Here is a 45,896-nt window from a genome sequence, read left to right as displayed (position 1 = left end):
CTAACTCCTAACTCCTAACTCCTAACTCCTAACTCCTAACTCCTAACTCCTAACTCCTAACTCCTAACTCCTAACTCCTAACTCCTAACTCCTAGCTTTTAATGTTGAAGTTCCAAACCTGCTGCCGCATCTAGCAGCCACCAAAGTTCTCCTTGGGGCCGAATTAAGCGGGATGGGTAGGTAAAGTCATCGGCTACAGGTGCAAAGACTTGCGCCAAAGCTGGTCGTTTATTAGCACCAGCAACTAGAAAAATCACACTGCTCGCAGCGTTGATGAAGGGGTATGTGAAACTTATTCTGGGGTTTCCGTCTTTGTTACCCACGGTAACTAGGCGATCGCTTACTTTGAGAGCCTCTGTGTGGGGAAACAAAGATGCAGTATGTGCATCATCACCCATTCCTAACAATACTACATCCAATGAGGGAAACTCGACCCCAGAAGAATTGAAAAATTCTTTAAGCTGTTGTTCATACTTAGCAGCAGCTAGTTCTGGATTGGCTTCTAAAGTTGGTACGGGGTGAATGTTAGCTGCTGGGATATCAACATGATTTAGCCACGCCCGACGCGTCATCAGTTCATTGCTATCGGGGTGATCTGCTGGTACGTAACGCTCATCCCCCCAGAATATATGAATTTTATCCCAAGGCAGTTTTTGAGTAGCGATCGCTTCGTATAACGGCTTAGGTGTACTGCCACCAGATAAGGCGATGGTAAACCGCCCCCGTTGCTCAATGGCAGTTTCTAACTTCGACAGAATTAATTCTAGCGCTCGTGCAACCAGCGCTGGTTGATCCGGTAGAACTTCAACGGTTTTGTTCATGGCTTCATTATCGTATTGCTGGCTTCTGGCAATACAATACCGAACTTATTACAATCCTCCTTTTTAACTTTTGAAACATTTAACATCATGGATTAGGTAGGCTAGAAAAACGTAGCCGCTTATACCTTCAACGGTAAGTTGTCAGTAGTCGGTTGTACTTACTACTAACGGCTCTGATGATTATTTTTATTTACATCCAGTTACTTGATACTTTGTTGATTAACACCACAGAGGATACATTTATTAATTCTTATTAAAAATTAACAAAACTAATTAATCAGTTCATTTTGCCCTGGGTAATAACATATTATCAATCTCCCACAAATAACTCTTCCCAGTCAGCGATCGCTTCGCGTTGGGCGATTAACAATTCCTCAATTCCTTTTTGGGCGACATCTAGCAGTTGATCCAGCTGAGTCCGGCTAAAGCTGCGTTCTTCGGCTGTTCCCTGGACTTCAATAATTCCCAGGTGTTGATTCATCACCACGTTAAAATCTACTGTTGCAGCCACATCTTCGATGTAATTGAGATCCAAAAATGGCTCTCCATCTAGTAATCCTACAGAAATGGCTGCTACCTGTCCACACAGAGGCGATCGCTCTAGTACCCCAAGTTGCAATAATTTAGAAATCCCATGAGCCAACGCCACAAACGAGCCTGTAATGGCTGTTGTCCGAGTTCCAGCGTCTGCTTGCAGCACATCAGCATCCACAGTCAGGGTGTGTTCTCCCAGCGCCTCAAAATCCACTGCTGCGCGTAAACTGCGGCCAATTAAACGTTGAATTTCTTGCGTCCGTCCAGATAATTTTAATAATTCCCTGTCTTGCCGTTTTTGGGTAGCAGATGGGAGCATCCGGTACTCAGCGGTTAACCAGCCTTTACCAGTTCCTTCAAGAAACTTCGGAACTCCCTTATTAACGCTAACAGTACAAAGTACTTGAGTATCACCGCATCTTGCGAGAACAGAACCGGGGGCAAAGTGGGTAAAATTGGGGTGAAAGCTGATCGGACGTAGTTCGTAAGCAAGACGACCGTCAGGACGCTGCCAAGCCATTGGAGTTGCCTCAAGTTTTAGAATTACTGCCTTAAGATTACCTTAGTGTTCATTGGGCATGGAGAATGGGGAATGGTTATTAATTCTTGTCCCTCACTCCTTTTAAGGAACTGAAAGCAGAGTCAAAATATTTTGCAGCACCATATCTGGTGACTGGTCGCCGTTGATGGTCAACAAGCAGCGACGACGGTCGTAATATTCAAGTATTGGAATGGTGCGATCGTAGAATAATTCTACACGGCGTTGGACGATTTCTGGTTGGTCATCTGGTAGCGATCGCCCCAAGGATCGGCTAACCATAACTGCTTCTGGGACTTGGAGATAAATAGCCCAATCTAGCTTTTGCTCTAAATTATCTAATAAAAAATCTAATTCTTCAGCTTGGAAGGCAGTCCGGGGATAGCCTTCTAAGACCCAATCTCCGTTAATATCTGGTTGTCTGAGGCGAATTCGGATCAATTCAACGATCATTTCATCTGCAACCAATTCGCCTTTTTGCATATAGGGCTGGGCGTGGTAACCTAGTTCACTCAGGCTAGCGTAAACCGAAAGAGAAGTGCGTGGGTCAGCTTCGGACCATTGGAACTCCGGGAGGAGCTTATCGTCAGATATCGCTTCCCGTAAAATCTCACCTGTAGAAATCATCGGAATATCAAAGTATCTGCAAAGCCTTTGTGCTTGAGTGCTTTTACCCGATCCTGAACCTCCCAGAATCACCAATCTCACAATAATTTACTCCTCATCCTGTCAAATTCACTACTTGCTAAGTCTGTTTTGCCCAAACAACCGATAAATCTAACATTTAGCGATTTTCAGCCGTTATACCTAGCTTTTTTAAATAATTTGAACTGGAACTCTAATGTTTTTATTTTTACAACTCTTTTCCGAGAAAAGACGAAAATCTAAATCAACAGAACTCTTGACTTCAGCACAAACCTAGTGTTTGACTAAGAATGCAATTTGCCAAATCCACCACACTTGGGAAAAACAGATAGATTATACAGGCAGACTTGTAATCAGTACCGCCAGCCAACCCCTTAATTTATTGTAATTTTTTGAACTTTACCCTATGGTTGCCCAGCTAGAAACTCCAAGTATAAATTCACCCATTACCTTACCGTATCCAGTAGAAGGACTAGTGCAAGTTTTCACTAGCTCCCACCGTAACTTTTTTACGAGCGTTATGGCGCAAGCACTGAGAATTGCTGGGCAAGGAACGCCAGTATTAATAGTGCAGTTCCTCAAAGGAGGTATTCGTCAAGGACAGGATAGACCTATACAACTAGGACAAAATTTAGATTGGATTCGTTGTGATTTGCCTCGTTGTATTGATACACCACATTTAGACGATACCGAAAATCAAGCTTTGCAAAAGCTGTGGCAGTATACACAACAGGTAGTGTGTGAGAGTAAGTATTCTCTCGTTGTCTTAGATGAGTTAAGTTTAGCGATTAACTTTGGTTTAATTCCAGAAACTGAAGTTTTAGCGTTTCTGGCAAAACGCCCTCCCCATGTCGATATCATTCTCACAGGTCCAGAGATGCCAAAATCTCTTCTCGATGTAGCAGATCAAATTACAGAAATCCGCCGGAGTTATCGACCTTAAATAAAATGCTCAATTCAGGATATCCTAGTAATTCGGTTTGAATTAGCTGTGAAGTTGTGATTAAAAACGATATCTGGATTACTGAAATGGCTCAAAAGGGTTTGATTTCGCCCTTTGAGCCAAGTTTAATCCGAAAAGTACAAAAAGATGAGTCTGTAGCGGTTCAACCTGTAATTAGCTACGGTTTATCTTCTTATGGCTATGATATACGCCTTTCTCCGGCTGAGTTCCGCATTTTTCGCCACATTCCCGGAACTGTCGTTGATCCCAAAAACTTTAATCCCCAGAATCTGGAGCCAACAGCACTGCACACAGATGCTAATGGCAGTTACTTTATTTTACCTGCTCATTCCTATGGACTTGGGGTTGCTCTAGAAAAACTAGAGGTTCCTGAAAATATTACAGTAATATGTATAGGTAAAAGTACTTATGCACGTTGTGGGATAATAGCAAATTTAACGCCTGCTGAGGCTGCATGGCGGGGCCATCTTACCTTAGAGTTTTCCAATTCTTCGAGTGCCGACTGTCGCATCTACGCGAACGAAGGCGTAGTACAATTGCTATTTTTAGAAGGTGAACCATGTGCTATCAGTTATGAAGCCCGTCAAGGTAAATATCAGGATCAACTAGAGATTGTTACATTAGCAAAGGTATAATTAAATATTCTTAAATAACTTAATTTAAGTTCCTGCTGATCTGTGCGATCGCTCTAAATCATACCCAAAAATCGGAGTGCGATCGCTTTATCCTACAAAACATTCTGTAAATCTTTAATTGTATTTGCTACAACAATTCTGCGTAAAATCTCTTTCAATTGCTCTAAGTCAGAAATTTGCGACATCAACTCCAAACCATCGCTGCCAAATTTCGCCTCTAAACTTGTTTCGATGCTAGAGATGATTCCACGTACTTGTCCTCGTGCTTCTCCTTCTGCTTGTCCTCGTGCTTCTCCTTCTGCTTGTCCTCGTGCTTGTCCCTCACGTAAAATTTCTTGATACCAAGGTGACTCTCTTAAGACTGTCATATCCCACCTCATGATTTCCTGAACTAAAGTACTTTCTAATACAAAGGTTGCAAAAAATGCCAGAACTGTCTCAAGTTGATTTAATTGCTCATCAGCACGTAGCATTCGCAATGCTTCCCTAATTGTAGACTCGTTTTCTCCGCCTTTGAGAATTGGTACAAAGGGAAGCAGCGAGGGTAACGGTGTCTCAAAAGCAATATTTACGTCAACCTCCCAAAGATTGATCACGCGGTAATCTTGAATTGCTCTTAACCCGATAAAATTGGATGCAAAGCTTGTAGGTATTTCGCTGTTGCTGATTTTGAGAATATTAATCAGTACAGGGTACGTTTGTAGTTGATATTTCTCTTCTGCAAGAGCGGTATATGCACGCATCCGACGCGGCATTTCTGATGTGTAGCGTAATTGCAACTCATTAAGGATGAGAAATTTTCCGTATTGGGGACTTTCAGCCTGAATTACAACATCGCTTTGTCGGCTAATCCATTGGAATTCTGTATTTAAGATTTCGCCTGTAACAATGTCGGAAATTCCTGTCACCCATTTTGCCCAATTATTTGGTGCAAGGCTGATTAATTTTTTAGTGCTAACATCGACAGCTTTGTTCATCAAAAAAAATAGATGCGATCGCTCTAAATCAAACCTAATAAATCTGAGAATAGTCGCGTCGCTTTATCCTATCGCAAATTATGTCAAATTTCGCATATCGAGAGCATGGGGTAAGCGATTATCTAAGGTGCTAACCTGGCCTTACCTAGACGCTGCTTTTCATACCATTGTGCGATCGCAGGTGCCCAATCTTCAAAATGAGGCCACATCATTTCACACAATTTTTGAATTTCAAGTTGAGCATCTTTCTTATTTCTCAAGTCACAAAAATGCAAGAAAGACCTTAAATTGAAACTAACTACAAAATGCTGGCGATAATCAAAAGGTACTTTACCTCTTGCGTGTTCTTCAGACATCCCAGCCTCAAAATCAGCTTTATATCGTTTAGCTGCTTCTAGACACCACTCTAAATCTGCTGCTCGTTGCTCTGGTGAATAGTGGTATTTTTTGCCTTGTCTATCAGTGTAATAACCAACAGGACGCAGGTAAAAAACATCTTCTATGTCTTTTTTACCTTCTACTACATTGATGAATTGGTTGCCTGTATATCTAAATGATTGTACATCAAATGATACTGACACACGATGAGTACGAGCCTGCTGCATCACGCTGTGGGGAAAGTAGCCACAGTTGAAAACAATCTGGGGATGCTCTAGAGGCCCATAATGTCCTCTCTCACCTGCTAAAAGTCGCTTAACAATAACTTCGCCGCTTTGTGACTCCGAAGGCCAAGAGTCGCGCCCATCAAACACAAACCCATCAGTATAGTCTTGGTGCATCGCGGCATAAATCACCTGCTGCGGGTTTGGTGTTTTGGCAATAACCTCTACTCGAAATCGATGCATTAGGTGTTAAAGAATAAATTTGTGACTGAAAGTGGTTACTAATAAGGAGTAGAGCCTGTTGCTTAGACATTGCTTTGAACTCGATTCATCATCATATCTCTTCTCTGGCTTGGACTTCTACTCGATCAGATGAAAATGCTTTACAAATATTAATAAGTTTGTTACATTTATTTACATAAATCAGAGACAGGGAAAAATCCATGCGTACAAGCACTGCTATAATTGATGACCAAGGCAAACTAAACAACTTTGCGATCGAGCCAAAAATTTATATAGACGAGCAAGGCGATCGCACTGGTTTCACTCCCTACGCAGAAATGCTCAACGGTCGTTTAGCAATAATTGGTTTTGTCTCTCTAATAGCATTAGAAGTATTCACAGGACACGGCATCGTTGGTGTTTTGGCAAGTCTATAAAAAATAATTTCTATAACTTAATTCTCAACAAATATAAGAGACGGTAAATTTACCGTCTCTTAATTTATGGAAAACTTAGTGCTAGAGTAAAAATATACTGATAGCAAAAGCCGCTATCAGCGTAAAAATATTGGGTGAACTATGGCTTTAACTGCTTCGACTATGTTGCCATTAAGCACAAAAGCACCAGATTTTAATCTACCGGAAGTAGTATCTGGAAAGACAACTTCACTTTCCACCTTCGCAAATAAAAAAGCGCTGTTGGTAATGTTTATTTGTCGGCATTGTCCATTTGTCAAGCACATTCAACAAGAATTAGTGCAGTTAGGAAAAGATTATTTTACAAGTGATTTAGCGATCGTTGCCATCAGTGCTAACGATGCAAAAAATTACCCCGATGACGCGCCAGAGTCGTTACAAGCATTTGCGACAGAACAAGGCTTTAATTTTACCTTATGCTACGACGAGAATCAGGAAACGGCAAAGGCTTACACAGCAGCTTGCACACCTGATTTTTTTGTATTTGATGACCAACGGCAGCTTGTTTATCGCGGACAATTAGATGATAGCCGTCCCAGTAATGGCAAACCCGTAACAGGCACAGATTTACGCGCAGCTATTGAAGCAGTGCTGGCGGGTAAACCTGTTACAAGCGACCAAAAGCCGAGTGTTGGTTGCAATATTAAATGGAAACCTGGAAACCAACCCAGTTATTTTGGTTGAAAGAGTTAGGAGTTAGGAGTTGGGAGTTGGGAGTTAGGAGTTTGGAGTTTGGAGTTAGGAGTTTGGAGTTAGGAGTTTGGAGTTAGGAGTTAGGAGTTTGGAGTTTGGAGTTTGGAGTTTGGAGTTAGGAGTTTGGAGTTTGGAGTTTGGAGTTTGGAGTTAGGAGTTTGGAGTTTGGAGTTTGGAGTTTGGAGTTGGGAGTTGGGAGTTGGGAGTTAAGAATGATTCTCCTTGTCCCCTAATCTCCCCCAGTTTCCAGTCTCCAGTCCCCCGATATTAATGTTTAATTTCCAAATTCAGTATGTAACATCCTAATTGAACTTTTTCTGCCCACAATTCATATTCCAGACGCAAATGCTCTGGTAAGGGATGTCCGTTGAGAGCTAGGCTACTAGTAAAATTTCGTAAACGAATCGGATTGTTAGGTTGCAATGACTCAGTTGGCAACCAATAGCGACTAATGCCATAAACGCCCCGTTCCCAAAAGTGACGGTAACTGACTTGAGCGTTACCTTGCATAGTCATGATGACTCGGTAAGGGGAAATCTCTAGCCACAAAATTCTGGGACTGTTAGGGGCATAAGCTTTGCTCTTATTTTGGGGAAGTGTATCCTCTGGACTTACGACACTCTCTACTTCACAGCTAATTAGGGGCGGTGCGGTCAGCAGCAAATGGAATCTATCAGTATCTTTTTGATACAATGTCGCGGCAGTTTCCACAACAGACCAGATTGGTAGGTCAGTGGAAATAAGTGATAAGCACACGGGCTTGCGGTGATGGGTCAGCATGGGAGCGATAAGGGCTAAAAGCTATTGAACAAACTGAAATGAACACTAGGCAGTCTAATAAATAGGCTAGGGTAAGAAACTAAATAGTAAAACAGGCTTAATATTAATGAATCCTCTGATTTGTTAAGCTACACAGATACCAATAGAAACAGGTAGAATGTCAGCTTAGACAGTAAAAACGGTACTTTCTCGCTAAGAGAGCTAATTCGTAAGTAAAGCTTGTAAATATTCTAAGGCTATAGCCTCAAAACAGTGGGAGTCTTTTTAGATGCTAAGAAACCTTCTTGAGGGAGACTTGCCGGAGATTTGAGTAAGTTTCATACAGCAAAAAGCGATAGGATACTAGGCAGCAAGTCACCAGAGGCGATTTTGTTTGTTACTGCTGAACTTCCGATGTATTCAAAAGCCAGTGTATCCTAATGTCGCCTTTTGTTATAACCGTAGAAACTCACGAAGACCTTTCTCACAAGTTAATTATTCAACAGTCCACTTTCGGCTGTCTTTACGGGGTCATATCCGGGTGGTTGGGGGTCTTCACCATCGGGGAGCATCCCAATTTTGGCTTAAATCTTTTCCCTCACCCCCAGCCCCTCTCCCATCTGATGGCAGAGGGGAGATATAATTCTAATTACCCGAATCTCAAAGATGGGATTCGGGGTTAGGGGATGAGGGCTATCAAGGTTTTTGCACCTGACGGGATGCTCCCCACCATCATCTAATCTTGGGCGCTTTAACCGAAATTTTGTAACTTATTTTAAAAGAAGAACCCCGCAGTATTGCTAGTTGTTTTCAAGCTCGACAAAAGGACTTTTCAAATATCCTCTAAACTTTATCGGATTTCTGTGATTTTGAGTATTTGTACTGGATTAGCTATATTTTGCAAAAATTAACGCTTTGAAATTTTTTCTCTCAGATGAATCGCACTAAGTTCTGGGCTGCATGTAATATACGACTTACGCATCAGATACCAAATGTAAGGGCAATTCATGAATTGCCCCTACGGAAAATCAAGGATTTTACTGCCTTGAAAGCGTAAGTCCTATAATACTTATCAAGCGATGACGCGACAAGCGAACAAAACAATTAAGCAAATATTTTATCCCGGTCATGGGGTGCATCAAAATCAATCAGTGGCCCTTTTGGAACGATGCGAGTTGGGTTAACTTGGGGATGGCTTTTGTAATAATGCCGTTTGATGTGGTCAAGATTGCAAGTTTCTTTGACTCCCGATAATTGGTAAAGTTCTTTGAGATAATTCCACAGATTCGGATAATCTACAATCCTGCGTAAGTTGCATTTGAAATGCACATAATAAACTACATCGAAACGAAACAGAGTAGTGAACATACACCAGTCCGCTTCAGTAATTTCATTTTTGCAAAGATAGCGTTGATTTCCCAATACTTTTTCCCAGTAGTCGAGAGCGGTGAATAATTCCGTTACTGCTTCATCATAAGCCGACTGAGTGGTAGCAAATCCCGCCCGGTAGACACCGTTATTTATTGGTTGATAAATTGTATCAATCGTCTCGTCAATTACTTTTTGTAAATGTTCTGGATAAAAGTTGATATTTTGTTTGGCGAAAGCATTGAATTCTGTATCAAACATCCGAATGATTTCGCGGGATTCATTATTGACAATTGTCCCATTTTGGATATCCCATAAAACTGGAACTGTCACCCGACCGCTATAGTTAGGATCAGCTTTTAGATAAAGTTGCCAAAGATATTGAGTCCCGTTGACTGTATCGGGAATACACCCCGGTTCATCACCAAATTCCCAGCTATTTTGATCGATTTCTGCTGCAACGACTGATAACCCAATGACATCTTGGAGTCCTTTTAATTGGCGAATAATGGCGGTGCGACACGCCCAAGGGCAAGCCCAAGAAATATACAGATGATAACGCCCCGCTTCAGCTTTCAACCCACTAGAACCATCAGCTGTAATGTGGTTACGGAAAGTAGTTGATGGACGGATAAATTTACCTTCTGAGTCTTCTTGCTCTCTTTGAGATACCCATTGACCATTCTTAAGAATTCCCAAACCCATAATTATCTCCTTAGTTATTAGTCAACAGTCAAACAATTTTGGATTTTAAATTTTGGATTTTGGATTGTTCCGTTCAGCCAACGGCTTGCTCAGGACATCGCAAGGGACGAGGTATAACCGAAATAATTTTTAATTCTTTAATCTAAAATCTAAAATTGTCCCGGTCAAAAATCTAAAAATTTTGACTGTTGAATTTTGACTATTCAGCGTTGAGTATTTTTGGTACTTTGAAAAATTCACCTTCTTGTTCAGGCGCATTGTTGAGGATGCTTTCTCGGTCAGGATAGGGTTGCAATTTATCCTCTCGTGTGATGTTGCTGACATCAATTGCCCGCGTTGTTGGAGGCACATTGCTAACATCAAGTTCATCCAACTGTTGAATATAATCCAGAATACTTCCTAACTGGGTAGTAAATTGTTTTTCTTCTTCTGGAGTCAATTCTAAACGAGCAAGATTAGCTACTTTATGAACTTGTTCTTGGTCAATCATATTTTTTAGTTGGGAGTTAGAAATTAGGGGAGTTAGGAGTTAGGAGTGAGGAGTGAGGAGTGAGGAGTTGGGAGTTAGAAATTAGGGGAGTTAGGAGTTAGGAGTGAGGAGTGAGGAGTTGGGAGTTGGGAGTTAGGAGTGAATGATTCATAATTCCTAACTCATCACTTTTAGAAGAATACGTCAATTTGCGATCGCCCGGTGGTTTTCAGCCAGTTTTGGGCTTCAATGTAGTTATTGGGAGCCATGCGAATAGCTCGAATCCAATAGTCTGCTGCTTGGTCAAAGAGTGCTTCGCCAGCCTCGTTATCTCCAGCTTCTTTCTCTTTTTCGCCTTGATAGTGATAAATCACGGCGATGTTATTCAAAGCTTGGGGCATCCGTGGGTTTAACTCAATTGCCTGGTGATACAGTTCTAAAGCTTTGTTGTGGTCGCCGTTACTGGCATAGATTAGCCCCATATTGTAGAGAATATAGCCGCGATCGTTGGTATCTTCCTCTAGTGTGAGAGCTTCTTCATAATATTCTAATGCTTCAGCATATTCCCCTTCTGCTTGGGCTGACATGCCATCTCGATAATAAACAAACGCTTCTTTAGCTTTTTTGTTGGTTGGCAGGATCTTCAGAATGATATCCGCCATCACTGTAAAGGATTTGTCAACAAAATTATCGTTTTTTTGTGTTCTTGGCATAGTAGTCTCTGGGGATTGGGGATTGGGGACTGGGTATTAGGTATTGGAAAAACTCTTCCCTCTTCATCTAATCGCCAGTTCACTCAATAGCTAATTTAACTGATTTCTGGGGGCATTCTTCTCAGTGAGTGGGATGATGCACTCTGGACTATTATGCCGAGAGTTGTTTACTAAGGTGCTAACTGGATACGCAGTCATTGCTGGGGCTGGATAGGGACGCAATAGCTGCTGTAGGGTTTGGGGCGTTTGCACTTGGGAATCTAGCCATAAATCGTAATCTTTTGGCTCTAGAATCACTGGCATCCGCTCGTGGATAGGTTGGAGTAATTCGTTAGCTGCCGTTGTCAAAATTGTACAAGAGATTATTTCTTCGTTTGCTGGCGATCGCCATTTCTCCCACAAACCTGCAAAACCGAAGGGTTGCCCATCTTGAAGGCGAAAATAAAATGGCTGCTTTTTGCCTTGTTGCCGTTGCCACTCATAAAAGCCATCAGCTATCACTAAACAGCGTCGATGCTTAAAAGCCGAACGAAAAGCGGGTTTTTCGGCAACAGTTTCAGCCCTAGCGTTAATCAACTTTGCCCCCATCCCTGCATCTTTCGCCCATGACGGAATTAATCCCCAATACAACTGCTTAAATTCACGCTTTTCGCTTTCGGGATTTTGTAACACCGTTGCCACCATTTGCGTAGGTGCGATGTTATATCCGGCTGTTAAATCCAGAACTGGCTCAACATGGAAAACTTCAGCTAAAGCTGCTGCTGACTGATTTAGAGTAAATCTTCCACACATACTTTTATTCTCGATTACTAACTAAATTAAATCAATTGGCAATTTGCAATACTTCGGCTACGCTCACTACAAGTTCCCAATGACGCTCGTTCTTCGCTATCGCTAACGCTGCGTTCGCAAAGTGTCTCGTAGAGAAGAGAAGTATTACGTTTTGTAAGGGTGATTTAACCCCGACACAAAACGTGCTGCCTGTCTTGCTGGGGAATTAAACCCCGAAACTTTATTAAATATCTCAATGTAGAAATGAAGAATGTTTTTTATTTTTTCAGATAATTTTATTTAGTACTTCTAAGCTAAATCTTCAAAAAAATCATCCGGTTTTAGGAAAATATTTTGGTAAGATATTGTATTTTGAACCTCTACTTATCAACATATTCTTAACTGCATTTTAGCATGGAACTACTGCGTTTGTACGATTTCTTACCTTCTGGCAATGCTTATAAGATACGTCTTTTATTAACACAACTAGGTATGCCTTTTGAAAGGGTAGAGCTTAACATTTTGAAAGGTGAGACTCGAACACCAGAATTTTTAAGTAAAAATCCCAACGGAAAGATACCTATTATTGAAATTGAGCCAGGGAAATACTTGGCAGAATCAAATGCCATATTGGTATATCTAAGTGAAGGTACAGAATTTTTACCCTATGACCGCTTTTTACGAGCGCAGGTGCTGCAATGGTTATGTTTTGAACAATATAGCCATGAGCCTTTTATTGCTAAATCAAGATTTTGGATTTCTATTTTAGGTAAAACTGAAGAATATAGTGAAGCTATAAAGCAAAAACGTGAACCAGGTTATGCAGCACTTAGCCTGATGGAAAAATACTTGACTTGCCACATTTTTTTTGTAGGAGAGCGTTATACGATTGCTGATATCGCATTGTTCGCGTACACTCATGTAGCTGATGAAGGTGGGTTTGATTTAACACAATTTCCTGCTATCCAAGCTTGGATAGAAAAAGTCAAAGCTCAACCAAGGTATATCAGTATTACACAAGCATGAAAAGTCGATTTTGCTTTTTTTATGCAGTTCAAAGTTTTTGAATGCGTGAATGTGTGACTTACCCAAACGCGAATTTATCCTAAGAGTTGGGGCTGACTTTCACCTTGCGGTACTAGATATCTGTATCAATTTCTATTAGCTTTTGTCGAGAGGACAAACCTGATTTTATTCTGATATCAGATTTGGCTACATCAAATTTTTTTGCTAATAGTTTAATTAACTCTTCATTAGCCTTACCATCAACTGGGGGGGATTTTAAATACACAATCAAACTGCCATCAAGTTGTTCTTCAATTTTTTGCTGTTTTGAATTAGGTTTAACCTTGATTTTTTTTTGCATAACCTATTTTATGTAATTGTCGCAGCCACAACCAACCTAAAACAGAACCCAATAGATAATGAGGAAAATCCCACCAAGCAAAGGTAGTACCAAGTAACAGTTTACCTATCAAGGTGGCGCGAATCTCCTCTAATATTGGCGGATGCCAAAGTTGCAAGAATTCTAGTATACAGGTGATGACAAAAACCCATATAGGAATTTGGATTATCGCCGCTCGATTTCTGAAAAACCAAAATGCGAAGAGACACCAAAATATTTCATAAAATATCGCTGCTCCGTAGTCATTAAACCACTGATGGGCAGGCCCGGTGTAGTACTTAAACAAAAAGCCCATCGGTACAACGATGAGCAGAGAAAGAATAATAAATATTGTTTGGTTACGATGTTGGAGCATTTTTTCAAGGCTAAAGACTAACGAAAATTTTAGCCTCTGCACTGCTCTTTCTTAATAATTCGTAATTTTTGATTTAATTAGGAATTACTTCCAGATTTACGCATTGAAAACCTGAAACATCGTTTGCGTAGCGCACTCCTCCCTTAAAAAGCTAGGGTGTACACAAGGCTTTGGTGAGGCCATTTAGGGTTAAGTTTTATAGCCCCTGAAATACCTCACCCTGGTTTTACTACGTAAAACCTGTCCCTCTCCTTATTAAGGAGAGGGATGTAGGGATTAAGGAGAGGTATGTAGGGATGTTCGATAGGACTCTTTGAGATTTTGGAGGACTTTTGGGCGATTTTTTGTGCGTAAGTGCTAACTTCGTTATGGATATCTTCTGCTACCAGCGCCCACTACACCGATTTTGTGGCGATAGGAGAGTTCAGCACCGAACCAGCCAGAAGCGCTAGTCAGTGTACCAACAACGAGCGAAATTAATAGTCCCCAAGGTACTATTCGGGACTCAGCGTCGCCCCAACGCAGGAGAAAGTTGACGAGTGATAAAACCAGGATAGAAATGTTAAGTATTAAATGTACCCAACCGGCGGTGCGCTTGCGAACTCGTTCAATTTTCATAAAGTCGCTCAGACCGATCGCAGCAGCGAGTAAGCCTCCACCTAATCCGAGTCCGATTAACCATAGCGAAGCCCTAGCCCAAAAGAAATCATGAGTTAACCAGTAACCAATGTCACTTCCCAAGGCGGCGGCTAAAAAGGCGATGGGAAAAATCACACTCAGGGGATGTAGGGGATGTCCTGCGATCGCAACTGTGCTAGGTACGCCGGTATCAAGATATTCACTGTCGTTACTTTCAATAACTGGTGGAATATTTGGAAAAGGTGTTGAACCTGTTTGCGTTGTGTCTGTAGTTTCCATTTTTAGTATCCTAAATTTATTAACGTCCTATTATTTTTAAGCTGAAGGAATTTTTTCTACATAAGCTTCAGCTTGTAGGGTTAGTTTGCCTACTTCTACTTTTAGTTGGTTAACTTGCAGACTCATTCCTTCTAAATCGAAGTTACTCAAATTTAGAATTTCGCTCGTTTGATCTATCAAAGCTTTTGTCAATTCTGGCGATATTTCTTCACTTTCGCCATACTCGACATTTTCCAGAGTAACAGTTTTTCCATTGCCACTGATCTTGGGGACTGCGGAAAAAGCAACTTGCTGATTTTCACCAGTTTCTACTAATTTCATGCTGGCATTTAGTGCTACTTTCCCATCACCAGGTAGTTTAAAATCTACATGTTGAGGTTCAATAGTCCTGAGTTCCCCGTTTACGTGGATTTTTTGGCTTTGCAGTTGCGATCGCACATATTCTGAGTTAAAGGCGCGATTAATATCAGCTTCGGTTAACACAACCTGTGCCTTAGCTTCAGTAGGTTTAGTAAGTTCAATTTTGCCAAAAGCTACACTCAAAGGATTGATGGCAATGTTAGTCATTTGCATTTTTAATTCCTCCATGCGGAGGTCTTGCTGCATAACCAAACCTTCACCTTCAATCGTGACTGCATCCACCTGCCCCTGAACCAGCTTCAACGGGTCTGTTTTGATGTCTACATCTAAATTTTCTACTTCATCTAATTGGCTAGATAATCCTATTTCTGCCGCTTTATTTAGCGCCTGTTCTCCTAATCCAGCACTGTCTGGCATTATTAAATTTACTCCTATAGATAGCATATTCTTAAGTTAATTTAAGAAATTATCATCAAAATTTTATCTATCTGCCGATGGAATATAGATTTAAATATTGTCTATCTAAAAGTAGAATTATCTAATTTTTTATTAGATAAAAAATTTTTTTCTCCTCAGAACTTTTCAGGCGCAGACGTAGAGCGCCTTGTGGTCAAATATCGCTCAAAAGAAAGATGATATCTTGAGAATTAAATCGTTAAGCTACTTGTTTTAATTAATGCTGCACCAAAATCTCTTTAATGGAATTGATATCAAATTATAGTCAATTTTATAATAATTTTCTTAAAGGCAAGGAAAAACCAGGCACAACATCTTCACCGCTTAATACTGCCGTAGCTGGATATTGAGTAATTGAACCATCCCGGCGATAAACTAAAGCTTGCTGATTTTTACTATCAATTAACCATCCTAATTGAACACCATTACTAATATATTCTTCCATCTTGGCTTTGAGTTTTGCCAAGCTATCGTTTTTAGAACGGATTTCAATTACAAAGTCGGGTGCTAAATTAATAAATTTGTCTTCTTCTTGATCCCAACCTTCTGGCAAACGTCCTTTAGCGACAAAAGCAGCATCAGGCGATCGCACTGCCGTATTTGCTAATCTAAAACCTGTACTTGAACTAAAAACTTCACCTAAATCCTGACTTTCTACCCAATTCAACAAATAGGCTCCTGCTTTTATTTCTCGATTACCAGAAATTCCACCAGTCGGGGGCATAGTTTCTAATGTACCATTAGCATTGCGTTCAAACCGCAGTTCTGGGTTTTGCGAACTCATCAGCATTAATTCTTCATCAGTGACAGTATACAAAGACTGCACCGTTATTTTTTCGCTGGTCATGATGATGCCATCGCAAGCTTGATAGATATCTCAATTTTAGGCTCTCTACCCATCTCCTGTGCATTCTCTGTGTCTGGAGTAGTTTGTTATAAAATTGACATTAAATCTTTTCCCTCACCCCCAGCCCCTCTCCCAAGGATGGGAGAGGGGAGACATGATTTTAGTTCCCCGAATCCTAAATGATGGGATTCGGGGTTAGGGGATGAGGGCAAACACAAAGTTTTTGCACCTGACGGGATGCTCCCTTTTATTCTTTGAAAACAATGCTCTCAGAACGCTTTACCACAGCCCTTACCTATGCCACCCAACTGCACGCCAACCAAGTTCGGAAAGGTTCAGGTGTTCCCTATGTTGCCCATTTATTAGGTGTCGCCAGTATTGCCTTAGAATATGGGGCAAATGAAGATGAAGCGATCGCAGCCCTCTTACACGATGCGATCGAAGATCAAGGTGGTGCTGCAACACGCGAAGAAATTCGCCGTCGCTTTGGTGACAATGTAACAGCAATTGTAGATGGTTGTACTGACGCTGATACAACTCCGAAACCGCCTTGGCGACAGCGCAAGGAGGCATATATTGCTCATATTCCTACTGCTTGTTCATCAGTACTTCTCGTATCATTAGCAGATAAACTTTACAACGCCCAATCTATTCTCAAAGATTATCGCGTTTTGGGCGAATCACTTTGGGAACGTTTTCAGGGAGGTAAAGAAGGAACTCTTTGGTATTACCGTGCGCTTGTGGATGCCTTCAGAAAGACTGGAACCACTGTAATCATTGACGAATTAGAACGGGTTGTTGCACAAATTAACGTATTAGCATCTAAATAAAAATGAAGATATGTTTCGTAAAACGGATGCTCCCATTGAATCTAGCAGGTTCTACTTTGCAGTTCTAAACCACCTCTATCTTGAAACCTATAGTTCTTCCATGATCAAAAGGATTTGTCCCCAACCCCGAATCCCAAATCTGGGATTCGGGGAGCCAGAATTTCAAACTCCCTCTGAAGCATTTGGGAGAGGGATTTAGGGAGAGGGTGAAAACTACGGTTCTCAACTTAGATAAGGTTTAGTTCGATTATTCAGAAATAGATAAAAGTTTTATGGAAACTAGACAAATAACTTTTTTACAAAGACGATATAATCATGTGTCTCACGAAAAGATTTTGGCTTTTAGGTTCTTTCTCTAGATAAAAAATCTTTCTCCCGGTAGACAGGTGTACTTACATTATTATGACTGCTACGTTACTAACATGACAATAGTAAGACAAAACGCCCTAAATACAACCGTAAGTCCTTCATTAAGCTCTCCAGAAACCTTGAGAGAAAAAGTTATTGAAGCAGAGCGGATGCACGATGTTCTGCTTTTATTGCAAAACTTGATTAACAGTGAAGAAGCCACTGTGAAACTAATTCTGGATTGTCTCTATGATGTTGGCTCAGTTAATCTGATCAACCAAAAGCTTCGCCTGAAACCCTTAAACAGGGTGATGAAATTAATTGCGCGAATGTCCAAACCACTTTTTAGAACTTTGGCTTTAAGTTGGTTTAAGAAAAACTGTCCTCAATTAATTACTAATTGGCTACATACGCAGGTAACTTTTGAAAGTACCCAAAAGAAACCCCAACAAGTAGCTGTTGAAGTTGCAGAACTTCAACCATATCCCATACCACAGAGAGAAAATCTCAGTCAAGAGATTAAAAATCTGCGTTCCCAGGTAAGATGGCTAGTTGGGATTTCAATAATAGCGATCGCTGCTTTAGGAATAACAGCCATTCGGTGAAACCCAAACCCATAAGTAGCACCGTTATCAAATTTAATAGATCCACTAAGCTATTTTCGGCGTAAGATTTACTTGGGTTATAAAAATCCTACCACTTTAAAATGTGAATATTTTTTTCTCCATAAGGTGTTTTGGGAAATCTTCGTTTGGCTAACTCCAAGCAGCTTAACTCGTTGTATTGCCAGCACATTTAAATAACTGGAACTGGCTCAACATATATGTTAATTCGTACTATGACTTTACCGAAGCCTACCTTGGAGGATATAGAAATACATCTGCTTTTGGAAGGTGTGTATCAGTATTACGGTTATGACTTTCGCAATTATGCTCTTTCCTCACTCAAGCGCCGCATTCAGGGGTTCATGGAATTAGAGGGGTTAGCAAATGTTTCTGCATTACAAGAACGCTTACTCCACAACCGTGCCTATTTGGAACGATTTTTGCTGGCTCTGACGGTGAATGTCACATCAATGTTTCGTGATCCCAGCTTTTATCACGCCTTCAGGAATCAAGTTATTCCCTTCTTGCAAACTTATCCGTTTATTCGCATCTGGCACGCTGGATGCTCGACTGGTGAAGAAGTCTATTCAATGGCAATTTTACTACAAGAAGAAGGGCTTTATCACCGATGCCGTATATATGCTACTGATACTAATGAGAAGGTATTACAAAGTGCCAAAAGTGGGATTTTCTCGCTGAAACTGATGCAAGAATATACTCAACTTTATTTGAAAGCAGGTGGCAAAAAGTCTTTTTCAGAATATTATACAGCGGCTTATGACAATGCTATATTTCGAGCATCTTTAAGAGAAAACGTTGTTTTCGCCCAGCATAATTTAGCAACTGATAGCTCTTTTAATGAGTTTAATGTCATTTTTTGTCGTAACGTCCTAATATATTTTAATCAGGTACTTCAAAAGCGGGTATATGAACTGTTTTATAATAGCCTTTGCACCTTTGGTATTTTGGGTTTAGGAAGGCAAGAATCCATCAGATTTACCCCTTATGAACAGTACTATGAAGAAATAGTCAAAGGTGAGAAAATATATAAGAAAATGGGGGTGTAGTAGGACAACTATATTTTAAACTGCTCTAGGCTATCAGCGATCGCCTTCCACCAAGGTTTGACCAACCCATTCGTTCGCCCTCTTGCCATCAGATTAAGCTAAAATCCTCATAAAAGCATTGACTGTAGAGGAAAACACTTTGACTGTAGCAGTTAATATTGGTAGTTTGATTGACTCTCATCCTGGAATTCATGGGGGTACTCCTTTGATTGCAGGCACAGGAGTTACCGTTCGTCGAATTGCAATTTGGCATAATGCGGGTCATAGTATAGAAGAAATTGCCCATGAAATAGGGCATTTAAACTTGGCACAGATTTATGCGGCATTAACCCATTACTACGCCAACAAAAATGAAATCGATGTGGACATTGCAGCAGATGAAGCTGAATATGATCGCCTCCTAGCCTTGCACAGTTCTAGTAAACAATCGTGAGTCAAATTCGTCTGTATACCGATGAGGATTCTAACCGTCGGGCAATTGTGCAAGCTTTAAGAGAGAGGGGTATAGATGTAATAACGAGCTTGGAAGCAAATCGATTAAGATACCCCGATGACGAGCAGCTTATATGGGCGACGGAGCAAGGCAGGGTGATATATAGCGGCAATGTGCGAGACTTTTACCGTTTGCACACCGAGTTTGTCACAGGCGGACAACCTCATGCAGGTATACTGCTGATGCAGCAACAGCGATTTTCAGTGGGTGAGCAGGTACGTGGAATATTAAAACTGTTGGTGATAAAATCAGCTGAGCAGATGCACAATCAAGTTGAATTTCTCAGTGATTGGCTTGATTGAAGTGCTAGAGGCTTGCAGAATGTTGATTTGGAAGTTGAAGTTAAAGGGGTTTCGCGGTTGAGTAGATCGGACTATATCTTAGTAGCACTATATTTGAGATTAGAAAATAAATTGGATGTTAAATTATGGCTTGGGAAATTAGCGCCGAGGAGTTATTGCAGCGATATGCTGATGGGGAGCGAGATTTCCGAGGAATTGAGTTGATTCAATCTCAGGGTGTTCCCTCGGATAGTTCGATCAACCTCGAAGGGGCTATTTTGCGAGATATCAACTTGCGCAAAGCTTACTTCAGACAAGCCGATTTGACTGGAGCCGATTTGACTGGAGCCGATTTGTTTGGTGTTTCCTTGGAAAGTGCTTGGTTGAAACGCGCTATTGTCAGGGATGCTAATTTGCATTCCGCCAACTTGAGTTGGTGTGATTTGACTGAAGCCGATTTGAAGGGAACCGACTTGAATCATATCAACGCTAGTCGTGCTAGCTTCTGTGGAGCTAACATCGGTGGTTTTTCTTACGCCATTTTGGCTCATGCTAACTTTCGTTCGGCTGACGTCTCAAAGACCAATATTTGTAGGTTCGGTAATTTGATTTGGGAGACCATTATGCCCAATGGTAGTGTTGAAAGGGGCCCTTACTGGAAATGGAAATAGATTCTCTTCCTCTGTCGCAGGCATCAGGGGAGTAGGTTTAATTACATTTAGTCTAGTTAAAATATCATTAACATTACAATTATTAATTGCTTCCTGAATTTCTGTGGAAATATTAGATAAGAAATTATACCTAAATTACAGATTAAAGTCTTAAAGGAGATTGTCGATGCAGCTACTCGAATGTCCTCCTGTTGCAGTCATTGCTGGAGAAAATGCGGTTCACGTTTCTCAACTACCTTCTACATGGCAAGACATTGCTAGATGTTGCGCCAGTGTGGGAATTTCCCATCCCCAAAGCTATGTTGAGATGGCACAGTTGTTCTTGTATAAATTACAACATGGTGATGTTGACTTGTTTAGCGATCGCCCCCAACTAGCTCACTTGATACCGTCATTTTCTCAGCTATTTGCACCACTAGCATGGGAAACCCTAGAGTTTTTTGGGCAAGACTTTCTCAAACACAGCTATCCGAACTTTGCAGAAATTCTCCGTGATGTGGAGTCAAAGGGTACAGAGTATGCTAATGAAGTCAAAGTGGCTCGTATTGGTATAGATTTATTCAACGAGTTTGGTTATGAACTACCCGCCAGCTTCTATCATGTGCATTTAGCGCCAATTTACCGCGATCATGTTTTTGAAGAACGCGCCTTAAGATTTGATCAGCGCGATATTGAACACAAACGGGCTTGGGATGCCATACTTCATGCAGGTAAAGTATTTGCGATTCAGATGAAGGTGCAAAGTATTGCTTCCAAATACGGTTTTACTTATCAACACGGCTGTGGTTGTAACTCTCACCTATCTTCCATTGATGTATCTCGTGGCGCATTTGAATATGAATTGAGTCCCGAAAAGCGCCAGCGATGGATTCGCAGTTTCATTTGGACTGCTTGGTATGAGTATGCCTTCTTTGCGATCGTGCCAAATACGAGTTATTTAGTTTAAAGGGAAATGGCTGAGGGAGTAATTTCTCCCTCATTTTGATTTACTGCCAGACGTAGATTAGGATAAACAAAATAATCCAGATCACATCGACAAAATGCCAAAACAACGAGGTTGCATTGACGCCGAAGTGACCTGTATCGTAGTTTCCAGGTATGAAAGAACGTACCAAAATAATCAACTGCAACAGAATGCCGGTAAAAACGTGCAAACCGTGGAAGCCTGTTAGTAGGTAAAACGTCCCACCAAATACCCCTGATGTGAACCCAAAGGCGAGGCCGTTCCATTCAATCGCCTGTCCAACCAAAAAGTAAGTTCCCATCGCCATTGTTGTCAAGAGAAACAGGCGAAACTTTACTAAGTCATGGCGTTGAAGGGCGCGTTCGGCTAAGTAAATTACAAAGCTACTGGCGACAAGAATTATGGTGTTGATTGTCGGTTCTTTGATTTCTAGCCCGGAAACACCGGCTGGTAGCCAGTTAGGGGTTGTTGTTTTGTAGATGGCATATCCGGCGAAGAAACTTAAGAAGATGACGCTTTCTGAGAGGAGGAAGACGATGAAGCCAAACATTTTGTTGCCTTCTTCGTCGTGGGTATGTTCTGCGCCTGTTTGGTGTAATTCATTTGAATCGATATAACTGTCCATTGGTGGAATTATGTTTTACCTTGAGGGGAATTTGAAACGCAAAGGAACGCCAAGGGAAGCGCAGAGGGACGCGGAGGGTTTTTGCGTCTTCCCGATATGTTTGGGTTTATTCTGGGAGGTTGGCTGTTAAGGGTTCTGATTTGCCGTAGCCGTAGGGTTCGGAGATGATGATGGGGATTTCTTCAAAGTTTTCTACTGGGGGGGGTGAAGAAACTAACCACTCTAGGCCGATGGCTCGCCAAGGGTTAGCGGGGGCTTTCTCGCCTTGCATCCAAGAAATTACCATGTTGAAGATGAAGGGCAACGTGGACATTCCTAAGAGGAATCCGCCCAGGCTGGCGATGACATTCCAGAATTGATACTCTGGGGCGTAGGAAGCAACTCGGCGTAACATTCCTTGCAATCCTAAGGGATGCATGGGCAAAAAGTTGAGGTTGGTGCCGATGAAGGCTAACCAGAAATGGATTTTACCCCAGCTTTCGGAGTACATCCGCCCGGTCATTTTGGGGAACCAGTGATAAATGGCGGCAAATAAGCCCATTGTCACTGTGCCGTAGAGGACGTAGTGGAAGTGTCCCACCACAAAGTAGGTATTGTTAACGTGGACATCAACCGGCACGGAGGAAAGCATGATCCCTGTGATGCCGGCGAAGACAAACATGATTAATCCACCAAGGGCAAACAGCATGGGGGTATTTAGTCGCAGTTTACCGCCCCAAATAGTGGCTACCCAAGCAAATACTTTGATTCCTGTGGGGACAGATACGCACATTGTCGTCAGCATGAAAATCAACCGCATCAAGCCGGATGTACCACTGACGTACATGTGGTGTACCCAAACAATGCCGCTCACTCCTGCAATCAAGATGGATGAAATAGCGACTACTTTGTAACCAAATAGAGGTTTACGTGAATAAACTGGGAAGATTTCTGAGAAAATCGCAAAGACGGGCAAAATAATCACGTAAACGGCGGGGTGGGAGTAGAACCAGAAGTAATGCTGGAACATGACTGGATTTCCACCCTTGGCGGGGTCAAAAAAGGCAGTGCCAACTGTGAGGTCGAGTAGCAGCATCACTGCACCGGCTGTCAGTGCAGGTAATCCGAATAGTTGGATAATCTGGGCGCTAAACACTCCCCAGACAAACAAGGGCATCCGAAAGAAGCCCATTCCTGGGGCCCGCATTTTGACGATTGTGGTGACAAAGTTTACTGCCCCCATAATTGAGGATACGCCGGATATTGCCACCGCTAAGAGCCAGATAACTTGACCATTAATTAAGTTACCTGTGGGATTCTGGAGACTAACTGGCGGGTAAGACCACCAACCCGCTTGGGCTGGGCCACCAGGGACGAAGAAGCTACCCATCATCAAAATCCCAACTACTGGCACCATCCAAAAGGCGACGGCGTTGAGGCGGGGAAATGCCATATCTCGCGCCCCAATCATCAGGGGTACTAAATAATTAGCAAAACCAACCAGTGAGGGAAATGTCCACAAAAACAGCATGATGGTGCCGTGCATGGTGAACATCCCGTTGTAGACGGTGCGATCGACTAAATCTGATTCGGGTGTCATCAGTTCTCCCCGCATCACCATCGCAAAGATACCGCCGACAAGGAAAAAGAAGAATGAGGTAACGAGATACTGGATACCAATAACTTTATGGTCGGTACTAAAGCTGAAGTATTCTTTCCAGTTACCCGGAGATTCGTGGTTAGGCTTCTCATCAGGGAGAAGGATACCTTGAATAGGAACATTAGTCATGGTTAGTTTCCTTTCAACCAGGTGAATTGACTAGAGGAGGTGCAGCAGGTGGAACTGTAACCCAACCAGTTTGGACTGATTGATGGGATGTTTGGGCATACTCAGCAGCTGCTTGATTTTTTGCTGGAGATGGCTTCTGGGTTGCAGCTTGGGCTAGCCACTGTTGATAATCTTCAGGAGATTCGACAACCACATTCGCCTGCATGGTGGCAAAGTATGTACCGCTATATTGAGAATCGGTCAACCGATATTTGCCAGGGCGGATGGGAGTAAATTCAAAGTCGATCGCATGGTTGGGAATAATATCCTGCTTGAGGCGGAATGCAGGAATATAAAAGCCGTGGAGAACGTCTTGCGATTTTAATGCTAAACGTATCCGGCGATCGCTAGGTAAATGCAATTCGGTACTAGTAATATCTTTTTCGGGATAATGAAAAACCCACGCCCACTGTTTAGCTAGTACGTCGATTTTTTCTACAGGTTCTACTAAAGCCTTAGCTGGTGCTGCATAACCTGATTCCATTGCCAACGGATTATGCAGATGAACTAGTTCTGATGGGCCTTGAATCCCCATTTGTTCGTAAACTTGGTAGCTGTAACCCGCAATCCAAAACACCAAAAGAATTGGGATTGCTGTCCAGACAACTTCTAAGGTGATATTGCCATGAATTGGGGGACCGTCGGTAAAATCATCTTTAACTGCCCGATGGAAAATAACAGAATACATCAGAGTACTTGTTACTCCCAAAAAGATGAAGGCACCGAGGGTTACTAAGAAGCTAATCAAATCATCAATTAGTAGGGATTCGGCTGCTGCTTGGGGGGGAAGCCAAAAGTAAGCCTGTTTCCCGATCCAGAGACTCGTAATAGTCACTGCGATCGCGCCTGTCAGCAGCGTCAAAATATTTAAAATCTTCTGGATTTTCATGGTCATTGGTCATTGGTCATTGGTCGATGGTTAGTAACTTTAAACAAATGACAATTGACAAAGGACAATTGACAAATGAATTATTTGAGTGTTGTGTTGAGGTTTTGGTGCGATCGCAGTAAATTATCTGCTGTATTGTGTACGCCAAACTCGGCAGCCATTTGCGCCCCTAGTGTCCCGTGGACGTACAGAATGAACATGATTGCTATGCCTGCCAAGAGATAGATCCATTGCACTTCTCTATCTGTCTGTTTATATTCTTGTTTGGCCCAAACGAAGCGCTGCCATGCTCTCCAGATGGTCAAAACAACAATCAGCGCTAATAAGAACACACCACCCACACCATGCCAAAGCATAGTTTGCATCGCCTGCAATCCCCAGGCACTTTTCATATCAGCTGGTGGTGTTGCCAACAACATTTCGTAAAAGCCTGCTCCCACTGTGAAAAATGTAATGATGCTCGCAGCTAGCATGTTGTACCAGCCAACATCAAATAAGTTGTCACGTTCCACAGTAATTGCTAAAAATTTGAAGACCCATTTTTCAAAGGGGAACAGAACACCGACAATATCAAAGGTCATCCCAATGATGAACAAACCTATTGTCAAATGCACTAAGTTGGGATGAATCGGAATTGTGTAAGGTAATCCGTTTGCGCCTAAAGAGCCGCTCAATTGGTCAATTAATTCTGAGTTCATCGCAACAGACCATCCTTTACTGCTTCCACAACTGGCACTGTATGCAATCCATACACCCAAACAAGTTCATCTCCGAGATATACCTGCAAGCCAACTATCAAAGTTAAAATTAGTCCGGCTGCCAAATAATAAATTGGTACTTTTTGCGGGTTGCGGGAACGAATTACATAGCGCCAAGCTGTAATTGCCGTGATGATTCCCGAAAGCGACCAACCTATTAGCGTATGCAAACTCAGCACCGATTTAGCAAGGCTGTAAGGCTGTGCTAAACCCGCTTCAAACTGACCAAAAATGATCGCCACGAAGATAGCGATCGTCGCAACTAACATGTTCCACCAACTCACCTCAAAAAGGCTGGTTTTACCAGTAAAATAGCCAATTACATCACAGAAAAAGGAAAACAATACCATCGCAATTACGAAGTGGACAACGATGGGATGAATCGTATCTGGATAGGGTAAATTGTGGTCGTTCAATGATTTAAAATACTCAAGCATTGTATTCTCCTGGACATATCTAACGCACTTTGGGCAATCAATTTTGGATTTTAGATTTATTCCGTCCCTGACGAGATATAAACCAGAAGACCTTAATCGAAAATCGCTATTCAAACTTCCATGATTGATGGAGATTCACTAACATCACTACAAGTATCCATCCATAATTGACCGAAATCTGTTCAATATGTGCGCGGTGCAATACCCTTAATCATGTCTTCGCTTTTTGTAGACAAATTTAGTAACCTTGCCTTTAGAGAACAATTTTGGTTGCGATTAATTTCCTCATGCCAATAGTCTGCAACAGCAATTTTTGATGTAGCTAAACCAAATCGCTGTCGTTTGTTGATTTGCTTAACCTATCTTTTAGCTTAAGTAAATTTTTATGAATTGTCAAAACAATAATAATTAAACTTTTAAAAGTTAGTTAGTTAGCAAAAACATCTTTCTAGAATGTATCGATTCTGGCATTAACTAAAATTTAAAAAATCATAAATATCATATTTTTTATGTAAAGTATTCCACAATGATAAAATTTTTAATTGTAATGTAAATGACAAAAATATATAATTTTGATTAGTGGGTAGAAAAGCGAGTCAAGGTAAGTTAGTAGCTGTGGTGGAACTGGAGAATGCTGAAAAAATTTAATGAGCCATCAAGTCACACTAACAGGTGTGAGGACAAAACAAGTGGCATTTGAAATTGTGGTAATTGGTACTTCTTTGGGCGGATTATCAGCCTTAAAAATTATCCTGGGTAATTTACCAGCAGACTTTCTAGTGCCGATTGCGATCGTGCAACACCGTCACAAGGAGTCTAACAACACACTCCAGGAGTTATTACAAGAATATACTTCGTTGCCGATTCAAGAAGTAGAAGACAAAGACGAAATACTACCAGGCCATATCTACATAGCACCACCAGATTATCACTTATTAGTTGAACTAGGTCATTTTGCTCTTTCGACTGATGAGCCTGTTTCTTATGCCAGACCATCTATCGATGTGTTATTTGAGTCAGCAGCCGATGTCTACAGTGAGCAAGTTATTGGTGTAATATTGACAGGAGCAAACCAAGATGGTATGCAAGGTCTTAAGAAAATAAAAGCGCGGGGAGGGCTTACTATCGTACAAGAACCTGCCACAGCCCAAAGCGATGTTATGCCAGAAGCAGCAATTTCTGCTGTTGCAGTAGACTGGATTTTAACACTTTCAAACATTGCTTCCCAAATGGTCAAGCTTTGTCATTAATTACGGAAAAAAAACCCATGCAGATGGAACCCAAAGTAAACATCCTCCTAGTGGATGATAAACTAGAAAATTTGCTAGCACTAGAAGCAATCCTAGAAAAACTGGGAGAGAATCTGGTAAGAGCTACTTCTGGGGAAGAAGCTTTGAGGTGTCTGCTACATCAAGATTTTGCAGTGATTTTGCTGGATGTGCAAATGCCAGGGATGGATGGCTTTGAAACTGCAACCTTGATTCGCAATCGGGGGCGATCGCGTCATACTCCAATTATCTTCCTCACTGCTTTTAGCACCAGCGACCAAATGCTATTTAAAGGCTATGCCTTAGGTGCAGTTGATTATTTGCTCAAACCATTAGACCCCAACATTTTGACTTCTAAAGTGACAGTATTCGTAGAACTATTTAAGAAAACAGAAGCTGTCAAGCAACAAGCAGCGCAGCTAGTAGCTGTGAATGGGGAACTAAGACAAAGTGAAGAACGATTGCGATCGCTGAGTACTTGTTCACCGGTTGGCATTTTTGAAATTGATACTGAAGGTGGCTGTAGATATACTAATCCTCGCTATCAGATAATTTGTGGCTTGAAAGCAGCAGAGAGTTTAGAAAAAAGATGGTTAGAATCTGTTCATCCAGAAGATAAAGAACGAGCAGTTGTTACTTGGTCTAACTACATTTGTGAAGGTCGTGATTACTCTGAAGAATTTCGCTTTCAAACGGCTCATGGCATCGTGCGTTGGGTTCAAGTTCGCTCATCACCCATGCTTTCCGGTCAAGGAGAATTGCTGGGATATGTAGGCACCCTCGAAGATATTACTGAACGCAAACAAGCAGAAGAAGTCCGCGCTCAAGTGATTCGAGAACAGACAGCAAGAGCCGAAGCAGAAGCAGCAAATCGGATGAAAGATGAGTTTCTCGCTGTTCTCTCCCACGAACTCCGCACACCCTTAACCTCAATGCTGGGTTGGTCAAAAATCCTCCGCTCTAAAAAACTTGACGAAAAAGCCACTTCCCGCGCCCTTGAAGCGATTGAACGCAACGCCATATCTCAGATGCAACTAATTGAGGATATCTTAGATGTATCCCGGATTATCCGTGGTCAGTTGCGGTTAAATGTATCTGCGGTGAATCTGCTCACGGTAACGGAGGCAGCCTTAGAGGCAGTGCGTCCCCTAGCAGAAGCAAAAGATATTAAATTAAATACTGTTTTGGATACTTCGGTCGGGTCAGTTTATGGCGATCCAGCCCGGTTACAGCAAGTTGTCTGGAATCTACTAACTAATGCGATTAAGTTTACCCCTAAGGGTGGCAGGGTAGATGTGGATCTGTCAGTAGTCTGTGGTGAAGAACAAGAAATAACTCACAAATATGCCCAAATTCAAGTTATCGATACGGGTATTGGTATCAGTTCCGAGTTTTTACCCAAAGTATTTGAGCGTTTCCGGCAAGCAGACAGCACCACAACGCGATCGCACAATGGATTAGGATTAGGACTAGCGATCGTCCGTCATCTAGTAGAACTGCACAAAGGTACAATATTTGCCCAAAGTTTAGGCACTGGAGAAGGAGCAACCTTTACTGTGAGACTGCCACTGCTACAAGACAATAGGGCAAGCAGAGCCAGTAGAGAAGCCACAGGAGAAATTTCTTCCCCTGTGGTATCCACCCCTCTAGCTGGATTAAGAGTTTTAGTCGTAGATGATGAAGCAGATACCCGTAACTTTCTCAGTTTTATGTTTGAGGAATATGGGGCGTTTACCACTGCGGTAGCATCAGTTGATGAAGCGTTGGCAGTAGTTGAACAGGCAAAACCAGATATTTTGATTAGCGACATCGGCATGTCAGGGCAAGATGGTTATACGCTGATTCGGAAACTGCGCTCTTTAGAACCAGAAAAAGGCGGACGTATCCCAGCGATCGCTTTAACAGCATATACGCGAGAGGAAGACCGCCTAGAAGCTCTAAGAGCAGGGTTTCAGCAGCATTTATCTAAGCCAATAGACCCCACTAAATTGATTGCTATGGTTGCCGATGTATTAAAACTACCTATGGAAGTTTCAGTGGGTTGATTTGGAATTGGGGAGTAGGGAGATCAGGGAGATGAGGGAGATGAGGGACAAGAATTAATAAGCAATGCCCACTCCACTGCCCTGAGCGACTTGTGCCAAGCGTTGCCGAGGTAAGCCGAAGGGATGTCCCATTCTCAACTTCAAATCAAGACAAAGTTAAGGCATGTTTTTTCAATTCGTCTAGGGAAACCATTTCTAAAGCTCTAGCGTGGGTTGCAGAGAGGATGACGGGTGGAGCAACGCCAGCATCGAGAGCTTCTTGCCAGCGAGAAGCACATAAACACCAGCGATCGCCAGGTTTCAGTCCAGGAAAATTAAAATCAGGAACAGGTGTGCTTAGATCGTTCCCGTGGGATTTGGTGAACTCCAGGAATTCTGATGTCACTTCGGCACATACGACATGCGACCCGAAATCCTGACCACCTGTGCGACAAAAACCGTCGCGGTAAAACCCAGTTATGGGAGAAGTGCAGCAGGCTTCTAGGTTTCCACCGATTACGTTTTTAGCTTCTGTCATCGTTAATTCGTTGTACTTGATTTTTTCACTTTCATATAAGCCTATATTGACACTTCCTTAGTGAATTAAAATCGCTATCCCTTGTTAATTCGGAAAAGCAGGGAATTTTAGAATCACTACTCAGATCAAATTGTCAACTTTACAGTTATTCAGAATGGTGCAATATCTCAGTAGAGCTTCCAATAAAAACCCCTGGTAGTTAGCCAGGGGTAATGCAAGTCAGTACTTTTTCGCATGGAATGTATCCTACTTAAATACCATAGCAACCGTCTAATTTAGAGATATGCCATTTTGCCAAACAAAAAAAGCCCCCAGTGGTAAGCCGAGGGTTAATTTTTTTGGAATAGCGCTAATCTACAAAGTTATTGTTCCCAGATAAGTAGGTAATAGAATCAGAATTTCTACAACTATATATATTGTGATGTCATACAAAAGAGAGCTTTGGCGGATCTTAACCTCATTGCTTACCTTTACAGGACTTACGCAAAAACTCTCTCAAACTCTTATTCCTCTGTGTTCTCTGCGTCCTCTGCGGTTCGTTTTTTGGTCATTTTGCGTAAGTCCTACTTTAAATAAGTAAAGCTGATAGAACTCATCAGCTTTACTGAAGTAAAAAAACTTGATTAAAAAATGTAAAGCACTGTAAAGTATTTTCACAGGCAAACACAAACCAGCCTGATTCATAAACAACTAACCGTACTTATAAAACCATGACAGCAACCTTACAACAGCGCTCAAGCGCCAACGTATGGGATCGATTCTGTGAGTGGATCACCAGCACCAACAACCGGATTTACATCGGTTGGTTCGGCGTAGTCATGATCCCCACCCTGCTAGCCGCCACCGCTTGCTTCGTAATCGCCTTCATCGCCGCACCTCCAGTAGACATCGATGGTATCCGTGAACCTGTTGCAGGTTCCTTGATTTACGGAAACAACATCATCTCTGGTGCAGTAGTACCTTCCTCCAACGCTATCGGCTTGCACTTCTACCCAATTTGGGAAGCAGCTTCCTTAGATGAGTGGTTGTACAACGGTGGACCTTACCAATTGGTAGTTTTCCACTTCTTGATCGGCGTATTTTGCTACCTCGGTCGTGAATGGGAACTATCCTACCGCTTAGGTATGCGTCCTTGGATTGCGATCGCATATTCTGCACCAGTAGCAGCAGCAACCGCAGTATTCTTGGTATACCCAATCGGACAAGGTTCATTTAGCGATGGTATGCCTTTGGGTATAAGCGGAACCTTCAACTTCATGATCGTGTTCCAAGCAGAACACAACATCTTAATGCACCCCTTCCACCAATTAGGTGTAGCAGGTGTATTCGGCGGAAGTTTGTTCTCTGCAATGCACGGAAGCCTTGTAACTTCTTCACTAGTTCGTGAAACCACCGAAACCGAGTCTCTTAACTACGGTTACAAATTCGGTCAAGAAGAAGAAACCTACAACATCGTTGCAGCCCACGGCTACTTCGGTCGTTTAATCTTCCAATACGCTTCATTCAACAACAGCCGTTCACTGCACTTCTTCCTCGCAGCATGGCCTGTAATCGGTATCTGGTTCACCGCCTTGGGTGTAAGCACAATGGCGTTCAACTTGAACGGTTTCAACTTCAACCAATCAATCATTGATTCAAGTGGTCGTGTGATCAGCACTTGGGCAGATGTAATCAACCGCGCTAACTTGGGTATGGAAGTAATGCACGAGCGTAATGCTCACAACTTCCCCTTAGATTTGGCAGCTTTAGATGTTGCTCCTGTCGCTCTTACCGCTCCTGCTATCAACGGTTAAATAGTAAAGTTTAGCTAAATCTTAAAGCGCTCTCCCAAAAGGGAGGGCGCTTTTTAGTGTCAACAAGAATATTTAGAAAGAAGATAATATTATATTTTGCGATCGCACATGCGGAATGCGGGTTACTATGCTGAATCAAAATTATCAGAGAACCTACATAATATATTAAACTTTGGGATAAAACTAACTTAGTATCTATGGATAAAATTCGGTTTGTAGATTTATTTTCAGGAATAGGGGGAATTAGATTAGCCTTTGAACAGGCGGCTGATTCTTTAAATATAGAAACTGAATGTGTTTTAAGCAGCGAAATCAATACAGATGCTCAATTAGTTTATGAAAAAAACTTTGCTCAAAAAGCATTAGGTGACATTCGATTAATTGATCAACTACCAAAACATGAATTTTTATTAGCTGGGTTTCCTTGCCAGTCTTTTTCTCATGCTGGTAAAAAAGAAGGGTTTGTCGATACACGAGGTACGCTATTTTTTGAAATAACCAGATTACTTGATACTTATAAACCACAATCTTTTATTTTTGAAAATGTCCGAGGGCTTTATAGTCACGATCAAGGACGAACTTTAGCAACAATTAAGCATGAAATTCAAAAAAGAGAATATAGTTTTCATGCTTTTTTACTGAACAGTGCAAACTTTGGCTTACCGCAAAATCGTGTCCGCATTTATTTGGTAGGAATTTTAAATGCTTCTCCCACTTTTGAATTAATTTCTGATGTGGGGCCGAAAGACTCTCATTCATATAATCCTCAGCAGTTATCTTTGTTTTATCCACCAAAAAAGTCTGTGACTGTTGCTGACATTTTGGAAAACAATCCAGATGAAAAGTATGATTGTTCACGAAAGTTTGTCAATGCTTTGAAACGAATATTTAATAATAATTTAAACCGCTTACATGGGATGAGGCTGATTGATTATCGCGGTGGAAACTCTATTCATTCGTGGGATTTAGGATTGCGTGGTGAGTGCAGTGCAGAAGAAATTGAACTTATGAACCGTTTTATATTAAAGAGACGGAATAAAGTATTTGGACAAGAACAAGATGGCAAACTATTAACTCAAGAGCAAATAGCCAGTTTTTTTGAGCATCCCAATTTGGCGGAAATTTTGAACTCACTAGTTAGAAAAAAATATCTAAAACTTATTAATGATAAATATAAACCTCTATCGGGTAACTTTTCATTTGAAGTTTATAAGTTTGTAGATCCAAATAAGATTTCAGTAACGCTGGTTGCTAGTGATGCTAATAGATTAGGAGTTTATCACAATCAAAGAGTGCGGCGACTAACTCCGCGAGAAGCTGCAAGGCTGCAAGGTTTTCCTGATAGCTTTATACTTCATCATAATGACGATAAGGCTTATTATCAACTGGGAAACTCTGTGAGTATTAATGTCGTAAAAGCTGTGGCTCAGGAAGCGATTATAAAAACCTTATACTCTACTCAAGAAACAATAGATATATCTAAACGTTCACTTGATTTTCTAACACCCTTAAATAATTCGTAATACCTCGACTTCGCTTGGCACAAGGAAAGTAATTAAGTTTTGTGACTCTTATTTAGCGCTTTCGTTGGAGCGCCGGTTTCCTGCGCTCTGAACTTTGTTCTTAGACCCCGACCCAAAACGTTCTGCCTGTAGAGACTCTTGACTTAAACCCCCAAAGTTCGTTAAACCACAAATCCCAGAACTACATTTAAAGCTGTATGAATAAGTTCCCAGTAGTCTGACTCCAGCACACCCACCAAACCCAAAATACGACTATTGTCAACAGCACGAATTTGCCCAACATCAATAAAACGGTCTTGGTCTAGTCCATTATTTGGTGTTGCTTTTATATTGACAACGTAAGGGGCTTGTTTACTTCCGGGTCGAAATGGCATGACAATTGTCAGCAACCCATACTGATTCATGATGTCATTTTGCACAATCAAACAAGCGCGGATTTTTTTTGCTTCAGCCCCCACTGTTGGAGCAAGATTCACCCAACGTATTTCTCCTCGCCGATAAGTTAAATTACTCCCTGGCATTTATACCATCTCCAGCAATGCCGTCCCAAGCAGCAATTTCAGTTCGATATTCTGGATCTTCAATATCCTGCTTGAGGGCTGCAATCATTTCTGTTGCTAAAATTCGGCGGCGGTGTTCTGCCAGCAATGTATTGATGTATGCACTACGGTTGCCCTGTGCATACTGATCTACAAATCGCAGAATATCTTCTTCTAAGGTAATTGTGACTTTGAGCATCTATAATTAATTTTTAGTATTACTATTTAGTATGATTTTATCATCATACCAAAATTTGCTAAACTTATACCAATTTGAAACCGGACATATGTTTTTGGCTATTAATATCAATCTTCTGTCTGCAATAGCCAAAAGCCGCTATAAGTCATCCCGGAATCATCGGGCTGGACTAACAAAAAATGCAAGCCTTGGCAATGCTTTTTGCGTTGTTGATATGCTTTGGCTGCTGTTGTAACTTCTGGATCTTCAAAAGTGGCAACAATCCATCTATCCACCAAGCCAGCTTCTAATATTAAGCCATCTGGTGCGCCAGATATGTAATTCAAGCCTACGGGACGGGCTTGCTGCAACCACCGCGCTAGGCGCATCGATTGGCGTCCACCATAAATTACTACACCAGGGACGGGGACTGTTGATGCCAAACCCAAATTGATGGGTTTGCGATGTTCTGGGAGGTGCAAAATGGGAATGGGGCGATCGCTAAAACTCGTTTCTACATTACTAGCAGCTAGAGTCGCAAAACGCCATTGTTCCCCCCAGAGGTTTTCTGGTAATGGTGCTGGGGGTGGTTTATCCACGGTTGAGGGATATTGCTTTTCTTGTAACCACTGTTTCAACGCTAAGGTGTGGCGGGTAGGTTCGATATTAATACTTAAATTGCGTCCCGCCGCCTCAATTAAATTTAGTGACTGAGGACGAAATACTTGAATTACATCCGGCAATTTTTCACCACCTGCTAATTCAAGTTGAGCAGTAACCCAGTTAGAATTTGCTGCTGACTGGAGACAGGTAGCTTCATACTCAAAGCTGCGAGTTGCGTCACAAATCAACAACTCCCATAAAACTTGTCCAGATGCATCTGGTAAGGGACGACGATAAAAATCAACTTGCCAAATTTTCATTATGTAGGGCATGGGGCATGGGAGGATGGGAGAGAGTTAAAAATGACTAATGACTAATTCAAAAAGCTTGAATCCATTCTTTGACAGAATATTCAGTCCAGATGCCATTTTTCCAGTAGGGATCATTTTCAATTAACTCCCGGACAGTGGCTTCGTCTTCGGCTTCGTAAATCCCAAAAACTTTTGTGACATCTTTGGTGGGGCCAATGGTAATCAGTACACCGGATTCTTTTTGTTTTGCTAATCCGTCTAAATGAGCTTGACGGTGGGGGGCGCGTTTTTCGATAACGTCTTCGCAGTAAGTCCCCCAAAGTACATATTTAGTCATAATTGCTTGTTACTCCTACTGGTTAATAAGATATTACAATGGCGAATATAGCGGTTCTTGCTTGGATGCAACACAGTTTGACCTCTTTGACCTCTCTCCAAACCTCTGTCCTAAAAGGAGAGAGGCTTTGAATCTTACTCCCCAACGCTAGTAGGGAAGGGGTTGGGGGTTAGGTCTGTATTGCACTTAAGTGAGAAGCGCTATATTCGCGGCTACACAAACTCTCGTCCACCTCCGTGGACTAATACACTCATCAAGGATTCTTAACCCACGGAGGTAGGTTAAACCTCGTGTAGATGCGGTTTCTAAGCGCCCTTTTAACTCAAGAGCTAGACTCTATTTGTTGTCTCAACCAATCACGAAAATTAGCATGATAAATACTATAATTTATTTCTGCTGCTATTGATTCTAAATGTAAAAACTCTCGCCACTTGTCTAAAATTACTTTGATTTCATATTCATCTTGATCTAATCTTTGCCCGTAGCTTGCCGCCGTAGGCATCGCTCCTATTGATATTGATTGCTCTTGAACTAAGATATTTAACACCTCTAAACCCATTGGTTGCTGTTTAAGGGTTGCTAAATTCATTTTTTCTAAGTGATTTTGGTAATATAATTGTAAATTTTCAGGGTAAATATCCTGATTAATAGCTGTTAATATTTCTTTAACATACATAAAATTTGTTTCATCATCATCAAAACGTTGCTCTGTCTTTTGGAGCGAAACGTCTCCCGGATTATTCTCTTCCCTAAGGTCAGAATCAGTTGATTCATTTAAATTATTTTTAAGATATTTTTTAATATATTTCTGGATGTCAGCGCGATTTTGCTCAGGGTAATTTGATAAATCTAAAGATTGGGCTGGTGTTTCAGTTAATAAACCTGATTTATCTTTCAAAGAAGGACGACGACTCAGGATAAAATAAACTTTTTCGGGTAGATATCGGGGTAAATAGAATATATTTGAGCCGCGTGGTTGATTGTTGATATCAATTCTATCGCAGCCATGTATAGTAATAATTAAATGTTGTTCTGGATGCAATCTATCACTAATTTGTTACAGTAATAATGATAAGAAACTACTGTCTTTTGTGGTAGAATCAGGAAAGTTAGCGGTGAGGTTTTTACTACCTTGATTTTAGGTGATTTCTATTAATTGAGTGCAAATCGTCGTCAGAAATTCCTCAACGCGATTTTTACCTGTAATTTCGACATTGTAATAAAGAACTCCCGGATTTTGACTGACATAATGGGCAAGAATGGCACTTTTACCAATACCAGGATCACCGATAATAGTAAAGTAGCCCCGGTCAAATTGGTTGAGAAATTTGTTGATAGCAGCAAAGATAAATTCACGACCGACAAAATTACGGCTTTTTTCTGTAATAATTGCTTCAAATTCTTTGGGATGTCCTCTCGGATTTTTGATAGTTGTGTTATCAAACATTGATTTACTTCATTTACTGTTAGAGGATGTTTTAAAAGTCATTTTATAGGTAGCAAAACGTTCTAGATCCCCCTAAATCCCCCTTAAAAAGGGGGACTTTGATCCAGTTCCCCCCTTTTTTAGGGGGGTTAGGGGGGATCAATAAGTGCGTAAAATCACAGTTAACCACTTTTCAAACAACCTCTTAGAAGGAATTCAATTTCTCGAATTAACAACAGATCGCACTACAATCATCTTTAAGATTTAATATAAATGTATTTATTATTTAGCCTATTGTTTCTTTTCTAATTTCTTCAATATCTTGCCAAAATTCTGCTCTTGTTAAATTTTTTAGAGACTCTTGGCGTTCTTTTGTATAATCACCAGATCCCCAACCCATTTCTTGTAAAAAGCGAATTGTGTCAAGTTGTCCCAACTCTTTAACTAAGGCTTGATAACCTTTTGTGCGTAATTCAATGAGTGTCATTTTCATCATCTCCATTTAATAAAAAACTATTCATTAACCAAATAACAGGGTTTTCTAATTTAACTTGTAGTATATTACTATATTTAATTGCTTTTTTGAGTAATCTATCATCCGTCGTTAATAATACATCTATTTTAGCAGATTCAGCACAAGCAACATGAAAGGAATCATAAAGACTAAACCCTAATTTTTCTAATTCTTGAGAACGTTTATCTATTTCTTTATTTAAAATTATTTGATAATTAACTAAATTTAATAGTTCTCTAATTTGTTTGAATTTATCAAGATTAGTCATTTTTATTAACTCTGCTTCAATAGCTTCGCTACTGACTAATTTATATTTTCCTGCTTTAACCTGCTTTAAAATTTTAATAACTGCTTCGCCTTCTAAACGGTTTCTATCATGACTCCAATCATCAAAAGGGCGATTTAAACAACAAACATCAAGATAAATAAAATAAGATTTGCTCACTCTATATCCCCTCCTTCTAAACGAAGGAAATGAACACGCCCTGACTGTTCTCCTGCTATAATTGTCAACCCATCTGGGGAAACTGCACAGCAAATTATAGGACTATCACCAATAAAAGTAGAGATTTCCTTTCCTGTCTCTAGATCCCACTGTTTGAGGGTGTTGTCAGATGAACCAGAAACGGCTGTTTTTCCATCTGGGGCGATCGCTACTGCAAATACCTTGGATTTATGACCAATAAAAGTAGAGATTTCCTTTCCTGTATGCAGATCCCACTGTTTCAGGGTCTTGTCAGATGAAGCAGAAACACTTCGTTTTTTTGAGCTTGTTTAATGATTATTTGACTAGTTTGAGGAGCATATTTACTAATCAATGAAGTAATGGCGGCAAATTCTATCATCGTTGATTACCGAAAATTTAGTTTTTTATGAGTAGCGTCAGAGCAAATTATACAGTAGATACTGTTTATTAGTAATATAGATGTAATACTACTTTATTGAAGCAACTGGGATTAGTGTTATTAGGGACTGACAAATAAAAAAATACTCAACTATTTCTTGTGAGGTGGGCGTCTCGCCATTAGTGTCAACTTCAGCTTATTGGGCTTAACTGTTGGCTTCATCACCCGCCCTGAACTGAAGTTCAAGGCTAATAGCGAAACTCTACTGAAGTAGACTAAGGATTTTTGGAGATATTTAGTAATCTTTAGATTACTTTTGCTATTAGCAAGAAACTTCAGTTCCTTGTGGGACATAACTTTCACGTTAAGTTGACACCAATGGCGACACGATCGCACGTAAGGAAGGGCAGACAAGATGTCCACCCCACAAGTAGTAGTAATTTATTTCTTAGTAATCCCTTAGAGGCGATCGCTACATCTGATGTATAACTTCATCAAACACGTTGAATCGCGTCTCTCCTAACTCCTCAAATTGACGCCGAATTTCTCCACCAAAGCTTCACGCACTTTATTGTGTACTGGTTCAACTTCAGCCTCAGTCAAAGTGCGATCGCTAGCCCGATAAACTAAACGAAATGCTAAACTCCGCTCTCCTTCTTTTACATTTTCGCCACGATATTCATCAAATAATTCCACCGATTCGAGCAACTCTTTACCAGCTTTGGTAATTACTTTTTCAATTTCAGCAACTGAGATTTTCACGGCGGCGAAAAAGGCAATGTCCCGATCGCTCGCTGGATAGGTAGAATAAGGCTGGAATGTTGGCACAAGAATTTCATCTTGTCCTAGAGATTCTAAAAGCACATCTAGATCCAACTGGAAAACATAAACGGCATCTGGTAAACCTTTTTCTCGTCGCAATTGCGGATGGAGTTGTCCAAAAATTCCCAGCCTGGTACCCCTAATCCACAGAGAAGCAGTGCGCCCTGGATGTAAGCGATCGTCGCGGCGATCGGGTTGAAATTCGATTTCTAAGCCCAGTTGCTGAAATACACTTTCTAAAATACCTTTGGCTTCAAACCACGTTATAGGTTGTTCGCGTCCACTTTTTGACCATTTTCCAACGGTGCGATCGCCTCCCACAATCCCCGCCAGCGCTTCTGTTTCTTGCAAACCGTCTTCTTCTTGCCAGAAAATTTGCCCGATTTCAAAACCGTTAAGGGCGCCATTACCCTGCTCTAAATTGTATTGAAAGGCATCAATCAGCCCAGATATCAAATCGGTTCGTAGGGCTGAATATTCGACAAATAAGGGGTTTGACAGGACTATATTTCTGTCTTCTCCTGGTTTGACTAAAGAATACTGGATTAATTCTGTCAACCCCTCAGCCCGGAGGAAAGCTCGTAACTTGCGAATCAATTCCTCATCTAAAGGCAGATAACCAGCTTCCGCTTTTTCTGGTAAAGTATCACAAAATCTGTTGTAGCCATAGAGACGGGCAATTTCTTCAATTAAGTCAATTTCTCGCTCTAAGTCGCGGTAACGATAGGGGGGAACAGAAACTGACCATGTAGGTTGATGGTTCGTATCTTCTCCTGAAGAAGTTAACTTACATCCCAATGCAGTCAGGATGCGCTCAACGTCTTGTTCTTGGAGTTCACCTGTATCCTCTCCTAAATCGATTGGCCCCAATATTTGATTAACGCGGTCTAAACGCAGGGCGATAGAACGACTCCAGGTAGACGGATCGGGGCGGGTGTCGGCAATTTCCTGCTGGACAATAATTCCACTAGCTAATTCGCTAATTAAGGATAAGGCGCGGCGATTAGCTATTTCCAACTCAGCGCGGTTAACTCCCCGTTCATATCTGCCAGAAGCCTCACTTCTTAACCCAACACTCCGGGATGAACGGCGAATTGCTACGGAATCAAATAAAGCTGCTTCTAAAACTAAACTTTGAGTCCCTTGATGGACTTCTGTTTCTTCTCCACCCATGACTCCCGCCAATGCAACAGGTCTGTCGTTAGCGGTAATTAATAAATTTTGGGTTGATAGGGTGCGAGTTTGTCCATCTAAGGTTTTGAGGAATTCTCCAGCATTGGCGAAGCGAACACCAATTGTTAAATTTTCGCTACTTGCAACAGATTGTATGCGATCGCAATCAAAGGCGTGCAGTGGTTGTCCCCATTCCAACAAAACGTAGTTAGTAATATCCACGACATTACTGATTGGACGTACCCCAGCCGCCCGCAAACGCTGTTGCAACCATTCGGGAGACGGAGCAATTTTGACCTGTTCAATTACCGTACCAATGTATGCCGGACAAGCTTGGGTATCGGCAATTTTTAAAGTTAAATTTCCCCCACTTTTGGTAATAGAGACTTCACCCGGTTCAGGAATGCTCAACTTCCCACCAGTTAAAGCTGCTACTTCCCGCGCTACGCCTACCATACTCAAAGCATCAGCGCGATTAGCAGTTGCAGTCAAATCTAAAATTACATCATCTAAACCCAACAACGGCCGCACATCACTACCCAATGGTAGATTTTGCTGAGTAAAAATATGAATTCCTTCTACATCGGTGGGTAAACCGAGTTCTTTTAAAGAACAAATCATCCCTTGAGATGGGACACCACGCAGTTTTGCAGGTTTAATTTTTAAATCGATCTTGGGTAAGTAAGTACCCGTAGTTGCCACTGGCACATAGATATCTGCCTTGACATTGGCAGCGCCACAGACAATATTTAAAGTTTCACCTGTACCGATATCGACTTGGCAAACACTCAATTTATCGGCGTTGGGATGGGGTTGACGCTCAAGCACTTTCCCGATAACAACGCCATTTGCCCAAGTGCGGCGATCTTCAATCTCTTCTACCTCAAACCCAGCCATTGTCAGGGTTTCGGCTAATTCTTCTGGACTAAGTTTTATCTCTACTAGTTCGCGCAGCCAATTTAGAGAAATACGCATGGAGTGTGCTTTTTTTAGGAATCGTCTTTTGTTCTCATTTTAGGGTGCCTACTAGCGATCGCTGGCTACTCGTCTGGCAAGGCGTACCCTTTCACTTGAACAATCCTACTACGTTTCAGTAGGGGCAATTCATGAATTGCCCCAAATCGCGTGTAGTTTTGCGTAAGTCCTAGATAAGTAAGTCGGCGTGAAAAAACTAAACCATGTAAAAATAAGTAAATACTCAGGTCATCTAGTTTTTACTAACAACAATTGTAGCAATGTAGTCTTTGATATCGATCATCTTTCCGCTCTGTGGGTACGGGGAAACCTCTGTCAATTTCACCGAATAGTTATCTAAAAATTGAATTGGTAAAGAATCACGACCTGGTATAAGGGTTAGCATTAATGTTGAAACTTGCTTACCATTTTTTATGATGTCTAATCCAATAATAACTTGCCCTTGCCAAATACAAGTTACTTTAGTTGGACACCGAGAATCCTGGATAAATTTTGAAAATTTTATTTCAATATTTTCAGTGGGCAGATAAGCTGTCTTTCCATATTTAAGATAAAATGGAGTATCTAAACTAGTTCCCACTCTAGCCATCAATTTTTGATGATTACCTTGAGTAATTGATTGGACTTGTATGCTTGAAGGCTTCATATTTGATAAGAGTCCATAGCTAGGAAAAGAATTTCCTCCACCAATAAATGTTAATATAACTGCTGCGCTCACTACACTTTTCATTTCTTATACTCCAGAGTCAGGAATTTTTATTAGTTGAGCCAGAAAGCAGACTTATAAATTGTTCTGTTTTCTGCTAGAGTGAAGCTTTAAAACACAAAACCCAATTAGCTAATTTTTGTGTAACGCCGAATAACCCGTCGTAGACATCGCTTGCATAACCATTACGATTGAGAGCCGTTTGGCTTCTCATGCTTAGGCTAGAATCCCATAAAACCAGCAATCTAAATACACAAGTTTTGTTCTGACTACAAGAACTTCAACAGCACTTTTAAAATAATTCGTTGCTTAATTTATCTTGAAGATTCACTCTAGTTTTACTTTTTAGCATTATTACTCCATAGTTAAGCAATTATTACATTATGTAAAAGGGACATTATTTTTTCTATATTCTCAACAAGCCCAGCTTTTTGCGATGAGCAACAACCACGATTTTACAAGACTTTGGGCGAATTATTATCTGTTAGGTTGTTAGGTGCGACGCCGAATATCCCGTCGTAGACATGGAATGAGATTAAAGTCTCTAACTTGAGTGCAGGGTTAAGTAGCGTAGACTTAGCATTGAAACAATGTTATTGAAATATGCTGACTGAAATTATCAAAATCTTTATCTGTGGTTATTATTCTGTAATTTCTCCGAGCGGCTGCGGAACAAATGAGAAAATCTGTGTTTGCACCTTGAATACCATTGCTCCTGCAAATGTTATAAAACTCAGAAGCAAGTTCATAGTCTTCCATATCTAACTCAAGATTCGGAAATGCGCGGAGATAATTTTTCAGCCGATTGTATTGGTTGGCGTCACGAATCCCAGAGAGAATCTCTTGTCGGACACCACCCAGCAAAACAACTCGACCATCAGTAATTAATTCTCGTAACATTGCAACATGGGGTGAGTCGTCAACTTTATAATTGCGTCTGAGAGCTAAAGACCAGACTGAAGTATCAACAATGACTTTCATCGACTCCGGCGCTGTTGCTTGTAATCATAATCATCGTCGTATTCAATTGTGTCAAATAGTTCCAGGATTTTCAGTTGCTTTCGACGTTGTACATACTCTCGTAATGCCTCTTCAACAACGGCATTCTTAGTTGGATGACCACCAAGTTCGAGAGCTTCCTTAATTAAGTTTTCGTCAATTTCTAGATTAGTACTCATGTGTAGATTATCGCACAAAGTCATGTGCCGAAAAAACTCATTGGATTGATTAATTTAGGTCAAATGCATAAAGACTATTTTCAGTAATTCGGCGCGAGTAAACGGTTTAGTCAAATATCCAGATGCCCCAACTAGTTTGGCTTTGACTTTATCTACAATCCCTTTATTACCAGTGACAAAAATGATCGGAGTCTTTTGAAATATGGAATTATTTCGTATAATCCGGCACAATTCATAACCGTCGATTCCTAACATGTTTAAATCCAACAAAATTAAATCAGGTTTGTGCCTTATAATTGACAAAGCGGCTTTTAGTGGATCGTTGATAGTCACTACAGAAAAACTTTCATTTTCTAAGAAACGGCTAATTTCTTTGAGAATTGTGGGGCTATCATCTACAGAAACAATTTTGTGGACTTTTTGTGCCGTTACAGTAGCAGCCGTTACTATTTGGGAAGCCAGATTTATGCTATTTGATATTGTTGGTTCCTGAAAGTTCTCTTGGCATGGAGGAGAAATCTGTGGTAATGGTTGAACAGGAGCTATATTCTCTTCAGAAATATCTAGGTAAGAGTTGACGGTGGTACTTAGTTCTTTGTTGGTGTCAACTAACCCTTTGATGAATTTTGACAAAAGCGTAGGCGTAACCCGTGGTAGACATCGCTCCTCAAATACCTTTGGTAATTTATCATAAGGTGGATCGGCTTCATGCAAAATAATCGCCCCATTAAGTATGTAAGGGTATAAGATGTGAGCCAGTTGAATTTCATCTTGATTCAAAATTACCGCCAGATGACAGAGGCTGAAACCCTGCATCCAAGTAGTTAAAGCTGGCTGGAGTTTTGGTAAATCTTTTTCCTGAATTTTGCTGTTAATTAACAGATAGGGACGTTGATATGGAGAAGAAATTTGGGGAACAAAAGCTTGCCACTTTTGTAATTTTACTTGGCAACGTTCTAAAATTTTCTCTACATCTAGCCTGCAAATCATTGCCATTCTATTAAGTGGTTCTGTTAATTCATAAGTTCCTTCTTTGATAAGTAAAAATGATTCAATTACCTCTTGAACTAATTCTTTAATCAGCACTGCTGCTTGTGTAAAATGTAAATATTGTTGACTAACAAGCCAGGATATAGCCTGATACTCAGGAGGGTGGCTTCTGGAATTGCTGTCATCTGCGATTAACTGAGCGTATGCATCAGGTTCAAACATTAGCCGTACTTGAATACGAACTTCGCTGGTAAGCAGGGGAATTTGCTGGCTGAGGCGACGCAAATAACGTTCTAGCCGGTCAAAAGGTTCCACTGAATGGGTAGCGTAGGTTATTCTTCCCTGTTCTAGGTAAATCGACCAAGTAACTGAGTTACTCAATGCTTGCAAACAAGTACTGTCGGAGCAATTGGATAACTGTCTTAACAAACTTAGAGGACGTAGTTTGGTGAATGCACCAGAATTATTCATATTTATCAAGTTTTTTGCGGAATCAACAACCGAACATTTGTAAATTGAAAATATCAAATGAAATATTTTCTTCTTTGTAATATTTCTCTCCGTACAAAATATTAATTTTAAAATATGTATATATAAACAAATAACCTCTTAGACATTTCTTGTTACATTTAGCACCTTCTACTTAATTTATTTATCTCAAAAAAAAGTAAGTGGATAGGAATAAACGTAAACAACTATCATAGCTAGACTATCAGTACATGTTAGTTACTTCTAGATTTTACTTACTAGCGACAACTATTGAGTCAAGACCTTAATAATGATGTTTATTTATGCCCACTCACTTAAAGGGGTAAATTTTACTCAAAGTTCTCGTAGTTACACTGCTATACTTTTAGAGCTAATCAGCTTAATTATGGTTAATTAATTTTATGTAAAAGAAGAATTATTCTACATAAAATCTTTAAAAAGTTATATAGGAAAGTTTACGTATTTATTGTACTGTAGGGTTAATGGATAGAATTTTTGGGTAGATACCTTACAACAGTGAATGCTGTGTTTTGATAAACTCTTTTTTGCTAAACCAAGCTGTCCTCAAGTTCTTCTTAAATATGTCGAGAACTTCATGAAAAAAAATTGTTTAATAAAAATTAGAGCATCTACCACTAGCTACTATATTCTGCAAGTCGCCTCGGCGACTGGAATTATATACTCTGAGAAAAGGAAAATAAGGCTTTGAACTTTAACATAACACAAAAAGTTATGGATGATACATTAAGACTTGATGAAGTAGTAGAATTTGCTGAGAACCCAGAACCACGTTGTCCTTGTGTACTGTTACTAGACACATCTGGCTCGATGCAAGGAGACCCGATTGAGGCTTTAAATCAGGGTTTATTAAGTTTGAAAGATGAATTAGTCAAAAATTCTTTAGCCGCAAGACGGGTGGAAGTGGCGATCGTAACTTTTGATAGTAATATCAATGTAGTACAAGACTTTGTGACTGCCGATCAATTCAATCCGCCAATTTTGACAGCCCAGGGATTAACTACGATGGGTGCAGGAATTCATAAAGCTTTAGACATAATTCAAGAGCGGAAATCTCAGTATCGTGCCAATGGGATTGCTTACTATCGTCCTTGGGTATTTATGATTACCGATGGAGAACCACAAGGCGAGTTAGAGCATGTGGTAGAGCAAGCATCCCAGCGACTACAGGGAGATGAAGCAAATAAACGTGTAGCATTTTTTACAGTTGGTGTAGAAAATGCGAATATGACTCGTTTAAATCAAATAGCTGTGCGTACACCCTTAAAGCTTAAAGGATTAAATTTTATCGAGATGTTTGTCTGGCTGTCAACTAGTATGTCGGCTGTTTCCCATTCACAAGTGGACGAACAGGTAGCATTACCGCCGATTGGTTGGGGGACTGTTTAATTTAAAATTGCAGCTTGATGTTTACACAGCTAGCTGCTGGAAAAAAATCTATGAACATATCAAAACAGATTGCTCAATGGCGGATTGTGGCTGCATCTGTATGTGGTACAAGTCACTTAAAAAACAATCAGTTATGTCAGGATGCTCATCACTGGCAGGTATTATCAGATAACATTTTAGTGGCGGCGGCAGCAGATGGCGCGGGTTCTGCATTACTTGGGAAAGTGGGAGCGATGATTGCTGTGGAGA

Annotated in this window: 54 protein-coding genes (1 of these 54 cut by a window edge); 19 read left to right on the top strand and 35 right to left on the bottom strand. The window is 40.9% G+C overall.

All coding sequences use genetic code 11. The annotated features are described in order from the left end of the window. Positions 1–98: 98 nt before the first annotated feature. From pgl to V7K73_RS29490, 3 genes are all read right to left on the bottom strand, one after another. A complete protein-coding gene (gene pgl / locus V7K73_RS29500; protein ID WP_334885601.1) occupies positions 99–821 on the bottom strand; it encodes a 6-phosphogluconolactonase in 723 nt (240 codons plus the stop codon). 310 nt (positions 822–1,131) lie between these two features. Continuing rightward, a complete protein-coding gene (gene rph, locus V7K73_RS29495; RefSeq protein ID WP_334885599.1) occupies positions 1,132–1,875 on the bottom strand; it encodes a ribonuclease PH in 744 nt (247 codons plus the stop codon). A gap of 102 nt (positions 1,876–1,977) precedes the next feature. Further along, positions 1,978–2,601 carry an adenylate kinase family protein gene (locus V7K73_RS29490; protein WP_334885597.1) on the bottom strand — a complete coding sequence of 208 codons (624 nt, stop codon included), beginning with the start codon at positions 2,599–2,601 and terminating at the stop codon, positions 1,978–1,980. Positions 2,602–2,944: 343 nt separating this feature from the next. Here V7K73_RS29490 and V7K73_RS29485 point away from each other — a divergent pair, with 343 nt between their 5' ends. After that, positions 2,945–3,481, top strand: coding sequence for a P-loop NTPase family protein (locus tag V7K73_RS29485; RefSeq protein WP_334885595.1), 537 nt, complete (start codon positions 2,945–2,947; stop codon positions 3,479–3,481). An 86-nt stretch (positions 3,482–3,567) separates the two neighbouring features. Further along, the gene (dcd, locus tag V7K73_RS29480; protein ID WP_334885593.1) at positions 3,568–4,137 is read left to right on the top strand and encodes a dCTP deaminase; all 570 of its coding nucleotides are present in this window, start codon (positions 3,568–3,570) and stop codon (positions 4,135–4,137) included. Positions 4,138–4,229: 92 nt separating this feature from the next. Here the strand turns inward: dcd and V7K73_RS29475 are convergent, their stop codons facing one another. After that, positions 4,230–5,114 (bottom strand): Rpn family recombination-promoting nuclease/putative transposase, encoded by an 885-nt coding sequence (locus V7K73_RS29475; protein WP_334885591.1) that lies wholly within the window; start codon positions 5,112–5,114, stop codon positions 4,230–4,232. Between the two features lie 122 nt (positions 5,115–5,236). Then, positions 5,237–5,959 (bottom strand): FAD-dependent thymidylate synthase, encoded by a 723-nt coding sequence (gene thyX, locus V7K73_RS29470; protein WP_334885589.1) that lies wholly within the window; start codon positions 5,957–5,959, stop codon positions 5,237–5,239. A 200-nt stretch (positions 5,960–6,159) separates the two neighbouring features. Here thyX and V7K73_RS29465 point away from each other — a divergent pair, with 200 nt between their 5' ends. Beyond that, a complete protein-coding gene (locus V7K73_RS29465) occupies positions 6,160–6,375 on the top strand; it encodes a high light inducible protein (RefSeq protein ID WP_334885587.1) in 216 nt (71 codons plus the stop codon). A 141-nt stretch (positions 6,376–6,516) separates the two neighbouring features. Beyond that, positions 6,517–7,098, top strand: coding sequence for a thioredoxin family protein (locus tag V7K73_RS29460; RefSeq protein ID WP_334885585.1), 582 nt, complete (start codon positions 6,517–6,519; stop codon positions 7,096–7,098). A 276-nt stretch (positions 7,099–7,374) separates the two neighbouring features. On the opposite strand, the gene V7K73_RS29455 is transcribed toward V7K73_RS29460, so the two are convergent. After that, positions 7,375–7,887: a hypothetical protein gene (locus tag V7K73_RS29455; RefSeq protein ID WP_334885583.1), complete on the bottom strand. Its 513-nt coding sequence runs from the start codon at positions 7,885–7,887 to the stop codon at positions 7,375–7,377. A gap of 419 nt (positions 7,888–8,306) precedes the next feature. Between V7K73_RS29455 and V7K73_RS29450 the strand changes: the two genes are divergently transcribed. Continuing rightward, on the top strand, positions 8,307–8,549 hold the full coding sequence (locus tag V7K73_RS29450; RefSeq protein ID WP_334885581.1) for a hypothetical protein: 243 nt from the start codon (positions 8,307–8,309) through the stop codon (positions 8,547–8,549). Positions 8,550–8,970: 421 nt separating this feature from the next. Here V7K73_RS29450 and V7K73_RS29445 read toward each other — a convergent pair whose 3' ends face one another. From V7K73_RS29445 to V7K73_RS29430, 4 genes are all read right to left on the bottom strand, one after another. After that, on the bottom strand, positions 8,971–9,939 hold the full coding sequence (locus V7K73_RS29445; protein ID WP_334885580.1) for a glutathione S-transferase family protein: 969 nt from the start codon (positions 9,937–9,939) through the stop codon (positions 8,971–8,973). A 199-nt stretch (positions 9,940–10,138) separates the two neighbouring features. Next, the gene (gene gatC / locus V7K73_RS29440) at positions 10,139–10,429 is read right to left on the bottom strand and encodes an Asp-tRNA(Asn)/Glu-tRNA(Gln) amidotransferase subunit GatC (protein ID WP_334885578.1); all 291 of its coding nucleotides are present in this window, start codon (positions 10,427–10,429) and stop codon (positions 10,139–10,141) included. Between the two features lie 170 nt (positions 10,430–10,599). Beyond that, complete coding sequence (locus V7K73_RS29435) at positions 10,600–11,121, bottom strand: photosystem I assembly protein Ycf3 (RefSeq protein ID WP_229488418.1); 522 nt, start codon at positions 11,119–11,121, stop codon at positions 10,600–10,602. A 90-nt stretch (positions 11,122–11,211) separates the two neighbouring features. Continuing rightward, on the bottom strand, positions 11,212–11,913 hold the full coding sequence (locus tag V7K73_RS29430) for an SOS response-associated peptidase (protein ID WP_334885575.1): 702 nt from the start codon (positions 11,911–11,913) through the stop codon (positions 11,212–11,214). Positions 11,914–12,306: 393 nt separating this feature from the next. On the opposite strand from V7K73_RS29430, the gene V7K73_RS29425 reads away from it, so the two are divergent. Next, positions 12,307–12,918, top strand: a complete 612-nt coding sequence (locus V7K73_RS29425) for a glutathione S-transferase family protein (protein ID WP_334885573.1) — start codon at positions 12,307–12,309, stop codon at positions 12,916–12,918. Positions 12,919–13,030: 112 nt separating this feature from the next. Here the strand turns inward: V7K73_RS29425 and V7K73_RS29420 are convergent, their stop codons facing one another. The 5 genes from V7K73_RS29420 to V7K73_RS29400 form a co-directional block, all read right to left on the bottom strand. Further along, complete coding sequence (locus V7K73_RS29420; RefSeq protein WP_334885571.1) at positions 13,031–13,258, bottom strand: DUF167 domain-containing protein; 228 nt, start codon at positions 13,256–13,258, stop codon at positions 13,031–13,033. Next, positions 13,236–13,652: a ribosomal maturation YjgA family protein gene (locus V7K73_RS29415; RefSeq protein WP_334885569.1), complete on the bottom strand. Its 417-nt coding sequence runs from the start codon at positions 13,650–13,652 to the stop codon at positions 13,236–13,238. Before V7K73_RS29415 ends, V7K73_RS29420 begins: the two co-directional genes overlap by 23 nt. Positions 13,653–14,018: 366 nt before the next feature. Next, positions 14,019–14,570, bottom strand: coding sequence for a DUF2231 domain-containing protein (locus tag V7K73_RS29410; protein ID WP_334885567.1), 552 nt, complete (start codon positions 14,568–14,570; stop codon positions 14,019–14,021). A 36-nt stretch (positions 14,571–14,606) separates the two neighbouring features. Further along, positions 14,607–15,347, bottom strand: a complete 741-nt coding sequence (locus V7K73_RS29405; RefSeq protein ID WP_334885565.1) for an LmeA family phospholipid-binding protein — start codon at positions 15,345–15,347, stop codon at positions 14,607–14,609. A gap of 310 nt (positions 15,348–15,657) precedes the next feature. Continuing rightward, entirely contained in the window at positions 15,658–16,233 is a 576-nt protein-coding gene (locus V7K73_RS29400) for a Uma2 family endonuclease (protein WP_334885563.1), read from the bottom strand. Between the two features lie 263 nt (positions 16,234–16,496). Here V7K73_RS29400 and V7K73_RS29395 point away from each other — a divergent pair, with 263 nt between their 5' ends. From V7K73_RS29395 to V7K73_RS29365, 7 genes are all read left to right on the top strand, one after another. Next, positions 16,497–17,063: an HD domain-containing protein gene (locus V7K73_RS29395; RefSeq protein WP_334885561.1), complete on the top strand. Its 567-nt coding sequence runs from the start codon at positions 16,497–16,499 to the stop codon at positions 17,061–17,063. A 422-nt stretch (positions 17,064–17,485) separates the two neighbouring features. Continuing rightward, entirely contained in the window at positions 17,486–18,016 is a 531-nt protein-coding gene (locus tag V7K73_RS29390) for a hypothetical protein (RefSeq protein WP_334885560.1), read from the top strand. Positions 18,017–18,249: 233 nt separating this feature from the next. Beyond that, positions 18,250–19,083, top strand: coding sequence for a CheR family methyltransferase (locus V7K73_RS29385; protein ID WP_334885618.1), 834 nt, complete (start codon positions 18,250–18,252; stop codon positions 19,081–19,083). 139 nt (positions 19,084–19,222) lie between these two features. Further along, entirely contained in the window at positions 19,223–19,516 is a 294-nt protein-coding gene (locus V7K73_RS29380) for a DUF433 domain-containing protein (protein WP_334885558.1), read from the top strand. Continuing rightward, on the top strand, positions 19,513–19,878 hold the full coding sequence (locus tag V7K73_RS29375) for a DUF5615 family PIN-like protein (protein WP_334885556.1): 366 nt from the start codon (positions 19,513–19,515) through the stop codon (positions 19,876–19,878). The genes V7K73_RS29380 and V7K73_RS29375 overlap by 4 nt, the downstream gene beginning before the upstream one ends. A gap of 125 nt (positions 19,879–20,003) precedes the next feature. Further along, a complete protein-coding gene (locus V7K73_RS29370) occupies positions 20,004–20,528 on the top strand; it encodes a pentapeptide repeat-containing protein (RefSeq protein WP_334885554.1) in 525 nt (174 codons plus the stop codon). Positions 20,529–20,694: 166 nt separating this feature from the next. Then, positions 20,695–21,474 carry a hypothetical protein gene (locus tag V7K73_RS29365; RefSeq protein WP_334885552.1) on the top strand — a complete coding sequence of 260 codons (780 nt, stop codon included), beginning with the start codon at positions 20,695–20,697 and terminating at the stop codon, positions 21,472–21,474. 40 nt (positions 21,475–21,514) lie between these two features. On the opposite strand, the gene V7K73_RS29360 is transcribed toward V7K73_RS29365, so the two are convergent. From V7K73_RS29360 to V7K73_RS29340, 5 genes are all read right to left on the bottom strand, one after another. Then, positions 21,515–22,117 (bottom strand): cytochrome c oxidase subunit 3, encoded by a 603-nt coding sequence (locus V7K73_RS29360; protein ID WP_334885550.1) that lies wholly within the window; start codon positions 22,115–22,117, stop codon positions 21,515–21,517. Positions 22,118–22,223: 106 nt separating this feature from the next. Beyond that, positions 22,224–23,885: a cytochrome c oxidase subunit I gene (ctaD, locus tag V7K73_RS29355; RefSeq protein ID WP_334885549.1), complete on the bottom strand. Its 1,662-nt coding sequence runs from the start codon at positions 23,883–23,885 to the stop codon at positions 22,224–22,226. Positions 23,886–23,898: 13 nt separating this feature from the next. Next, positions 23,899–24,813 (bottom strand): cytochrome c oxidase subunit II, encoded by a 915-nt coding sequence (locus V7K73_RS29350; RefSeq protein WP_334885616.1) that lies wholly within the window; start codon positions 24,811–24,813, stop codon positions 23,899–23,901. An 80-nt stretch (positions 24,814–24,893) separates the two neighbouring features. Next, the gene (locus V7K73_RS29345; RefSeq protein WP_334885547.1) at positions 24,894–25,511 is read right to left on the bottom strand and encodes a DUF2231 domain-containing protein; all 618 of its coding nucleotides are present in this window, start codon (positions 25,509–25,511) and stop codon (positions 24,894–24,896) included. Further along, positions 25,508–26,008, bottom strand: coding sequence for a DUF2231 domain-containing protein (locus V7K73_RS29340; RefSeq protein ID WP_334885545.1), 501 nt, complete (start codon positions 26,006–26,008; stop codon positions 25,508–25,510). The genes V7K73_RS29345 and V7K73_RS29340 overlap by 4 nt, the downstream gene beginning before the upstream one ends. A gap of 689 nt (positions 26,009–26,697) precedes the next feature. Here V7K73_RS29340 and V7K73_RS29335 point away from each other — a divergent pair. Together V7K73_RS29335 and V7K73_RS29330 are read left to right on the top strand one after the other, a co-directional pair. Then, positions 26,698–27,258 (top strand): chemotaxis protein CheB, encoded by a 561-nt coding sequence (locus tag V7K73_RS29335; RefSeq protein ID WP_334885614.1) that lies wholly within the window; start codon positions 26,698–26,700, stop codon positions 27,256–27,258. Positions 27,259–27,275: 17 nt separating this feature from the next. After that, positions 27,276–29,321, top strand: coding sequence for a response regulator (locus V7K73_RS29330; protein ID WP_334885544.1), 2,046 nt, complete (start codon positions 27,276–27,278; stop codon positions 29,319–29,321). A gap of 145 nt (positions 29,322–29,466) precedes the next feature. Here V7K73_RS29330 and V7K73_RS29325 read toward each other — a convergent pair whose 3' ends face one another. Beyond that, positions 29,467–29,838, bottom strand: coding sequence for a DUF2237 family protein (locus V7K73_RS29325; protein ID WP_334885542.1), 372 nt, complete (start codon positions 29,836–29,838; stop codon positions 29,467–29,469). 710 nt (positions 29,839–30,548) lie between these two features. Between V7K73_RS29325 and psbA the strand changes: the two genes are divergently transcribed. Next, positions 30,549–31,631, top strand: coding sequence for a photosystem II q(b) protein (gene psbA, locus V7K73_RS29320; protein WP_334885540.1), 1,083 nt, complete (start codon positions 30,549–30,551; stop codon positions 31,629–31,631). Positions 31,632–31,828: 197 nt separating this feature from the next. Next, entirely contained in the window at positions 31,829–33,154 is a 1,326-nt protein-coding gene (gene dcm / locus V7K73_RS29315; protein ID WP_334885539.1) for a DNA (cytosine-5-)-methyltransferase, read from the top strand. A gap of 161 nt (positions 33,155–33,315) precedes the next feature. Here the strand turns inward: dcm and V7K73_RS29310 are convergent, their stop codons facing one another. The 14 genes from V7K73_RS29310 to V7K73_RS29245 all read right to left on the bottom strand — a co-directional run bounded on the left by V7K73_RS29310 (position 33,316) and on the right by V7K73_RS29245 (position 44,222). After that, positions 33,316–33,675, bottom strand: coding sequence for a type II toxin-antitoxin system PemK/MazF family toxin (locus V7K73_RS29310; RefSeq protein ID WP_334885537.1), 360 nt, complete (start codon positions 33,673–33,675; stop codon positions 33,316–33,318). Next, entirely contained in the window at positions 33,662–33,892 is a 231-nt protein-coding gene (gene mazE, locus V7K73_RS29305) for a type II toxin-antitoxin system MazE family antitoxin (protein WP_334885535.1), read from the bottom strand. The genes V7K73_RS29310 and mazE overlap by 14 nt, the downstream gene beginning before the upstream one ends. Positions 33,893–33,999: 107 nt before the next feature. Continuing rightward, positions 34,000–34,794: a Tab2/Atab2 family RNA-binding protein gene (locus tag V7K73_RS29300; RefSeq protein WP_334885533.1), complete on the bottom strand. Its 795-nt coding sequence runs from the start codon at positions 34,792–34,794 to the stop codon at positions 34,000–34,002. Between the two features lie 58 nt (positions 34,795–34,852). Beyond that, positions 34,853–35,122: a YciI family protein gene (locus V7K73_RS29295; protein WP_334885531.1), complete on the bottom strand. Its 270-nt coding sequence runs from the start codon at positions 35,120–35,122 to the stop codon at positions 34,853–34,855. A 322-nt stretch (positions 35,123–35,444) separates the two neighbouring features. Further along, complete coding sequence (locus V7K73_RS29290; protein ID WP_334885529.1) at positions 35,445–36,164, bottom strand: hypothetical protein; 720 nt, start codon at positions 36,162–36,164, stop codon at positions 35,445–35,447. Between the two features lie 96 nt (positions 36,165–36,260). Beyond that, on the bottom strand, positions 36,261–36,569 hold the full coding sequence (locus V7K73_RS29285) for a hypothetical protein (protein ID WP_334885527.1): 309 nt from the start codon (positions 36,567–36,569) through the stop codon (positions 36,261–36,263). A gap of 265 nt (positions 36,570–36,834) precedes the next feature. After that, complete coding sequence (locus tag V7K73_RS29280) at positions 36,835–37,035, bottom strand: hypothetical protein (RefSeq protein ID WP_334885525.1); 201 nt, start codon at positions 37,033–37,035, stop codon at positions 36,835–36,837. After that, positions 37,022–37,507, bottom strand: coding sequence for a type II toxin-antitoxin system VapC family toxin (locus V7K73_RS29275; RefSeq protein WP_334885523.1), 486 nt, complete (start codon positions 37,505–37,507; stop codon positions 37,022–37,024). The genes V7K73_RS29280 and V7K73_RS29275 overlap by 14 nt, the downstream gene beginning before the upstream one ends. Continuing rightward, a complete protein-coding gene (locus tag V7K73_RS29270) occupies positions 37,504–37,758 on the bottom strand; it encodes a WD40 repeat domain-containing protein (protein WP_334885613.1) in 255 nt (84 codons plus the stop codon). The genes V7K73_RS29275 and V7K73_RS29270 overlap by 4 nt, the downstream gene beginning before the upstream one ends. Positions 37,759–38,426: 668 nt before the next feature. Beyond that, positions 38,427–40,877 (bottom strand): phenylalanine--tRNA ligase subunit beta, encoded by a 2,451-nt coding sequence (gene pheT, locus V7K73_RS29265; protein ID WP_334885522.1) that lies wholly within the window; start codon positions 40,875–40,877, stop codon positions 38,427–38,429. A gap of 232 nt (positions 40,878–41,109) precedes the next feature. Next, positions 41,110–41,607, bottom strand: a complete 498-nt coding sequence (locus V7K73_RS29260; RefSeq protein WP_334885520.1) for a hypothetical protein — start codon at positions 41,605–41,607, stop codon at positions 41,110–41,112. Between the two features lie 552 nt (positions 41,608–42,159). Next, on the bottom strand, positions 42,160–42,564 hold the full coding sequence (gene vapC / locus V7K73_RS29255) for a type II toxin-antitoxin system VapC family toxin (protein ID WP_334885518.1): 405 nt from the start codon (positions 42,562–42,564) through the stop codon (positions 42,160–42,162). Continuing rightward, positions 42,561–42,761 carry a type II toxin-antitoxin system VapB family antitoxin gene (locus V7K73_RS29250; protein WP_334885516.1) on the bottom strand — a complete coding sequence of 67 codons (201 nt, stop codon included), beginning with the start codon at positions 42,759–42,761 and terminating at the stop codon, positions 42,561–42,563. The genes vapC and V7K73_RS29250 overlap by 4 nt, the downstream gene beginning before the upstream one ends. 54 nt (positions 42,762–42,815) lie before the next feature. Next, on the bottom strand, positions 42,816–44,222 hold the full coding sequence (locus V7K73_RS29245; RefSeq protein ID WP_334885514.1) for a response regulator: 1,407 nt from the start codon (positions 44,220–44,222) through the stop codon (positions 42,816–42,818). A gap of 750 nt (positions 44,223–44,972) precedes the next feature. Between V7K73_RS29245 and V7K73_RS29240 the strand changes: the two genes are divergently transcribed. Next, positions 44,973–45,647 carry a vWA domain-containing protein gene (locus V7K73_RS29240; protein ID WP_334885512.1) on the top strand — a complete coding sequence of 225 codons (675 nt, stop codon included), beginning with the start codon at positions 44,973–44,975 and terminating at the stop codon, positions 45,645–45,647. 50 nt (positions 45,648–45,697) lie between these two features. Beyond that, positions 45,698–45,896 carry the 5' portion of a PP2C family serine/threonine-protein phosphatase gene (locus tag V7K73_RS29235; protein WP_334885510.1) on the top strand. It continues 584 nt past the right edge of the window, so the window shows 199 of its 783 coding nt (coding positions 1–199); its start codon is at positions 45,698–45,700; its stop codon lies off the right edge, out of view.

The sequence above is a fragment of the Nostoc sp. genome (assembly GCF_036916975.1).
GTDB lineage: Bacteria > Cyanobacteriota > Cyanobacteriia > Cyanobacteriales > Nostocaceae > Nostoc.
This window is presented reverse-complemented; position numbering and strand designations above follow the sequence as displayed.

What these genes read in the sequence shown, in the direction of transcription:
- pgl (WP_334885601.1), bottom strand. Translation starts at nt 821, where the DNA reads ATGAACAAAACCGTTGAAGTTCTACCGGATCAACCAGCGCTGGTTGCA.
- rph (WP_334885599.1), bottom strand. Translation starts at nt 1,875, where the DNA reads ATGGCTTGGCAGCGTCCTGACGGTCGTCTTGCTTACGAACTACGTCCG.
- V7K73_RS29485 (WP_334885595.1), top strand. Translation starts at nt 2,945, where the DNA reads ATGGTTGCCCAGCTAGAAACTCCAAGTATAAATTCACCCATTACCTTA.
- dcd (WP_334885593.1), top strand. Translation starts at nt 3,568, where the DNA reads ATGGCTCAAAAGGGTTTGATTTCGCCCTTTGAGCCAAGTTTAATCCGA.
- V7K73_RS29475 (WP_334885591.1), bottom strand. Translation starts at nt 5,114, where the DNA reads ATGAACAAAGCTGTCGATGTTAGCACTAAAAAATTAATCAGCCTTGCA.
- thyX (WP_334885589.1), bottom strand. Translation starts at nt 5,959, where the DNA reads ATGCATCGATTTCGAGTAGAGGTTATTGCCAAAACACCAAACCCGCAG.
- V7K73_RS29465 (WP_334885587.1), top strand. Translation starts at nt 6,160, where the DNA reads ATGCGTACAAGCACTGCTATAATTGATGACCAAGGCAAACTAAACAAC.
- V7K73_RS29460 (WP_334885585.1), top strand. Translation starts at nt 6,517, where the DNA reads ATGGCTTTAACTGCTTCGACTATGTTGCCATTAAGCACAAAAGCACCA.
- V7K73_RS29455 (WP_334885583.1), bottom strand. Translation starts at nt 7,887, where the DNA reads ATGCTGACCCATCACCGCAAGCCCGTGTGCTTATCACTTATTTCCACT.
- V7K73_RS29450 (WP_334885581.1), top strand. Translation starts at nt 8,307, where the DNA reads ATGTCGCCTTTTGTTATAACCGTAGAAACTCACGAAGACCTTTCTCAC.
- V7K73_RS29445 (WP_334885580.1), bottom strand. Translation starts at nt 9,939, where the DNA reads ATGGGTTTGGGAATTCTTAAGAATGGTCAATGGGTATCTCAAAGAGAG.
- gatC (WP_334885578.1), bottom strand. Translation starts at nt 10,429, where the DNA reads ATGATTGACCAAGAACAAGTTCATAAAGTAGCTAATCTTGCTCGTTTA.
- V7K73_RS29435 (WP_229488418.1), bottom strand. Translation starts at nt 11,121, where the DNA reads ATGCCAAGAACACAAAAAAACGATAATTTTGTTGACAAATCCTTTACA.
- V7K73_RS29430 (WP_334885575.1), bottom strand. Translation starts at nt 11,913, where the DNA reads ATGTGTGGAAGATTTACTCTAAATCAGTCAGCAGCAGCTTTAGCTGAA.
- V7K73_RS29425 (WP_334885573.1), top strand. Translation starts at nt 12,307, where the DNA reads ATGGAACTACTGCGTTTGTACGATTTCTTACCTTCTGGCAATGCTTAT.
- V7K73_RS29420 (WP_334885571.1), bottom strand. Translation starts at nt 13,258, where the DNA reads ATGCAAAAAAAAATCAAGGTTAAACCTAATTCAAAACAGCAAAAAATT.
- V7K73_RS29415 (WP_334885569.1), bottom strand. Translation starts at nt 13,652, where the DNA reads ATGCTCCAACATCGTAACCAAACAATATTTATTATTCTTTCTCTGCTC.
- V7K73_RS29410 (WP_334885567.1), bottom strand. Translation starts at nt 14,570, where the DNA reads ATGGAAACTACAGACACAACGCAAACAGGTTCAACACCTTTTCCAAAT.
- V7K73_RS29405 (WP_334885565.1), bottom strand. Translation starts at nt 15,347, where the DNA reads ATGCCAGACAGTGCTGGATTAGGAGAACAGGCGCTAAATAAAGCGGCA.
- V7K73_RS29400 (WP_334885563.1), bottom strand. Translation starts at nt 16,233, where the DNA reads ATGACCAGCGAAAAAATAACGGTGCAGTCTTTGTATACTGTCACTGAT.
- V7K73_RS29395 (WP_334885561.1), top strand. Translation starts at nt 16,497, where the DNA reads ATGCTCTCAGAACGCTTTACCACAGCCCTTACCTATGCCACCCAACTG.
- V7K73_RS29390 (WP_334885560.1), top strand. Translation starts at nt 17,486, where the DNA reads ATGACAATAGTAAGACAAAACGCCCTAAATACAACCGTAAGTCCTTCA.
- V7K73_RS29385 (WP_334885618.1), top strand. Translation starts at nt 18,250, where the DNA reads ATGACTTTACCGAAGCCTACCTTGGAGGATATAGAAATACATCTGCTT.
- V7K73_RS29370 (WP_334885554.1), top strand. Translation starts at nt 20,004, where the DNA reads ATGGCTTGGGAAATTAGCGCCGAGGAGTTATTGCAGCGATATGCTGAT.
- V7K73_RS29365 (WP_334885552.1), top strand. Translation starts at nt 20,695, where the DNA reads ATGCAGCTACTCGAATGTCCTCCTGTTGCAGTCATTGCTGGAGAAAAT.
- V7K73_RS29360 (WP_334885550.1), bottom strand. Translation starts at nt 22,117, where the DNA reads ATGGACAGTTATATCGATTCAAATGAATTACACCAAACAGGCGCAGAA.
- ctaD (WP_334885549.1), bottom strand. Translation starts at nt 23,885, where the DNA reads ATGACTAATGTTCCTATTCAAGGTATCCTTCTCCCTGATGAGAAGCCT.
- V7K73_RS29350 (WP_334885616.1), bottom strand. Translation starts at nt 24,813, where the DNA reads ATGAAAATCCAGAAGATTTTAAATATTTTGACGCTGCTGACAGGCGCG.
- V7K73_RS29345 (WP_334885547.1), bottom strand. Translation starts at nt 25,511, where the DNA reads ATGAACTCAGAATTAATTGACCAATTGAGCGGCTCTTTAGGCGCAAAC.
- V7K73_RS29340 (WP_334885545.1), bottom strand. Translation starts at nt 26,008, where the DNA reads ATGCTTGAGTATTTTAAATCATTGAACGACCACAATTTACCCTATCCA.
- V7K73_RS29330 (WP_334885544.1), top strand. Translation starts at nt 27,276, where the DNA reads ATGCAGATGGAACCCAAAGTAAACATCCTCCTAGTGGATGATAAACTA.
- V7K73_RS29325 (WP_334885542.1), bottom strand. Translation starts at nt 29,838, where the DNA reads ATGACAGAAGCTAAAAACGTAATCGGTGGAAACCTAGAAGCCTGCTGC.
- psbA (WP_334885540.1), top strand. Translation starts at nt 30,549, where the DNA reads ATGACAGCAACCTTACAACAGCGCTCAAGCGCCAACGTATGGGATCGA.
- dcm (WP_334885539.1), top strand. Translation starts at nt 31,829, where the DNA reads ATGGATAAAATTCGGTTTGTAGATTTATTTTCAGGAATAGGGGGAATT.
- V7K73_RS29310 (WP_334885537.1), bottom strand. Translation starts at nt 33,675, where the DNA reads ATGCCAGGGAGTAATTTAACTTATCGGCGAGGAGAAATACGTTGGGTG.
- mazE (WP_334885535.1), bottom strand. Translation starts at nt 33,892, where the DNA reads ATGCTCAAAGTCACAATTACCTTAGAAGAAGATATTCTGCGATTTGTA.
- V7K73_RS29300 (WP_334885533.1), bottom strand. Translation starts at nt 34,794, where the DNA reads ATGAAAATTTGGCAAGTTGATTTTTATCGTCGTCCCTTACCAGATGCA.
- V7K73_RS29295 (WP_334885531.1), bottom strand. Translation starts at nt 35,122, where the DNA reads ATGACTAAATATGTACTTTGGGGGACTTACTGCGAAGACGTTATCGAA.
- V7K73_RS29285 (WP_334885527.1), bottom strand. Translation starts at nt 36,569, where the DNA reads ATGTTTGATAACACAACTATCAAAAATCCGAGAGGACATCCCAAAGAA.
- V7K73_RS29280 (WP_334885525.1), bottom strand. Translation starts at nt 37,035, where the DNA reads ATGACACTCATTGAATTACGCACAAAAGGTTATCAAGCCTTAGTTAAA.
- pheT (WP_334885522.1), bottom strand. Translation starts at nt 40,877, where the DNA reads ATGCGTATTTCTCTAAATTGGCTGCGCGAACTAGTAGAGATAAAACTT.
- V7K73_RS29260 (WP_334885520.1), bottom strand. Translation starts at nt 41,607, where the DNA reads ATGAAAAGTGTAGTGAGCGCAGCAGTTATATTAACATTTATTGGTGGA.
- vapC (WP_334885518.1), bottom strand. Translation starts at nt 42,564, where the DNA reads ATGAAAGTCATTGTTGATACTTCAGTCTGGTCTTTAGCTCTCAGACGC.
- V7K73_RS29250 (WP_334885516.1), bottom strand. Translation starts at nt 42,761, where the DNA reads ATGAGTACTAATCTAGAAATTGACGAAAACTTAATTAAGGAAGCTCTC.
- V7K73_RS29245 (WP_334885514.1), bottom strand. Translation starts at nt 44,222, where the DNA reads ATGAATAATTCTGGTGCATTCACCAAACTACGTCCTCTAAGTTTGTTA.
- V7K73_RS29240 (WP_334885512.1), top strand. Translation starts at nt 44,973, where the DNA reads ATGGATGATACATTAAGACTTGATGAAGTAGTAGAATTTGCTGAGAAC.